The organism is Marinovum sp. (assembly GCF_034669705.1).
Lineage (GTDB): Bacteria > Pseudomonadota > Alphaproteobacteria > Rhodobacterales > Rhodobacteraceae > Marinovum.
In genome coordinates this window covers 1-55645 of the sequence record NZ_JAXMOR010000031.1, presented here as the reverse complement: position 1 = coordinate 55645, position 55645 = coordinate 1, and the positions used below count along the sequence as shown (strand labels likewise).

General features: G+C 67.2%; 54 protein-coding genes, 1 tRNA gene and 1 pseudogene. 30 read left to right on the top strand and 26 right to left on the bottom strand.

Features of this window, described 5'->3' with window-relative positions; genetic code table 11:
- Positions 1 to 194 (top strand): hypothetical protein (locus VOI27_RS18355; protein ID WP_323767212.1); only part of this gene is annotated, 194 nt, incomplete at its 5' end.
- 278 nt (positions 195 to 472) lie between these two features.
- Here VOI27_RS18355 and VOI27_RS18350 read toward each other — a convergent pair.
- The 6 genes from VOI27_RS18350 to VOI27_RS18325 form a co-directional block, all read right to left on the bottom strand.
- Complete coding sequence (locus tag VOI27_RS18350; protein WP_323767210.1) at positions 473 to 916, bottom strand: DUF302 domain-containing protein; 444 nt, start codon at positions 914 to 916, stop codon at positions 473 to 475.
- Between the two features lie 28 nt (positions 917 to 944).
- On the bottom strand, positions 945 to 1562 hold the full coding sequence (gene msrQ, locus VOI27_RS18345; protein WP_323767208.1) for a protein-methionine-sulfoxide reductase heme-binding subunit MsrQ: 618 nt from the start codon (positions 1560 to 1562) through the stop codon (positions 945 to 947).
- Complete coding sequence (locus tag VOI27_RS18340) at positions 1559 to 1768, bottom strand: GDCCVxC domain-containing (seleno)protein (protein ID WP_323767206.1); 210 nt, start codon at positions 1766 to 1768, stop codon at positions 1559 to 1561. The genes msrQ and VOI27_RS18340 overlap by 4 nt, the downstream gene beginning before the upstream one ends.
- Before the next feature lie 3 nt (positions 1769 to 1771).
- A complete protein-coding gene (gene msrP / locus VOI27_RS18335) occupies positions 1772 to 2677 on the bottom strand; it encodes a protein-methionine-sulfoxide reductase catalytic subunit MsrP (RefSeq protein ID WP_323767204.1) in 906 nt (301 codons plus the stop codon).
- Positions 2678 to 2813: 136 nt separating this feature from the next.
- Positions 2814 to 3518, bottom strand: a complete 705-nt coding sequence (gene pyrF / locus VOI27_RS18330) for an orotidine-5'-phosphate decarboxylase (RefSeq protein WP_323767202.1) — start codon at positions 3516 to 3518, stop codon at positions 2814 to 2816.
- 87 nt (positions 3519 to 3605) lie between these two features.
- Positions 3606 to 3917: a hypothetical protein gene (locus VOI27_RS18325; RefSeq protein WP_323767200.1), complete on the bottom strand. Its 312-nt coding sequence runs from the start codon at positions 3915 to 3917 to the stop codon at positions 3606 to 3608.
- 306 nt (positions 3918 to 4223) lie between these two features.
- Between VOI27_RS18325 and clpB the strand changes: the two genes are divergently transcribed.
- Positions 4224 to 6842, top strand: a complete 2619-nt coding sequence (gene clpB, locus VOI27_RS18320; protein ID WP_323767198.1) for an ATP-dependent chaperone ClpB — start codon at positions 4224 to 4226, stop codon at positions 6840 to 6842.
- 162 nt (positions 6843 to 7004) lie between these two features.
- On the opposite strand, the gene VOI27_RS18315 is transcribed toward clpB, so the two are convergent.
- A complete protein-coding gene (locus VOI27_RS18315) occupies positions 7005 to 7484 on the bottom strand; it encodes a fasciclin domain-containing protein (protein ID WP_323767196.1) in 480 nt (159 codons plus the stop codon).
- Positions 7485 to 7783: 299 nt separating this feature from the next.
- Here VOI27_RS18315 and VOI27_RS18310 point away from each other — a divergent pair, with 299 nt between their 5' ends.
- The 12 genes from VOI27_RS18310 to VOI27_RS18255 all read left to right on the top strand — a co-directional run bounded on the left by VOI27_RS18310 (position 7784) and on the right by VOI27_RS18255 (position 18546).
- A complete protein-coding gene (locus VOI27_RS18310) occupies positions 7784 to 8647 on the top strand; it encodes a branched-chain amino acid aminotransferase (protein ID WP_323767194.1) in 864 nt (287 codons plus the stop codon).
- Positions 8648 to 8699: 52 nt separating this feature from the next.
- Complete coding sequence (locus VOI27_RS18305; protein WP_323767192.1) at positions 8700 to 9155, top strand: universal stress protein; 456 nt, start codon at positions 8700 to 8702, stop codon at positions 9153 to 9155.
- A gap of 225 nt (positions 9156 to 9380) precedes the next feature.
- The gene (locus tag VOI27_RS18300; RefSeq protein WP_323767190.1) at positions 9381 to 9944 is read left to right on the top strand and encodes a NifU family protein; all 564 of its coding nucleotides are present in this window, start codon (positions 9381 to 9383) and stop codon (positions 9942 to 9944) included.
- 18 nt (positions 9945 to 9962) lie between these two features.
- The gene (tsaB, locus tag VOI27_RS18295) at positions 9963 to 10589 is read left to right on the top strand and encodes a tRNA (adenosine(37)-N6)-threonylcarbamoyltransferase complex dimerization subunit type 1 TsaB (protein ID WP_323767216.1); all 627 of its coding nucleotides are present in this window, start codon (positions 9963 to 9965) and stop codon (positions 10587 to 10589) included.
- A complete protein-coding gene (locus VOI27_RS18290) occupies positions 10579 to 10992 on the top strand; it encodes a GNAT family N-acetyltransferase (RefSeq protein WP_323767188.1) in 414 nt (137 codons plus the stop codon). The genes tsaB and VOI27_RS18290 overlap by 11 nt, the downstream gene beginning before the upstream one ends.
- 145 nt (positions 10993 to 11137) lie before the next feature.
- Positions 11138 to 12133 (top strand): BMP family ABC transporter substrate-binding protein, encoded by a 996-nt coding sequence (locus VOI27_RS18285; RefSeq protein ID WP_323767186.1) that lies wholly within the window; start codon positions 11138 to 11140, stop codon positions 12131 to 12133.
- Positions 12134 to 12285: 152 nt separating this feature from the next.
- The gene (locus VOI27_RS18280) at positions 12286 to 13887 is read left to right on the top strand and encodes an ABC transporter ATP-binding protein (RefSeq protein WP_323767184.1); all 1602 of its coding nucleotides are present in this window, start codon (positions 12286 to 12288) and stop codon (positions 13885 to 13887) included.
- A 212-nt stretch (positions 13888 to 14099) separates the two neighbouring features.
- A complete protein-coding gene (locus VOI27_RS18275) occupies positions 14100 to 15194 on the top strand; it encodes an ABC transporter permease (protein WP_323767182.1) in 1095 nt (364 codons plus the stop codon).
- A gap of 3 nt (positions 15195 to 15197) precedes the next feature.
- Positions 15198 to 16163 carry an ABC transporter permease gene (locus VOI27_RS18270; RefSeq protein ID WP_323767180.1) on the top strand — a complete coding sequence of 322 codons (966 nt, stop codon included), beginning with the start codon at positions 15198 to 15200 and terminating at the stop codon, positions 16161 to 16163.
- A 282-nt stretch (positions 16164 to 16445) separates the two neighbouring features.
- A complete protein-coding gene (locus tag VOI27_RS18265; RefSeq protein WP_323767178.1) occupies positions 16446 to 17369 on the top strand; it encodes a sulfite exporter TauE/SafE family protein in 924 nt (307 codons plus the stop codon).
- Positions 17369 to 18130 (top strand): TIGR02186 family protein, encoded by a 762-nt coding sequence (locus tag VOI27_RS18260; RefSeq protein WP_323767177.1) that lies wholly within the window; start codon positions 17369 to 17371, stop codon positions 18128 to 18130. Before VOI27_RS18265 ends, VOI27_RS18260 begins: the two co-directional genes overlap by 1 nt.
- Complete coding sequence (locus VOI27_RS18255) at positions 18127 to 18546, top strand: thioesterase family protein (RefSeq protein ID WP_323767175.1); 420 nt, start codon at positions 18127 to 18129, stop codon at positions 18544 to 18546. The genes VOI27_RS18260 and VOI27_RS18255 overlap by 4 nt, the downstream gene beginning before the upstream one ends.
- Position 18547: 1 nt before the next feature.
- On the opposite strand, the gene VOI27_RS18250 is transcribed toward VOI27_RS18255, so the two are convergent.
- The 4 genes from VOI27_RS18250 to VOI27_RS18235 all read right to left on the bottom strand — a co-directional run bounded on the left by VOI27_RS18250 (position 18548) and on the right by VOI27_RS18235 (position 23752).
- The gene (locus tag VOI27_RS18250; RefSeq protein WP_323767173.1) at positions 18548 to 18952 is read right to left on the bottom strand and encodes a PaaI family thioesterase; all 405 of its coding nucleotides are present in this window, start codon (positions 18950 to 18952) and stop codon (positions 18548 to 18550) included.
- Between the two features lie 327 nt (positions 18953 to 19279).
- Positions 19280 to 21901: a peptidoglycan -binding protein gene (locus VOI27_RS18245; RefSeq protein ID WP_323767171.1), complete on the bottom strand. Its 2622-nt coding sequence runs from the start codon at positions 21899 to 21901 to the stop codon at positions 19280 to 19282.
- 3 nt (positions 21902 to 21904) lie between these two features.
- Positions 21905 to 23149, bottom strand: coding sequence for a biopolymer transporter ExbB (locus VOI27_RS18240; RefSeq protein WP_323767214.1), 1245 nt, complete (start codon positions 23147 to 23149; stop codon positions 21905 to 21907).
- Positions 23150 to 23221: 72 nt separating this feature from the next.
- Positions 23222 to 23752, bottom strand: a complete 531-nt coding sequence (locus tag VOI27_RS18235) for a gamma-glutamylcyclotransferase (protein ID WP_323767169.1) — start codon at positions 23750 to 23752, stop codon at positions 23222 to 23224.
- 74 nt (positions 23753 to 23826) lie between these two features.
- On the opposite strand from VOI27_RS18235, the gene VOI27_RS18230 reads away from it, so the two are divergent.
- From VOI27_RS18230 to VOI27_RS18215, 4 genes are all read left to right on the top strand, one after another.
- A complete protein-coding gene (locus tag VOI27_RS18230; RefSeq protein ID WP_323767167.1) occupies positions 23827 to 24813 on the top strand; it encodes a DUF2125 domain-containing protein in 987 nt (328 codons plus the stop codon).
- Positions 24814 to 25151: 338 nt separating this feature from the next.
- Positions 25152 to 26438 carry an acetylornithine deacetylase/succinyl-diaminopimelate desuccinylase family protein gene (locus VOI27_RS18225; RefSeq protein WP_323767165.1) on the top strand — a complete coding sequence of 429 codons (1287 nt, stop codon included), beginning with the start codon at positions 25152 to 25154 and terminating at the stop codon, positions 26436 to 26438.
- A gap of 74 nt (positions 26439 to 26512) precedes the next feature.
- Complete coding sequence (locus VOI27_RS18220; protein WP_323767163.1) at positions 26513 to 26860, top strand: hypothetical protein; 348 nt, start codon at positions 26513 to 26515, stop codon at positions 26858 to 26860.
- Positions 26857 to 28737 (top strand): PQQ-binding-like beta-propeller repeat protein, encoded by a 1881-nt coding sequence (locus tag VOI27_RS18215; protein WP_323767161.1) that lies wholly within the window; start codon positions 26857 to 26859, stop codon positions 28735 to 28737. The genes VOI27_RS18220 and VOI27_RS18215 overlap by 4 nt, the downstream gene beginning before the upstream one ends.
- Before the next feature lie 30 nt (positions 28738 to 28767).
- On the opposite strand, the gene panC is transcribed toward VOI27_RS18215, so the two are convergent.
- Positions 28768 to 29622, bottom strand: a complete 855-nt coding sequence (panC, locus tag VOI27_RS18210; RefSeq protein WP_323767159.1) for a pantoate--beta-alanine ligase — start codon at positions 29620 to 29622, stop codon at positions 28768 to 28770.
- Entirely contained in the window at positions 29619 to 30452 is an 834-nt protein-coding gene (gene panB, locus VOI27_RS18205) for a 3-methyl-2-oxobutanoate hydroxymethyltransferase (RefSeq protein ID WP_323767157.1), read from the bottom strand. The genes panC and panB overlap by 4 nt, the downstream gene beginning before the upstream one ends.
- A gap of 300 nt (positions 30453 to 30752) precedes the next feature.
- Between panB and VOI27_RS18200 the strand changes: the two genes are divergently transcribed.
- The 3 genes from VOI27_RS18200 to gph all read left to right on the top strand — a co-directional run bounded on the left by VOI27_RS18200 (position 30753) and on the right by gph (position 33134).
- Entirely contained in the window at positions 30753 to 31754 is a 1002-nt protein-coding gene (locus VOI27_RS18200; RefSeq protein WP_323767155.1) for a P1 family peptidase, read from the top strand.
- A 61-nt stretch (positions 31755 to 31815) separates the two neighbouring features.
- Positions 31816 to 32493 carry a ribulose-phosphate 3-epimerase gene (gene rpe / locus VOI27_RS18195; protein WP_323767153.1) on the top strand — a complete coding sequence of 226 codons (678 nt, stop codon included), beginning with the start codon at positions 31816 to 31818 and terminating at the stop codon, positions 32491 to 32493.
- On the top strand, positions 32490 to 33134 hold the full coding sequence (gph, locus tag VOI27_RS18190) for a phosphoglycolate phosphatase (protein WP_323767151.1): 645 nt from the start codon (positions 32490 to 32492) through the stop codon (positions 33132 to 33134). The genes rpe and gph overlap by 4 nt, the downstream gene beginning before the upstream one ends.
- A gap of 107 nt (positions 33135 to 33241) precedes the next feature.
- On the opposite strand, the gene uvrC is transcribed toward gph, so the two are convergent.
- The 8 genes from uvrC to hemE form a co-directional block, all read right to left on the bottom strand.
- Positions 33242 to 35116, bottom strand: a complete 1875-nt coding sequence (uvrC, locus tag VOI27_RS18185; protein WP_323767149.1) for an excinuclease ABC subunit UvrC — start codon at positions 35114 to 35116, stop codon at positions 33242 to 33244.
- 322 nt (positions 35117 to 35438) lie between these two features.
- Complete coding sequence (locus tag VOI27_RS18180; RefSeq protein ID WP_323767147.1) at positions 35439 to 36215, bottom strand: SDR family oxidoreductase; 777 nt, start codon at positions 36213 to 36215, stop codon at positions 35439 to 35441.
- Positions 36216 to 36228: 13 nt separating this feature from the next.
- Positions 36229 to 37179 (bottom strand): calcium/sodium antiporter, encoded by a 951-nt coding sequence (locus VOI27_RS18175; RefSeq protein ID WP_323767145.1) that lies wholly within the window; start codon positions 37177 to 37179, stop codon positions 36229 to 36231.
- The gene (locus VOI27_RS18170; protein ID WP_323767143.1) at positions 37176 to 37367 is read right to left on the bottom strand and encodes a hypothetical protein; all 192 of its coding nucleotides are present in this window, start codon (positions 37365 to 37367) and stop codon (positions 37176 to 37178) included. The genes VOI27_RS18175 and VOI27_RS18170 overlap by 4 nt, the downstream gene beginning before the upstream one ends.
- Positions 37348 to 38145, bottom strand: coding sequence for a S49 family peptidase (locus tag VOI27_RS18165; protein ID WP_323767141.1), 798 nt, complete (start codon positions 38143 to 38145; stop codon positions 37348 to 37350). Before VOI27_RS18165 ends, VOI27_RS18170 begins: the two co-directional genes overlap by 20 nt.
- A gap of 189 nt (positions 38146 to 38334) precedes the next feature.
- Positions 38335 to 39096, bottom strand: coding sequence for an ABC transporter permease (locus VOI27_RS18160; RefSeq protein ID WP_323767139.1), 762 nt, complete (start codon positions 39094 to 39096; stop codon positions 38335 to 38337).
- A complete protein-coding gene (locus VOI27_RS18155) occupies positions 39093 to 40031 on the bottom strand; it encodes an ABC transporter ATP-binding protein (protein WP_323767137.1) in 939 nt (312 codons plus the stop codon). Before VOI27_RS18155 ends, VOI27_RS18160 begins: the two co-directional genes overlap by 4 nt.
- Before the next feature lie 218 nt (positions 40032 to 40249).
- Positions 40250 to 41287 carry a uroporphyrinogen decarboxylase gene (hemE, locus tag VOI27_RS18150; RefSeq protein WP_323767135.1) on the bottom strand — a complete coding sequence of 346 codons (1038 nt, stop codon included), beginning with the start codon at positions 41285 to 41287 and terminating at the stop codon, positions 40250 to 40252.
- A gap of 100 nt (positions 41288 to 41387) precedes the next feature.
- Between hemE and hemC the strand changes: the two genes are divergently transcribed.
- The 5 genes from hemC (at position 41388) to VOI27_RS18125 (ending at position 46989) form a co-directional block, all read left to right on the top strand.
- A complete protein-coding gene (hemC, locus tag VOI27_RS18145; RefSeq protein ID WP_323767133.1) occupies positions 41388 to 42350 on the top strand; it encodes a hydroxymethylbilane synthase in 963 nt (320 codons plus the stop codon).
- A 149-nt stretch (positions 42351 to 42499) separates the two neighbouring features.
- Positions 42500 to 43258 (top strand): electron transfer flavoprotein subunit beta/FixA family protein, encoded by a 759-nt coding sequence (locus tag VOI27_RS18140; RefSeq protein WP_323767131.1) that lies wholly within the window; start codon positions 42500 to 42502, stop codon positions 43256 to 43258.
- Positions 43258 to 44184, top strand: coding sequence for an electron transfer flavoprotein subunit alpha/FixB family protein (locus VOI27_RS18135; RefSeq protein WP_323767129.1), 927 nt, complete (start codon positions 43258 to 43260; stop codon positions 44182 to 44184). The genes VOI27_RS18140 and VOI27_RS18135 overlap by 1 nt, the downstream gene beginning before the upstream one ends.
- Positions 44185 to 44398: 214 nt before the next feature.
- Complete coding sequence (locus VOI27_RS18130; RefSeq protein ID WP_323767127.1) at positions 44399 to 45403, top strand: ligase-associated DNA damage response exonuclease; 1005 nt, start codon at positions 44399 to 44401, stop codon at positions 45401 to 45403.
- A complete protein-coding gene (locus VOI27_RS18125; protein ID WP_323767126.1) occupies positions 45400 to 46989 on the top strand; it encodes an ATP-dependent DNA ligase in 1590 nt (529 codons plus the stop codon). The genes VOI27_RS18130 and VOI27_RS18125 overlap by 4 nt, the downstream gene beginning before the upstream one ends.
- A gap of 263 nt (positions 46990 to 47252) precedes the next feature.
- Here the strand turns inward: VOI27_RS18125 and VOI27_RS18120 are convergent, their stop codons facing one another.
- Positions 47253 to 48917 carry an FAD/NAD(P)-binding protein gene (locus VOI27_RS18120; protein ID WP_323767124.1) on the bottom strand — a complete coding sequence of 555 codons (1665 nt, stop codon included), beginning with the start codon at positions 48915 to 48917 and terminating at the stop codon, positions 47253 to 47255.
- A gap of 58 nt (positions 48918 to 48975) precedes the next feature.
- The gene (locus VOI27_RS18115; protein ID WP_323767122.1) at positions 48976 to 49386 is read right to left on the bottom strand and encodes an NUDIX hydrolase; all 411 of its coding nucleotides are present in this window, start codon (positions 49384 to 49386) and stop codon (positions 48976 to 48978) included.
- A gap of 64 nt (positions 49387 to 49450) precedes the next feature.
- Here VOI27_RS18115 and VOI27_RS18110 point away from each other — a divergent pair, with 64 nt between their 5' ends.
- On the top strand, positions 49451 to 50704 hold the full coding sequence (locus VOI27_RS18110) for a DNA polymerase IV (protein ID WP_323767120.1): 1254 nt from the start codon (positions 49451 to 49453) through the stop codon (positions 50702 to 50704).
- Positions 50705 to 51005: 301 nt separating this feature from the next.
- Here the strand turns inward: VOI27_RS18110 and VOI27_RS18105 are convergent, their stop codons facing one another.
- Positions 51006 to 51866, bottom strand: a complete 861-nt coding sequence (locus VOI27_RS18105; RefSeq protein WP_323767118.1) for an N-formylglutamate amidohydrolase — start codon at positions 51864 to 51866, stop codon at positions 51006 to 51008.
- Between the two features lie 155 nt (positions 51867 to 52021).
- Between VOI27_RS18105 and VOI27_RS18100 the strand changes: the two genes are divergently transcribed.
- The 3 genes from VOI27_RS18100 (at position 52022) to VOI27_RS18090 (ending at position 53678) form a co-directional block, all read left to right on the top strand.
- Positions 52022 to 52096 (top strand) — tRNA-Val (locus VOI27_RS18100).
- An 81-nt stretch (positions 52097 to 52177) separates the two neighbouring features.
- Positions 52178 to 52303, top strand: a complete 126-nt coding sequence (gene ykgO / locus VOI27_RS18095; protein ID WP_008562923.1) for a type B 50S ribosomal protein L36 — start codon at positions 52178 to 52180, stop codon at positions 52301 to 52303.
- Positions 52304 to 52415: 112 nt separating this feature from the next.
- The gene (locus VOI27_RS18090) at positions 52416 to 53678 is read left to right on the top strand and encodes a glycosyltransferase (protein ID WP_323767079.1); all 1263 of its coding nucleotides are present in this window, start codon (positions 52416 to 52418) and stop codon (positions 53676 to 53678) included.
- A 557-nt stretch (positions 53679 to 54235) separates the two neighbouring features.
- Here VOI27_RS18090 and VOI27_RS18085 read toward each other — a convergent pair.
- Positions 54236 to 54571, bottom strand: coding sequence for a DUF2794 domain-containing protein (locus VOI27_RS18085; protein WP_323767077.1), 336 nt, complete (start codon positions 54569 to 54571; stop codon positions 54236 to 54238).
- Between the two features lie 82 nt (positions 54572 to 54653).
- Positions 54654 to 55645: pseudogene (locus VOI27_RS18080) on the bottom strand (DNA polymerase Y family protein); the annotation flags it as partial.

The following is a 55645-nucleotide window of genomic DNA, read 5'->3' as shown; positions in this document are numbered from 1 at the left end:
CTAACTTCTTGGCGCGCCCGCCCGTCATTCCCTCTGATTTTCTCCACCTCGTCTGCGTCAACTCAGCCTCTCGACCTCGCCGCCGCCCCGTCTGGCGTCCCGTTGTGCGCCTCAGCGCCGCCGGTGAGGGGCTATCTAAGGATTACCCGCAGAACCCGCAAGCGGTTTTTCACAAGAAAACGACAGTTTCTTGAATCTTTCTATAAAATATCCTCTTTTCAGTGACTTAAGGCGCAGCATTTTCTTGCAGTTCGACCTGTGGTGGGGGTGGATCGCCTGACCTTGAAGAGCGGATGAACCGCCTCGTCCGGGCGCTTCCCTGCTGTCCACAGGGTTACCCACAGGTTTACCCGGAAGATCGCCCGATACGGCTTCGAATTTCACCGACTCGGGCCCCCTCCCGAGTCGCGAACGGCCCCCGAGAGGGAGCCGTGGCGAGTCAGGGTCGTCAGATCGGGTGCGTGGTCGCGTTCTATTCCGCCGCCTTGGCGGTCAGCTTCTGCAACGCGCCGGCCATCGGATCGGTGACCGAGGACGGCAGCGCCCCGTCTGCCAGATCGGCGAGCCGCTCCGCCGGGGCTTCATAGGCCAGCCAGGTGCCGCCCTCCCTGTCCTCGTAGACGAGAACCTTCAGCGGCAGGCCGAGACCGGCCTCTGGCGCTTCGATCATCGCAGGGGTGCCAATCTCGGGATTGCCGAAGATCACCAGTTCCGAGGCGCCGATGTCTTGGCCGACCTTCCTGGCTCCTGCCCCGTGATCGACCCTGGCAAAGAGCGTGGCTCCGGCAGACTCGATCGCGGCAACCAGCGCGTTGGCGGCCTCGCCGACGCTCTTGCCGGTGGCGACCTTGACGGTCTCGGCGCTGGCACCGGTGGCGGCGAGCAGCGGCAGGGCGAGGATCAGGGAACGCAGCATGGGTCTCTCCATATGGTGGCGCCGCCGGTCAGGTCGGGCGGCGACGGAAACGGCGCAACTTGCGAGGCTCGATGCGCAGGGCGAGCAGTGCCAGCACAACGCCGAGATAGAGCAAAGGTTCCAGCTGCAGCCCCTTGGCCAGCATCAAATAGTGCACGGCGCCGAGCAGCACCGCCAGATAAGTCAGCTTGTGCAGCCTGCGCCAGCGCGGGCCCAGCCGGCGCACCGACCAGTTGTTCGAGGTCAGCGCCAAGGGCAGCAACAGGGCGAACCCCGCCATGCCGACGGTGATATAGGGGCGTTTGACGATATCGGCCCAGATTTGCGACAGAAGCTGCACGTCGAGCAGCAGCCAGGTGAGCAGATGCAGCGCCACGTAGAAGAAGGCCATCAGCCCGATGGCACGGCGAAAGCGGATCAGGGTAATGCCGGCAAAGCGGCGCAGCGGTGTCACCGCCAGCCCGGCGATCAGCAGCTGAAGGGCAAACTCCCCAAGCGCATGTTCCAGGGCTTTGATCGGTTCTGCCCCGAGCCCGCCGGTGAGGCCAAGATAGAGATACCACGCCGCCGGCAGCGGCAGCAGCAGATAGAGCAGCCAGGGCGGCACCCGGCGCTGCGCGGTGTTGAGGCGGTCTGTCAGGCTCATCCGCAGCACCCGTCACCGATCTGGACCGGCGGGCAGGCCACCGTACCGTAGGAGCAGAAGACGCAGCAATCGCCGGGCGCGGGCCTCAGGACCGTGTCGCATCCGGCGCAGCGGTAGAAGAACTGGCAGGCATCCGTCGGCATTTCCTCACGCGCCGCATGGCCGCAGCGCGGGCAAGTCAGCGTCGAGATCAGAACAGTGGCCATGGCTCAGATGTACTTCTGCAGGTCCATGCCCTCATAAAGGGCGGCAACCTCTTCCTCGTAGCCGTTGAACATCAGCGTCGGCATCTTGCGCGCAAACAGCCCGCCGCCGATGCGCCGCTCGCTGGCCTGTGACCAGCGCGGATGATCGACCTTGGGGTTCACGTTGCTGTAGAATCCGTATTCGCGGCCATTGGCAATGTTCCAGCTGGTCGGCGGCTCCTGGTCGGTCAGGGTGATGCGGACCACCGACTTGATTGATTTGAAGCCGTATTTCCACGGCACCACCAGCCGCAGCGGCGCGCCGTTCTGGTTGGGGATGTCGCGGCCATAGATGCCGGTGGCCATGATGGTCAGCGGATGCATCGCCTCATCAAGCCGCAACCCCTCGACATAGGGCCACTCCAGCACCGGGTATTTCTGGCCGAACATCTCTTCGGGGCGATAGAGCGTCTCGAAGGCGACGTATTTCGCATCGGACCGGACGCCGGCGAGGTCCAGCAGGTCGGCCAGCTCAAAGCCGTTCCAGGGCACCACCATCGACCAGGCCTCGACACAGCGGAACCGGTAGAGTCGCTCCTCGATGGTCATCTTCGCCATGATGTCCTCGAAGGCGTAGTCGCCGGGCCGGTCGACCATGCCGTCGATCTTGACGCTCCAGGGGTCGGTGGTCAGCGCATGGGCATTGCGCGACGGGTCGTCCTTGCCGGTGCCGAACTCATAGAAGTTGTTGTAGGTGGTGATGTCGTCCCACGCGTTGGGCTCGAGCGCGTCGTCCTGCGCCAGCGCCGGGCCGGCGATGGAGGCGAGGCCAAGACCGGCGGCGCTGCCGATCAGCTGTCGCCGGTTGAGATAGACCGATTCCGGTGTGACGTCGGTTTCGGTCAGCGTGTTCTTCCAGCGATAGGCCATGTCGTTCCCCTTGGTTGGCGCGCGGGGGACGGTCGCGGTCCCCCGGTCAGACTATACCTAGCCGCCCCGGGGGTGTGCACAAAGCCACAGCTGCTCAACTCTGCGTGGCCCGATTGTAACGTTCGGCGTGCGACGGTCAGCCGTTGAGTTCGGCCACGATCGCCTGCGCCGCGGCACGCGGGTCCGTCGCCTGCCAGACCGGGCGGCCGACGACGATGTGGTCGACGCCGTTGGAGATTGCGCTGGCGGGGGTGACGATACGCTTCTGATCGCCGGCGTCGGCACCGGCGGGGCGGATGCCGGGCGTGACGATGAGCCTTCCTTGCGCCTCCGGCAGCGCGCGGATCATCGCCGCCTCCTGCGCCGAGGCAATGACGCCGTCGGCACCGGCCTCGAAGGCACGGGCGGCACGGGTGGCGACGATGTCATGAATGTCGCCGGGGGTGATCATGCCGGCATCCAGATCATCGCGATCGAGCGAGGTGAGGATGGTGACGGCGAGGATCTTGAGGTCCTTGCCGGCGGCGCCCTCCTTGGCGGCGCGCACAACGTGCGGATCGCCATGCACGGTCAGAAAGTCGAGATCGAACTGCGCCAGCCCGCGCACCGCCGCCTCGACGGTGGCGCTGATGTCAAACAGCTTCATGTCGAGGAAGATACGCTTGCCCTGCTCGGCCTTGAGCTCGTTGGCCAGCGCCAGCCCCCCACCTGTCAGCATCCCGAGGCCGATCTTGTAGAAGGAGACGCTGTCGCCGAGCTTTTCGGCCAGTTCGAGCCCGGCGACGGCGTTGGGCACGTCGAGGGCGACGATCAGGCGGTCATCGGCGGAGGAAAGGGTCATGGCGCGGCTCCATCTGGTAGGGTCGCGCTTTGTTGGCCGAGGCGGTGGGTGAGGTCAAGCCTCGCGCCGGTCCCCCTCGCGCCGGTCTCAGTGGCGGGTGAGCATCTGTTCGAGAAAGTTCGGCCGGCTGAACAGGATGCGTTTGGCGATATCTTCTTGTCGGTCGGGCAACGCCATGGCGACGCGGCGCTTGGTCAGGGTACAGTCACCGGGGCGGTGGATCCGGCGGGCCTGGGTCACCAGAGCGGCCTGCACCTCATTGGTGTCCTGATCGATCGGCGCCGGAACCTCGACCGAATAGGTGAAGCTGTCGGTGCCCTCCATCAGGGTGACATGGGCTTCGAAACAGCCGGTCTCGGCATTGTGGCGGGCGTCTGTGATACGGGTCTTGAACGGCATCTCACTGCCTCCCTTTTTACTGCTCGCGGGGCGTAACCCCTGCTTATCGAACGTCTTTGGCACCCAGTTTGTTCCAGAGCCCGAATGACGCCACGTCCCGCCCCCTGCGCCGGGACCTTTGTTGGCCCCGCCATGAGGCCCCGGAGCGGGGTCCGGGGCGCGGGCGCCGATACAGCGAACCCGGCCGCGAAAAACCTCTTGAAAACCCCCTGCCTATGCCCATTTTGAGTTTCGAAGGCCCACAAGGGGATGTGCCGCAAAGTCGGGCATCCACAGTACCGGGCGCTTAACATGAAGGAGACAGCCATGGACTTGTCTAAGTTCACGGAGCGGTCGCGCGGGTTCATTCAGGCCGCGCAGACCATCGCAATGCGGGAAAGCCACCAGCGGCTCGCCCCAGAACACATCCTCAAAGCCCTGCTCGATGACGAGGAAGGCCTGTCGGCCAACCTGATCAAACGCGCCGGCGGCGCGCCGGACCGGGTGGTGCAGGCCAATGACCTCGCCCTGTCGAAGATCCCGCAGGTCAGCGGCGATGCCGGGCAGATCTATATGGACAGCGGCACCGGCAAGGTGCTCGACGAGGCCGAGAAGGTTGCCAAGAAGGCCGGCGACAGCTTTGTCCCGGTCGAACGCATCCTGATGGCGCTGGCGCTGGTGCGCTCAGAGGCCAAGAAGGCGCTCGAGGCCGGCGCGGTCAGCGCGCAGACGCTCAACAGCGCGATCAATGATGTCCGCAAGGGCCGCACTGCCGATACGGCAAGTGCCGAGGACGGCTATGAGGCGCTGAAGAAATACAGCCTCGACCTCACCGAACGCGCCCGCGAAGGCAAGATCGACCCGATCATCGGCCGCGACGAGGAAATCCGCCGCGCCATGCAGGTGCTGTCGCGCCGCACCAAGAACAACCCGGTGCTGATCGGCGAACCCGGCGTGGGTAAAACTGCCATCGCCGAGGGTCTCGCCCTGCGCATCGTCAACGGCGACGTCCCCGAAAGCCTGCGCGACAAGCGCCTGCTGTCGCTCGACATGGGCGCGCTGATTGCTGGCGCGAAATATCGCGGCGAGTTCGAGGAACGCCTGAAGGCGGTGCTGTCGGAAGTGACCGCCGCCGCCGGCGAGATCATCCTCTTCATCGACGAGATGCACACCCTCGTGGGCGCCGGCAAGGCCGATGGCGCGATGGATGCCTCGAACCTGCTGAAACCGGCACTGGCGCGCGGCGAGCTGCATTGCGTCGGGGCCACCACGCTGGATGAATACCGCAAGCACGTCGAAAAGGACGCGGCGCTGGCGCGGCGGTTCCAGCCGCTTCTGGTCTCCGAGCCGACCGAGGAGGACACGATCTCGATCCTGCGCGGCATCAAGGAGAAATACGAGCTGCACCACGGCGTGCGGATTTCCGACTCTGCGCTGGTGGCGGCGGCACAACTGTCGCATCGCTACATCACCGACCGCTTCCTGCCCGACAAGGCGATCGACCTGATGGACGAGGCCGCCTCGCGCCTGCGCATGGCGGTGGACAGCAAGCCCGAGGAACTCGACGCCCTCGACCGCGACATCCTGCAAAAGCAGATCGAGGTCGAAGCCCTGCGCCGCGAGGACGATCAGGCCTCCCGCGACCGGCTGGAAAAGCTGGAAAAGGAGCTGGGCGACCTGCAGGACCAGTCGGCGCAGCTGACCGCCAAATGGCAGGCCGAGCGTGACAAGCTGGCCTCGGCCCGCGACCTCAAGGAACAGCTCGACCGCGCCCGCGCCGAGCTCGACATTGCCAAGCGCAATGGTGACCTCGCCAAGGCCGGTGAGCTCTCTTACGGCGTCATCCCGCAGCTGCAGAAGCAGCTCGTGGAGGCCGAGGAGCAGGAGCAGGACGGTGTCATGGTCGAAGAGGCCGTGCGCCCCGACCAGATCGCCTCGGTGGTCGAGCGCTGGACCGGCATCCCCGCCGGGCGGATGCTCGAGGGCGAGCGCGAGAAGCTGCTGCGGATGGAGGACGAGTTGCACAACCGCGTCGTCGGCCAGAACCAGGCCGTTCGCGCGGTGGCCAATGCGGTGCGCCGGGCGCGTGCCGGGCTGAACGATGAGAACCGGCCGCTCGGCTCCTTCCTGTTTCTCGGGCCGACCGGCGTCGGCAAGACCGAGCTGACCAAGGCGGTGGCGAACTTCCTGTTCGATGACGACAATGCCATGGTGCGGATCGACATGTCGGAGTTCATGGAAAAGCATTCCGTCGCCCGTCTGATCGGCGCGCCTCCGGGCTATGTCGGCTATGACGAGGGCGGCGTGCTGACCGAAGCGGTGCGGCGCCGGCCCTATCAGGTGGTGCTCTTCGACGAGGTCGAAAAGGCGCATCCGGATGTGTTCAACGTGCTCCTGCAGGTGCTCGACGACGGTGTGCTGACCGATGGCCAGGGCCGCACGGTGGATTTCAAGCAGACGCTGATCGTGCTGACCTCGAACCTCGGCTCGCAGGCGCTGTCGCAGCTGCCCGACGGGGCCGATGGCGCGCAGGCCAAACGCGACGTGATGGATGCGGTGCGGGCGCATTTCCGGCCCGAGTTCCTCAACCGGCTCGACGAGACGATCATCTTCGACCGGCTCAAGCGCGAGGACATGTCCGGCATCGTCGACATTCAGCTCGCCCGGCTGCTCAAGCGGCTGGCGACGCGCAAGATCGCGCTGGAGCTGGACGATGCGGCGCGCAAATGGCTGGCCGACGAGGGCTATGACCCGGTGTTCGGCGCCCGGCCGTTGAAACGGGTGATCCAGCGTGCGCTGCAGGACCCGCTGGCCGAGATGCTGCTGGCCGGCGACGTCGCCGATGGCGATCTGGTGCCGGTGAGCGCCGGCGCCGACGGGCTGATCATCGGCGACCGGGTGGCCGCGACCAACCGGCCGAGGCCCGACGACGCAGTCGTCCACTAAGTCCACGGACGACGCAGTCGTCCACTAAGTCGACGGGCGGCGCAGTCGTCCACTAAGTAACGGGCGGCGCAGTCGGCCACGTAGCAACGCAAGACGCGCCGGGGACACCCCGGCGCGTTTTTTCTTTCGCCATGGCCGACAGGCGTCGGCCGGACAGTCGGATCATTCCGGCATGATCACCGCATCGATCACGTGGATCACGCCGTTCGAGGCTTCGATATCGGCCTGCACCACGTTGGCTTCATCGACCATCACGCCGCCTTCGGTCATGATCGTCACGTCGCTGCCCTGAACGGTGGTGGCCATCATCTCGTTGCTCAGATCGCCGGACATGACTTTGCCGGGCACTACGTGATAGGTGAGCACGGTGACCAGTTTCTCCTTGTTCTCGGGCTTCAGAAGGTCTTCGACAACGCCCTCTGGCAGGGCCGCAAAGGCTGCGTCGGTGGGGGCAAAGACGGTGAACGGGCCTTCGCCCTTCAGGGTCTCGACAAGGCCCGCGGCCTCGACGGCGGCCACCAGCGTGGTAAAGCTTCCGGCCTCGACTGCGGTGTCCACGATATCCATGGAATGACCACCTGCAAACGCCGGCGTGGCGAGGACGGCGGCGGTGGACAGCATCATGAAGGTTCTGCGGATCATAGTGTAACTCCCATTGAGTGTGTGTTGCGATGTGCAACTGAAAAGAGTTACGGCGCGTGGTCCCGCCCGGATCATCACAGCTTTGCGTGAACCGTGCTTGACCTTAGGGCTCCAACGCCTAAGCCCCGCCCGGCTGAGATTGCCAATGACGTTGATGTGATCCGAAACCGGTGATCTCCGCCGGATCCGCCCCGCCCCGGCCGGCGCTGCCTCCCTCTGCGCTCGTCAGCGCGGACGGCAAGGCACACTCTGGACCTTGCCGCCCGGCCCGCCTAGTGTCCGCGCGAAGGAGGACCCCAATGGCGACCGGCACCGACATCCGCACCTATTTCGACGGCCACTGGCATGACGGCGACCTCGCCGTGATGAAGGCCGCCGATCATGGCAGCTGGCTCGGCTCCACCGTCTTTGACGGCGCACGGATGGTGAACGGGCTGACCCCGGATCTCGACCTGCACTGCGCCAGGGTCAACCGATCGGCCGAGGCGCTGATGATCACCCCAACGGTCGCGACCGACGAGATGGTGGCGATCATGAGGCAGGGCCTCGCCGCCTATGCCCCCGGCACCGCGGTCTATATCCGGCCGATGTACTGGGCGCTCGAGGGCGATTTCCTCGGCGTGGTGCCGAAACTTGGTGCCACCGGCTTCGCAATCTCGCTCGAGGCCATCCCGATGGCGCCCGAGGAGGCCAGCACCACGCTGACCCGGACCCAGTTTCACCGCCCGGTGCTGGCCGATGCGGTGGTCAATGCCAAGGCCGGCTGCCTCTATCCCAACAACGCCCGCATGCTGGCCGAGGCCCGCGCCAAGGGCTTCGGCAATGCGCTGGTGGCCGACGCGCTGGGCAATGTGGCGGAAACTGCCACCGCCAATGTCTTCATGGTGCGCGACGGGGTGGTCTTCACCCCGGTCGCCAATGGCACTTTTCTCGCCGGGATCACCCGGGCGCGGCATATCGCCAACCTGCGGGCCGATGGTGTCGAGGTGGTGGAGACGGTGCTGAGCTTTGACGATTTCCATGCTGCCGACGAGGTCTTCCTGTCGGGCAACATGATGAAGGTCACCCCGGTGACCGGGTTCGACGACACCGCCTACCAGATCGGCCCCGTCACCCGCCGGGCGCGGGCGCTCTACTGGGACTGGGCGGCCTCGCAGCAATAACAATTGTCCGTAAGGACGAAGGCGGGCATGATCCGCCGCAAGGAGTGGACAGATGCGCAAATTCCTCGTCGTGCTGGATGACAGCCGAGAATGCCTGAACGCGATGCGGTTCGCCGCGATGCGGGCCAGCCATACCGGAGGGGGGGTCGAGATTCTCTCGGTGATCCCGCCGGACGAGTTCAACCACTGGATCGGCGTCGGCGAAGTGATGCGCGAAGAGGCGCGCGAGCGCATCCATGCGCATTTCGAGGTCTTCGCCAAATGGATGCGCGACCGTCAGAACGTCGACCCCAAGCTGGTGATCCGCGAGGGCGAGCCGGTGGACGAGATCATTGCCCAGGTCAACGAAGACGCCGAGATCGGCGTGCTGGTGCTGGGCGCCGGTACCGAAAAGCAGGGCCCCGGCCCGCTGGTCACCCAGCTGACCCGCAACTCCGGCCTGCTGCCGATCCCGATCACCATCGTGCCGGGCGATCTCTCGAAGGAGCGGCTCGAGGCGATCACCTGAACGTCTCGCCCGGCCGACCCTGCGGGAGCCTCCGGCGGGAGTTTACCCGGCAAGATGAAGACGGAGCCGCGCGCCTTAATCTTGCCCGTAAACTCCGGGGTGCGGGGCAGAGCCCCGCCCGGTCGGTGCGGCGCAGGCCGGCGCCGGCGATTTAGAACCGTTCCAAACATTGACAAGACCCGGGCGGATGGACATATCTGACCCAAGCGATAAGGACCCTGTCTCATGTTCATCCAGACCGAATCCACCCCCAACCCCGCCACGCTGAAGTTCCTGCCCGGCCAGACCGTGCTCGAGATGGGCACCGCGGATTTTCCTTCGGCCGAGGGTGCCTCGGCCTCGCCGCTGGCCGAGCGGCTGTTTGCCATCGAGGGCGTCGAGGGCGTGTTCTTCGGGCATGATTTCGTCACCGTCACCAAGGCGGAGGGCAAGGACTGGGATCACCTGAAACCGTCCCTGCTGGGCGCGATCATGGAGCATTTCCAGTCCGGCGCGCCGGTGATGGCGGGCGATGCGGCCGGCCCCTCGGGCCACGCCGAGCATTCCGGCGAGGATGGCGAGATCGTCACCCAGATCAAGGAGCTGCTCGACAGCCGGGTGCGCCCGGCGGTGGCCCAGGATGGCGGCGACATCACCTTTCACGGCTTCGAGCGCGGCGTGGTCTACCTGCACATGCAGGGCGCCTGCGCCGGCTGCCCCTCCTCGACGCTGACCCTGAAGATGGGCATCGAGAACCTGCTGCGCCATTACATCCCCGAGGTCACCGAGGTGCGCCCCGTCGCCGTCTGAGCGGTGGCGCGGGGTATCGTGATGTCCGAGCCGCTGGTTCTGGGATTTGATACATCGGCCGCGCATTGCGCGGCCGCTTTGCTCTGTGGTGACCGGCTCCTCGTCAGCCGCGTCGAGGAAATGGGCCGCGGTCAGGCCGAACGGCTGTTTCCGCTGCTCGAGGCGGTCCTGACCGAGGGCGGTGCCAGCTGGCGTGACCTGAGCGCGCTCGGCGTCGGCACCGGGCCCGGCAATTTCACCGGCATCCGCATCTCCGTCGCCGCCGCCCGCGGGCTGGCGCTGTCGCTGGGCATTCCGGCGGTCGGGGTCACGGCGCTGGAGGCGGCGGTTTACGGGCTGCCGGAGCCGGTCACCGCGATGATCGATGCGCGACGCGAGCGGGCCTATGTGCAGCGCTTTCCCGAGGGGTCGCCGCAGCTGGTGGCACTGGCGGAGTTTCGCCCCGACACCCCCGTCACCGGCCCCGGCGCCGGCCTGATCGCGGGTGAGGCCCTGGCCCAGCCGGTGCCCGTCGCAGAGGCCACGGCGCGGATCGCCGCCGGGCGCTTTGCGACAGAGACCCGCGCCGCGGCGCCGCTCTACATCCGCCCGGCCGATGCCGCGCCGGCGCGCGACCTGCCGCCGGTGATCCTCGATGACGCCTGAGGCGCTGGCCGCGCTGCACGGGGCCGCCTTTGCCCCGGCGCGCGGCTGGTCGGCGGCCGAGTTCGAGGGCTTTCTCGCCGATCCCGCCTGCCTGCTCGCCACCCGCCCCGGGGGATTTGCGCTCGCGCGGGTGACGCTGGACGAGGCCGAGCTGCTGACCATCGCCACCGATCCCGGCCGGCGCCGCAAGGGAACGGCTCGGTCGCTCCTTGCGGAACTCCTCGCCAAGCTGGTCGCGCGCGGCGCCGAGACCCTGTTTCTCGAGGTGGCCGAGGACAATGCCGCCGCCCGCGCGCTCTATGCCGCTGCGGGCTTTGCCCAAGCCGGACGACGCAGGCGCTATTACCCGCGTCCGGACGGGCCTCCCGCCGATGCGCTGATCCTGCGCAGGGCGCTGGGCTAACCCTCCGTTTCCGTTGCGGAACTGCAGAAGAATCGGTTGACCCTGTGCCGCCAACCCGGCCTTAATTGGCGATGATCCGGGGCAACCCGGGCACCAGACCTTTGCCCGGGGCCCTGCCCCGAGGCATACCAACGGGAGCAACCAGATGACATTCATGCAGAAAATTCTTGCGACCACCGCCGCCATGGCGCTGTCGGCCGGGGCGGCGCTGGCCGAACCCGCGCTGATCTTCGACCTCGGTGGCAAGTTCGACAAGAGCTTCAACGAGGCCGCCTTTGCCGGCGCGCAGCGCTGGGCCGAGGAAACCGGCGAAAGCTTCCGCGAGATCGAGCTGCAGTCCGAGGCCCAGCGCGAACAGGCGCTGCGCCGCTTTGCCGAGAACGGCAACAACCCGATCGTGATGACCGGGTTCGCCTTCGGCAACGTGCTGTCGGAAGTGGCGCCGGATTATCCCGACACAAAATTCGCCATCATCGACATGGTGGTCGACGAGCCCAACGTCCGCTCTGTGGTGTTCAACGAGCATGAGGGCAGCTACCTCGTCGGCATGATGGCGGCGATGGCGTCGGAAAGCGGCACCGTCGGCTTCATCGGCGGCATGGACATTCCGCTGATCCGCAAGTTCGCCTGCGGCTATGCCCAGGGCGCCAAGGCGGTCAACGGTGACATCACCGTGCTGTCGAACATGACCGGCACCACCCCGGCGGCCTGGAACGACCCGGTGAAGGGCTCGGAGCTGACCAAGGCGCAGATCAGCCAGGGCGCCGACGTGATCTATGCCGCCGCCGGCGGCACCGGCGTTGGCGTGCTGCAGACCGCCGCCGACGAGGGCATCCTCTCGGTCGGGGTCGACAGCAACCAGAACTACATGCACCCCGGCAAGGTGCTGACCTCGATGCTCAAGCGGGTCGACAATGCGGTCTATGACGCGATGACCCAGGGCGAGGCGCTGGAGACCGGCATCAACGTGATGGGCGTCGGCAACGGCGGCATCGACTATGCCCTCGACGAGCACAACGAGACGCTGGTCGGCGAGGAGATGAAGACCGCCGTGGACGACGCCAAGGCGAAGATCGCCAGCGGTGACCTCTCGGTGCACGACTATACCTCCGACGACAGCTGCCCCGATCTGAACTTCTGATCCCGGGCGTTTCGACAGCGGGCCGCGTCATGTCATGGCGCGGCCCTTTTCGTTGCGGCACAAGCCGCTTGCCTTGACGGCACGCCGGCGATTGCCCCTTTGCAAACCCGCCCAGCTTTGCAACTCTGGCCAGGATCACGAGGACAGACCGGATGACCCAAGCCCCCGCCATCGAACTCAAAGGCATTTCCAAGGCCTTCGGCCCGGTGCAGGCCAACAAGGACATTTCGATCCGGGTGATGCCGGGCACGATCCACGGCATCATCGGCGAGAACGGCGCCGGCAAATCGACGCTGATGTCGATCCTCTACGGGTTCTACAAGGCCGACGCCGGCGAGATCTTCATCCAGGGCCAGAAGACCACCATCCCCGACAGCCAGGCTGCCATCGCGGCGGGCATCGGCATGGTGTTCCAGCACTTCAAGCTGGTGCCGAACTTCACCGTGCTGGAAAACGTCATCCTCGGCGCCGAGGACGGCGAGATGCTGAAACCCTCGCTGGCCAAGGCGCGCAAGGCGCTGACCGATCTGGCGGCGGAATACGAGCTCCGGATCAACCCCGACGCGGTGGTCGAGACCCTCTCGGTCGGACACCAGCAGCGGGTCGAGATCCTCAAGGCGCTCTATCGCCAGGCCGATATCCTGATCCTCGACGAGCCCACCGGCGTGCTGACCCCGGCCGAGGCCGACCAGCTGTTCCGCATCCTCAACCGGCTGCGCGAAGAGGGCAAGACAATCATCCTGATCACCCACAAGCTGCGCGAGATCATGGACATCACCGACACCGTCAGCGTGATGCGCCGGGGCGAGATGACCGCCACGGTCAAGACCTCAGAGACCAGCCCGGAAGAGCTGGCCGAGCTGATGGTCGGCCGCAAGGTGTTGCTCCGCGTCGACAAGCAGCCGGCCGAGCCCGGCGCGCCGATCCTGCAGGTACGCGATCTGCGGGTGGTCGATGGCGACGGGGTCGAGCGGCTCAAGAGCATCGATCTCGAGGTGCATGCCGGCGAGATCCTCGGCATTGCCGGGGTGGCGGGCAATGGCCAGTCGGAACTGCTTGAAGTGCTGGGAGGCTATCGCAGCGCCACCGGCGAGGTGCGGCTCAACGGCGATGCGATCGACCTGACCGGCAAGAAATCCGACGGCCGCTCGCGCCGTGCGCGCGGCATCGCCCACGTGCCAGAGGACCGGCAGCGCGAGGGTCTGATCATGGACTACCACGCCTGGGAGAACGTCGCCTTCGGCTATCACCACGACGCGAAGTATCAATCCGGCCTGCTGATGAACAACGCCGCAATCAAGGCCGACACCGCCGCCAAGATGGAGAAATTCGACGTCCGCCCGCCCGATCCCAACCTCGCGGCCAAGAACTTCTCTGGCGGCAACCAGCAGAAGATCGTCGTCGCCCGAGAGATCGAACGCAATCCCGAGCTCTTGCTGGTCGGCCAGCCGACCCGCGGTGTGGATATCGGCGCCATCGAGTTCATCCACCAGCAGATCGTCAGCCTGCGCGATGCCGGCAAGGCGGTGCTGCTGGTCTCGGTCGAGCTCGATGAGATCCTGTCGCTCTCGGACCGGGTGGCGGTGATGTTCGACGGCCAGATCATGGGCGAGCGCCTCGCCTCGGAAACCGACGAGAAGGAGCTGGGGCTGCTGATGGCCGGGATCACCGAGATGCCGGACAAGCCGATCATCGAGGCCGTCGAAGAGCAGCTGGCAGCCAAGGAAGCGCGGGAGGCGAAGAGCCATGGGTAGGGCCGCCTCCGCCGCGCGGAATCAAGACCGCAGGCCGCCGCGCGATCGCCGACCCGCCCCCCGAGGCGGCGATCTGGCAGTTCAGGAGCATTGCCCGGAACACCTACGGATTTGGCGCGATAAAGTGGCCCGATCTACCGTCGGGACACCACCCCGCGGGTCGACGACCGCGCGGCTTCGCGCCTGGTTACTCAACGTCGGAGACTGCCTCCATGGATAGAATGCCCCCCTGGGCCGATGCGGTCCTCGTGCCGCTGATTTCGCTGATCCTCGCCGCGATCCTCTCGGCGCTGGTGATCATCGGCATCGGCGAAGACCCGGTCGCGGCCTTCAACCTGATGGTCGAAGGCGCTTTGATGCGCTCGGCCGGCTGGGGCTACACGCTCTACTATGCCACCAATTTCATCTTCACCGGCCTCGCCGTGGCCGTTGCCTTCCATGCCCGCCTGTTCAACATCGGCGGCGAGGGACAGGCGACGCTGGGCGGGCTCGGCGTGGCGCTGATGAGCCTCTATATTCCCTGGCCGCACTGGAGCCTGGCGCTGCTCGGCTCGGCGGTGGGCGCGGCCACCTTCGGCGCGCTCTGGGCCTTCATCCCCGCCTACCTTCAGGCCAAGCGCGGCAGCCATATCGTGATCACCACGATCATGTTCAACTTCATCGCCGCCGCTTTCCTGAACTACGTTCTGGTCAACCTGCTGCGCCCCACCGGCGCGATGGACCCGGCGACGGCGAAATTCCCCGAGGCGACCCACCTGCCCACCTTCAGCGACATGTTCTCTTCGGCCGAGACCGTGTTGTTCCGCGGAGCCCCGGCCAATGTCACCTTCTTCATCGCGGTGCTCGCCTGCGTCGTGGTCTGGCTGATGCTCTGGCGCACCCGGCTCGGCTATGAGATCCGCGCCTTCGGCCATTCCGAGAGCGCCGCGAAATACGCCGGCATCTCGCCTGTGCGGATCACCGTCATCGCCATGCTGATCTCGGGCGCGCTGGCCGGGATGATGGCGCTCAACACCACCCAGGGCGAAAGCGAACGGCTGATCCTCAACGCGACCGAGGGCGCCGGCTTCATCGGCATCGCGGTGGCGCTGATGGGCCGCTCGCATCCCCTGGGCGTGTTCCTCGCGGCGATCCTGTTCGGCTTTCTCTATCAGGGCGGCGCCGAGCTGGCGCTCTGGACCAATATCCCGCGCGAGCTGATCGTGGTGATCCAGGCACTGGTGATCCTGTTCACCGGCGCGCTCGACAACATGGTGCGGGTGCCGTTGGAACGCATCTTCATGGCATTTCGCCGGAAGGAGGGCTGACGCATGGACCTTTACACCATCCTGCAGGTGCTCGATTCCACCGTCCGGCTGGCGACGCCGCTGCTGCTGGCCTGTCTTGCCGGGCTGTTTTCGGAGCGCGCCGGCATCTTCGACATCGGCCTCGAGGGCAAGATGCTGGCCGCCGCCTTCTTTGCCGCCGCGCTGGCGGCGATCACCGGCTCGGTCTGGCTTGGCCTGCTGGCCGGTATCGCCGCCTCGCTGGTGCTTTCGGCGATCCACGGGCTGGCCTCGATCACCTTTCGCGGCAACCAGCTGATCTCGGGCGTCGCCATCAACTTCCTCGCCGCCGGCATGACCGTGCTGATCGCGCAGGACCTGTTTTCCCAAGGCGGCCGCACGCCGTCGCTGATCGGCAAGGGCCGGTTCGAGACGATCACCCTGCCCTTTGCCGAGAGCCTGCAGGGCGTGCCGGTGCTCGGCCCGATCTATTACGAGCTGATCTCGGGCCATTCGATCCTGGTCTATGTTGCCTTCCTGATGGTGCCACTGACCTGGTGGGTGCTGTTCCGCACCCGTTTTGGCCTGCGCCTGCGCGCGGTGGGCGAGAACCCGGCCGCGGTCGACACCGCCGGCGTCTCTGTCGTCGGACTGCGCTATGCGGCGGTGGCGATCTGCGGCGTGCTCTGCGGCATTGCCGGCGCCTACCTTGCGACCGGGCTGCAGGCCGGTTTCGTCAAGGACATGACCGCCGGCCGCGGCTTCATTGCCCTGGCGGCGCTGATCTTTGCCAAGTGGCGGCCGTGGTACGCGCTCTGGGCCTGCCTGCTCTTCGGTCTGCTGCAGGCGGTGGCGCTGCGCTACCAGAACATCGACCTCGGCATCCTGGTGCTGCCGGTGCAGTTCATGGACGCGTTGCCCTACATCCTCACCGTGGTGATCCTCGCGGGCTTCGTCGGCAAGGCGATCCCACCACGCGCCGGCGGCCAGCCCTACGTCAAGGAGCGCTGACACTCCGGGGCCAAACCCTTCGCAGGCGCAGCATCAATTGCGCCGGCGAATCCTTTTGCGACATATTCCTGCAAATACGCCCAATCCGCGGACATTATTCCCTCAATCGCGCGAATTCAGCAACTTAAAGCTGCATTCAACGCTTGCAGCACACTGCGAGCAGCGCGCCAAAGCGCTTGAATTCAGCCGGTCCCGGAAAAAAATGCCGCAACGCGGAAAATCTTGCCGCAAGCGCCACCGGGCCGGCTTGCAAACCCCCTGACGTTGGGTCTACAGAACCGCATGCAAATATACCTGCCAATAGCCGAGGTCTCGGTAAACGCTTTCCTGCTTCTCGGGCTGGGCGGCATGGTGGGCGTCCTGTCCGGCATGTTCGGTGTCGGTGGTGGATTCCTGATGACGCCGCTGCTGTTCTTCATCGGCATTCCGCCAGCCGTCGCAGTCGCCACCGAAGCCAACCAGATCGTTGCCTCCTCCTTCTCCGGCCTGCTCGCGCATCTCAAGCGAAAGACCGTCGACCTGAGGATGGGCGTGGTGCTGCTGGTCGGCGGCCTGATCGGCGCCGGAATCGGTGTCTTCGTCTTCAACTACCTGAAATCGCTGGGTCAGGTCGATCTTCTGGTCAAGCTCTGCTACGTCGTCTTTCTCGGCATCATCGGCGCTCTGATGTTCGCCGAGAGCCTGCGGGCGATCCGCAAGGCGCGCAAATCCGGAGGCGTTCCCCCGGCCAAGCGCAAGCATCGCGGCTGGGTCACGGCGTTGCCGTTCAAGATGCGGTTCCGCACCTCGGGGCTCTACATCTCGGTGATCCCGCCGGTGCTGGTCGGCGTGCTGGTGGGTATTCTCGCAGCGATCATGGGGGTCGGCGGCGGCTTCATCATGGTGCCGGCGATGATCTACATCCTGCACATGCCCACCAAGGTCGTGGTCGGCACCTCGCTGTTCCAGATCATCTTCGTCACCGCCTTCACCACCCTGCTGCATGCCACGACGAACTATACCGTCGACATGGCGCTGGCGGTTCTGCTGCTGGTGGGCGGCGTGATCGGCGCACAGATCGGCACGCGGATCGGCGTCAAGCTCAAGGCCGAACAGCTGCGCATCCTGCTGGCCATGCTGGTGCTTCTGGTCTGCGGCAAGCTGGCGTTCGACCTGCTGCTGCAACCCGGCGAGCTCTATTCCATCGGCGCGGTGGAGGGTCACTGATGCTGAGACTGACCGCCCTGCTGCTCTGCCTGCTGGTGCCCCTCGGGGCGAGCGCCCAGACCCCGCAACTCGAAGAGGACGTTGTCCTCGGCCTGTCACAGAAACGGGTCCGCATCACCGCCAATTTCGACGGCTCGGAAATCCTCCTGTTCGGCGCGATCAAGCGCAACGGGCCGCAGCCGGATAGTGATCTCGACGTGATCATCTCGATTTCCGGTCCGTCAGAGCCGGTGGTGGTGCGCCGCAAGGAGCGCCGCTTCGGTATCTGGATCAACACCGAGTCGGTCGATGTCTCGGCCGCGCCCAGCTTCTACGCCGTCTCCTCCTCGGGGCCACTCGACGAGATCCTGAGCGAGAATGCCAACAACCAGTACCGGATCACCGCAGACCGCGCCGTCTGGACGCTGAAATCGCAGGCCGCCTTCGCCGAGGCGATCCTGCGCATCCGCAACGACAACGGGCTCTACCAGAGCAATGAGGGCGCGGTGGAAGTGGCCGAGCAGGCGCTGTTCCGCAGCACCGTGCAGATGCCCGCCAACCTGACCGAGGGCCCCTATATCGCCCGGGTCTTCCTGCTGCGCGACCAGAAGGTGATTTCGCAGCACCAGACGGTGATCGACGTGCGCAAGGTCGGGCTGGAACGGTTCCTGTTCAACCTTTCGCGCGAACAGCCGCTGATCTACGGCCTGCTGTCGCTGGCGATTGCCATCGCCGCCGGTTGGGGCGCCTCGACCGCCTTCCGTCTGCTCAACCGGGGATGAGCCGCGCCCGCGGCGCCTATCCCTGGCTGACCGCCCTGCCCACCCGCTGGGCCGACAACGATCCGTACGGCCATCTCAACAACGCCACCTACTTCTCGCTCTTCGACACCGCGCTGACACTGTGGCAGATCGAGAGCGGGGTCCTGGGCGACGGGCCCGACGCCCCGCGGATGCTGGTGGTCGAGACCGGCTGCCGCTTTTTCCAGGAGCTGCGCTTTCCCGACCTCCTGCACGCCGGTCTGCGCTGCAGCCGCATCGGCCGCAGTTCCTTCACCATCGAGCTGGCGCTGTTTCGCGGCGCGGCCGAAGAGGCAGCGGCCACCGGCTTCTTTGCCCAGGTGCAGGTCGACGCGAAGTCCCATCGGCCGCTGCCGCTCGATGCGCCCCGCCGGGCGCTGCTTAAAACCATCGGCTGAGCTATTTGCGATAGCGGAACACGCCAGTGCCGCTGGCGATCACCGCCCCGGTCTCGTCCAGCACCCGGCCCTCGGCAAAGAAGGTGGATTCGCCACCGCCGGTTTTCCGGGCCTCGGCAATCAGCCTCTGGCCCTGCGGCCGCGACAGGTAGTTGACCGAGAGGTTCAGCGTCAGGCACATCTGTCGGCGGTCGGGGTCGCCTGTGTAGCAGCCTGCAAAGCCCATCGCGGTGTCGAGCAGCGTGGCATGCACCCCGCCATGCGGCGCGCCGTGGCGGTTGCGGGTAAAGGCTGCGAGGGTGATCTCGACCCTGGCGTGATCTGCCTGCCAGTCGGTCAGCTGCATGCCGATATGCTGGCCCCAGGGCGAGGGGCGTTCCCAATCGGCGGCGCGGTCGTCGGGCATCTGCGGCCTCCAGTCCAGTTCTATTGGGGCGGCTCCCAGCGGCCCGCCTGCCCCTTTTCCAAGGTCCGGACGGCCGCGTCCAGAGGCGTTTTCATCGCAACCGTATCCCCCGCGCGCCGCAGGCGAGCGCACGCGCTGATCGGGGCGAGCTGAAACGGACCCGCAGCCGGCGCGTGCCGACCCGCGACGTGATCTGGCTCGCGAATGTGGCGCAGGCCTGTCCCGCCAGGCTGAAAGGCGGCTCCTGGCCGGCAGCTCCGTCCCGAGCCGCTTGTCGGCCCTCGCGGGCCACCGCGCGAGGAGCGGCCGCAAGGGCGCGAGGAGCGGCTACTTCTCGGTCAGTTTCAGCTCGATCCGGCGGTTGCGCGCCCGCGCGTCTTCGGTATTGCCAGGATCGACCGGCTGGAACTGGCCAAAGCCGTTCGCCGCCAGACGCCCGGGCGCAATGCCGAGGAAATCGATCATGTAGCGCACCACCGAAAGCGCCCGCGCCTGGCTCAGCTCCCAATTGTCCGAGAATTGCGACGAGCCGACGATCGGTACGTTGTCGGTATGGCCGTCCACGCGGATCACCCAGTCGATCTCAGGCGGGATGTCATCGGCCACCGATTTCAGGATCCGCGCCACCTTGGCGATCTCGGTCTGGCCCGCGGGCGAAAGCCGCGCATCGCCAGAGCCGAACAGCACCGAAGAGGAAAACACGAAGCGGTCACCCTCGATCCGCACGCCATCCTGGTTGCCCAGAAGGTCGCGCAGCCGGCCGAAGAACTCCGAGCGGTATCTTTCCAGGTCCTTCTTCTCGGCCTCGAGCAGGGCGGCGTTGCGCGCCTCGGCATCGGCCCGACGGCGCTCTTCCAGCGCCTTTTGCGCCAGCGCGGTGTTGAGATCGGAGCCGAGGTTCTCGATCTGGATGTTCTGCGCCGCGTCGCGCACCTTGTAATCGTCCAGCAGCGCGCGCAATTGCCCCAGCTCGCCGCGAAGCGCGGCCACCTGCTGGTTGAGAAGTGCCGCGCGACGTTGCGCCTCGGTCGAGATCTGGGTCTGCTGTTCCAGCTCCTCGCGCGCCGAAGCCAGAAGCGCGGCACGGGTGGCGGCCTGTTGCGATTGCGACCGGGCCTCGGCCTCGGCATCCTTGGCCGCCTCCTCGGCGGCGAGCTTGAGCGCCAGCGCTTCGGCCAATTGCTCGCGGATGTCCTCCTGCGCGGTCTCGGCCTTGACCGTCGCCGCCAGCGCCGCCGAAAGCTGATCGCGCAGGCTGGCCTCGCCGGTCTCGGTCTCGTTCAGCGTCGCCCGCAGGTTGGCCAGCTGGCTTTCCAGCGCGGCCACCCCCTCCTGTGCCGCTTCCAGCTGCCCGCCAAGCGCTGCGGCGTTTTCCTGGGCCGCGAGTTGTGCCGCCAGGGCCTCGGCCAGCCTGTCCTCGAGCGATTTGGCCGCGCCCTGCACCTCTGACAGCTGTGACTGCGTGGTCTCGAGCCGGTTCTCAAGCGTCGCCTGCGCCTGTTCCGCCGCGACCCGGGCCGCCAGGGCTGCCGCCAGCTCGTCCTCGACACCGGCCAGATCGGACTGCGCCGCCAGCGCGCGGGCCAGTTCCGCCTCAAGCGACGCCTGCCGGTCCTCGGCCGCCTCGGCTGCCTGGCCGGCCGCCCGGGCGCTGCGCTCGGCGGTGATCTTGGCGGCCAGTGCCTCGGCCAGCTGCGCTTCCAGTGCGCCTTTCTCAAGCGCGCTGCTGTCGCGCAGGCTGCTCAGCGCCTGTTCCAGCTGGCCGATACGGGCCGACTGGTCCTGGCTGTCGAGAAGCGCCGCCGCCAGCTGCGCCTCGAGCGCGTTGAGCTGTGACGTGGTGCTCCGGTCGTCGCTGATCGCCGCCTGCAGGTCCTCGGCCAGGGCCGCGTTGCGCTGCTCCGCCTGCCGTTGCGCCAGAAGCGCCGCCGCCAGCTGCTGCTTGAGCGCCTCGGTCTCGGCCGTGGTCTCTTCCAGCGTCGCGCCGACCTGCGAGACCTGCGCCTCGGCCGCCTGTTGCGCCACCAGCGCGGCGGCCAGCCGGGCATCAAGGTCCTTCTCGGCCGCCTGCGCCGCCGCCAGCATCGACAGGGTCTCTTCCGCCTTGCGCCGCTGTTCCTCGAGCGCCAGCGTCATCGCCGAGAGTTCGGCATCGGCCGTCATCAGCTTTTCGCGCAGGGCCTCGGCCGCCGCCACCTCGGCCAGCCGCCTGGCCTCTTCCTCGCTCAGCCGGTCCTCCAGCGCACCGACCCGGGCGGTGAACTCGGCCGACGTCTCCTGCTGCTGTGCCTGCAGATCGGCGATCATCGCCTCGAGCGCATCGGCCTGTGCAGCCGCCAGACGTGCCGCCTCGACCTCGGCGTCAATCTCGTCGCGCGCCTGCGCCAAAGCCAGCTGCAGCGCCTCCTGCTCCGAGATCAAGGCCTGCTCGCTGCCCTCCAGCTCGGCGATCCGGGCGCTGGCCTGCTCCTGGTCCGACAGCAGCCCCGCCACCCGATCCTCGAACGAGGCGATCCGCACATTGGCCGCGCCCAGCGCCGCATCGCGCTCGGCCACGGTCTGCTCCAACAGGGAAATCCGGTCGCCGGCCTGCGACAGGGCCGCATCACGCTCGGCCACGTCCTGCTGCAGCCCGGCGATCAGCGACTCCTGCTGGCTGGCGCGGGCATTGGCATCGACCAGCGTCGAGACCAGCTGGCCGACCTCGGTCTGCAGCTCGGACGTTTTCTCGCGTTCCAGCCCCAGCGCCTGCGCCAGCGCCGCGATCTCGTTCGACAGCTCGTTGAGCTCGCTCTCCTGGCCGGTGATGGTCTCGCGCAGGGTGAACTGCACCACCATGAAGATGGTCAGCACGAACATCAGCACCAGCAGCAGGCCGGTCATCGCATCCACGAAGCCGGGCCAGATCGAAGCTTGCAACCGGTGACCGGTGCGGCGGGACAACGCCATGGATCAGCCCTCCTGTTCGGGGGTTCCCACCTTGGGCGGTCTGAGGTGGCGGCTGGGCCGCGCCGAGGCGGCGCTGGCGGCGCTGACCTGGCGCACCGCCATGTTGAGCGCGCGGGTGAGCTGGGCCAGGTCGGTGCGCAGCTCGGCCATGCTTTCCTGCCGCCCGGCCGACATTTCCTCGAGAATGCGCAGCATCTGCACGTCGATCGAGCGCAGCCGCATCCGGCTTTCGGGATCGATCCCGCCCTCGCCCTCGCCGCGGCGGCTTTCGAGCGCATCGATCAGCCGTTCCTGCCCCTCGGCCAGCCGGGTCAGCGCCGTGGTGGGCGCCGATTGCCGCTCGAGCTGTTCGGTCATCCGCTCGACGCTGTCGGCCAGGGTCGAGAGCTTGTCATCGACCACCGCCCGGCTTTCATCGGACTGGGCGAACATCTGCTGCAGGCTTTCCATCTGCTCCGACATGTGGTCGACCACCGCCACCAGCAGTTGCTGGTCGGCGCCGCCCTCGCCCTCGCCAGAGCCGGCATAGCCCAGCCGGGTGATCGACGAGAGCCATTCCTCGAGCTCGCGGTAGAACCGGTTCTGGCCATGGCCGGCAAAGAGCTCCAGCAGCCCTACCACCAGCGAGCCCGCCAGACCCAGCAGGGACGAGGCAAAGGCGGTGCCCATGCCACCGAGCTGCGCCTGAAGCCCCTCCTGCAACCGCTCGAAGATCTGCCCGCCGGTCTCGCCCGGGGCCGGGGTCAGCGAACGGATGGTGTCGACCAGCGCCGGCACGGTGGTGGCAAGGCCGTAGAAGGTGCCGAGCAGGCCCAGAAAGATCAGCAGGCTGACGATATAGCGGGTGATCTCGCGCGCCTCGTCGATCCGCTGCGCCACGGAATCGAGGATCGAGCGCGACGAGGTGGCCGAGATCTGCATCCGCTTGCCACGGGTCCGCATCAGCGTGGCCAGCGGCGCCAGGATGCGCGGCGCCTCCTTGCCGGCGTCGTTTTCCGACACGAAGGTCTCGATCCAGCGCACCGAGCCGATCAGCGTCAGCACCTGCCAGAAGGTCGCCAGCACGCCGATCACGAAGACCAGCACGATGAAGCCGTTCAGATAGGGGTTCGACAGGAAAACCGGCAGCACACGGGGCAGTGCAAGCACCAGCCCGGCCACGACCAGCCCCAGAACGGTGACCATGAAGAACACCTGACGAACGGGCTGGGAGAATCTCGGTGCGGCCTCGCGGTCCGGCTTGTCCACCATGAGGGACGTATCCTGGGAATTGTTAGATCCGCCCGGACTCTAGGGAGGATTCCCGGTCAAGCCAAGGCGTTATCGGCAAATGTCACGGACCCGGTCGGCCAACCATTGCAAATCTGCATCCTCGATGCCCAGTTCGGTCAGATGTTGCGCGGTGTTCCAGAGATATTCGGTATTCGGCCCCCGGCCGCCCACCGCGCGCGCAATGATCCGTGCCTGTTCCTCGAGCGGGATGTCGCGGCAATATTGCCAGTGGTCGCGGTTGATCACATAGGCCAGCGCCTCGACCTGTCGGCCATCCTCGAGCCCCAGCATCACGTGCCGCTCGACATAGGCCGAGGACACCAGCTCGCGGTCGCGCAGATAGGCCAGCGTGTCGTCTTCAGTGCCGGGCGCGGCGCGCAGCGCCACCCCGTCGCAGACCGCCCCCGCCGCCGCATCGAGCGCCAGCACCAGGCCCGGCGCCTCTTCGGTGCCGCGGTGATGGATCGAATGCATGCAGAAGCTGCGCTGGTAATGTTCGAGCGAGGCCAGCCGGCTTTCCGCCACCGCGAAGCCCGGGTTCCACAAGAGCGAGCCGTATCCGAAGACCCAGAGTGCCATGGTGCTTTTCCTTTCCGCCCCCTGCAAGTAAAGCATTGCCCCGAGAGGCGAAAGACCACGCGCGGAGAAAGCCGATGATGAAACGTCTTGTTCTGGTGATCCTCCTCGCCGCTCTGGCCTGGTCGGGCTACTGGCTCTGGGGCAAGCAGAGCCTGCTGGCCGGTTACCAGCGCTGGTTTGCCGAGCGCCGGGCCGAGGGCTGGCAGGCCGGTTATGCCGAGATGGTGGTGCGCGGCTTTCCCAACCGGCATGACACCACCTGGACCGACCTGGAGATCGCCGACCCGGAGAGCGGGCTGGGCTGGCAGGCGCCGTTCTTTCAGCTGTTCCTGCTGAGCTACAACCGCCACCATGCCATTGCCGCCTGGCCGCGCGAACAGATGATCGTCACGCCCGACGGCCCGCTGCGCGTGACCTCCGAGCAGATGCAGGCCAGCCTGGTGACCGAGGGCGACGACCATGCGCTGACGCGCGGCAATCTGGTGGCCGATGTGCTCAACGTCACTGGCCCAGAGGGTGCCACCACGGCGCTGGCGCAACTGCGGCTGGCCGGCACCCGGGTGGACGCGGCCAGCTATGACCTGGCGATGACCGCCGAGGGGCTGGCGCTGCCACGCGGGCTGGTGAGCGCCACCGGCGGCGCCCTGCCGCAGACCTTTTCGCAGGCCCGCATCGCCGCGCAGCTGGGGTTTGACGCGCCCTGGACGCTGGCGGCCGCCGAGGCGCGGCCGCAACCGACGCGCATCGCGGTGAGCGAGGCGGCGCTGGAGTGGGGGCCGATGGCGCTGCGGCTGACCGGCGACCTGGAGATCGACGGCGAAGGCCGGGCCAGCGGCGAGGTGCATGTGCAGGCCAGGAACTGGCAGGAGATGCTGACGGTGGCGCGCGCCTCGGGTCAGGTCGCGGAGGTGCTGGCCGACGGGATCGAGGCGGCGCTGACGCTGATGGCCGGGCTTTCCGGCGGGCAAGGCTCGCTCGACCTGGCGCTGCGGCTCGACGCGGGCGCGATCTGGCTCGGCCCGATCCCGATCGGCGAGGCGCCCCGCATCCGCCTCCGCTGACCCCGTCCCGGCCTCCGCGCCGGGACCCTCTGTGCAGGCGGCGAGGCCCCGGAGCAGAGCCCGGGGCGGATTGCCTCATCCACCGGCGCTGCCCCACACATCCGCCTGAGCTGACCCCATCCCCGGCCCCCCCGCCGGGACCTCTTGGCAGGCGGCGAGGAACCGGAGCAAGCTCCGGGCGGGCCTTCGTATCTGCTCCAAGTGAGCGTTCCTTTTTCGGCATCGCGCTGACCATCGCCGGATGACGCACCGCACCAGCTGCAGAAATCCGCGCCACCCCGCCTTAGCGCCGCAACCATTCGCTTGCGCCCCGCGCCCCCAAACGCAAGACTGCGCCCATGACCGCCATCACCGACCGCCTGAGAGACGAGATCACCGCCCGGCGCGACGACCTGATCGCGCTGACGCAGGCGCTGATCCGCATCCCGACCCTCAACCCGCCCGGCGCCAACTACCGCGAGATCTGCGAGGTTCTCGGCCAGCGACTGGCCCAACGTGGCTTCGACATCCGGATGATCCGCGCCGAGGGCGCCCCCGGCGACAGCGATCGATATCCGCGCTGGAACATCCTCGCCCGCCGCGACGGCGCGCGCGCGGGGCCTTGCGTGCATTTCAACTCGCACACCGACGTGGTCGAGGTCGGCCAAGGCTGGACCACCGATCCCTTCGGCGGCGCGGTGAAGGACGGCCGCATCTACGGCCGTGGCGCCTGTGACATGAAGGGTGGGCTCGCGGCCTCGATCATTGCGGCGGAAGTCTTTGTCGATCTCTGCCCCGACTTTCACGGCGCGGTCGAGATTTCGGGCACCGCCGACGAGGAATCCGGCGGCTATGGCGGCGTCGCCTACCTGGCGGAACAGGGTTATTTCGCGCCCTCCCGGGTGCAGCATGTGATCATCCCCGAGCCGCTCAACAAGGACCGCATCTGCCTTGGCCATCGCGGCGCCTGGTGGGCCGAGATCGAGACCCGCGGCGAGATCGCCCATGGCGCCATGCCGTTTCTCGGCGATTGCGCGGTGCGCCACATGGGGGCGGTGATCGACGCCTTCGAGACCCGGCTGTTCCCGGCCATGGCCGCGCGGCGCACCGAGATGCCGGTGGTGCCCGACGGCGCGCGCGCCTCGACCATGAACATCAATTCTGTCCACGGCGGCGCGGCCGAGCAGGAGAGCGATTACACCGGCCTGCCGGCCTATTGCGTGCCCGACAGCTGCCGCATGGTGATCGACCGCCGCTACCTGGCCGAAGAAAGCCACGCCAGCGTCTCTGGCGAGGTCCGCGCCCTGCTCGACGAGCTCAAGACGTCGCGGGCGAAATTTGACTACCGGCTGTCCGAGATCAATCACGTCGCCCCCTCGATGACCGACCGCGCCGCGCCGGTGGTCACCACCGTGGCCCGCGCCATCGAGGAGGTGCTGGGACATGCGCCGGAATACGTCGCGTCGCCCGGCACCTATGACCAGAAACACATCGACCGCATCGGCCGGCTGAAGAACTGCATCGCCTACGGGCCGGGGGTGCTGGAACTGGCGCACAAGCCCGATGAATGGGTCGGCATCGACGACATGCTGGACAGTGCCCAGGTCATGGCGCTGTCGCTGGCGGCGCTGCTTCTGGACGGCTGAGCCAAGATTGATCGGAACCTTTCGCGCCCCGCAGGTGTTTCCACCAAGGATTATTGCAAGTTCCGAGGTGTTCCATGACCCGCTTATTTCTGGCCCTTTCCGTTCTGTTCGGGCTCGCGGCCTTCGCGCTTTCGCTCAGGCTCTATTTCGGCCCATTGACCGGCGTCGAAGGCACTGCGGGGCCGCTGCTCACCGCGCTGGGCAGTGCCGCACAGGCGCTGCTGGTGCTCTTCATCGCGATCTTTCCCTACAGCCCGTCGCAGGGGCCGGCCGCGGCCTTTGCCCTGCTGGCGGCAATCCTGACAGGTGTGGCCGGCTGGTTCCTGTTGAGCTGGCCGATCCTGATCGCCATCACCCTCGCGGCCGCCTGCCTGGTGGTGGCGCTGGCCCGGCTGCCCTCCGACCGCAAGGCGCTGGCATGAGACAGGCCCTCCTCGCCCTCCCGCTCGCGCTCTGCCCGCTCACCGCCGCCGCTCAGGACTGGACCACCTACAACGGCGATCTCGGCGCCCGCAAATACTCTTCCGCCACCCAGATCACCCCGGAAAACGTCGGCTCGCTGGTCAAGGCCTGGGATCTGCACACCGGCGACGTCGCGGATGGCTCCGGCGAGCTGCCGGCCACCGTGTGGTCGGCCACGCCGATTTATGCCAACGAGACGCTCTACCTCGGCACGCCCTTTTACCGCGTGCTGGCGCTCGACCCGGCCACCGGCGAAGAGCGCTGGAGCTATGACACCCGGTCGACGCTCGAGGCGCTGACCCAGCCGGCGCTGAAGAACCGCGGCGTGACCTATTGGCAGGCCGAAGACGCCAGTGACGGACCCTGCAACAAGCGGGTCTACATCGGCACCATGGACAGCGAACTGCATGCGCTCGACGCCGACAGCGGCGCGCTCTGCGAGGAGTTCGGCGAAGGCGGCGTGGTCAACGTCAACCAGTGGAACGAGATCAACAACGAGTGGCCACTGTCGCTCTTGCAGCCGCCCACCGCCCATGGCGACAAGCTGTTCGTCGGCTGGGCCGGCAAGGACTGGGAGTTCGCCGAAGCCCCGCCCGGCACCGTGTTTGCGCTCGATGCGCGGACCGGAGAAAAGGTCTGGGAGGTGAATTTCATCCCCGAGGAGATGCGGGCGCAATCCGGCACCGCCAATGTCTGGGCCTCGATGAGCGTCGATGCCGAGCGCAACATCCTCTACCTGCCGGTGTCCTCGCCCAGCCCGAACTACTGGGGCGGCAACCGCACCGATCCGATCGAGCTGGCCACCTCGGTGACCGCCGTCGACACCGAAAGCGGCGAGATCCTCTGGTCGCGCCAGCTGATCCACCACGACATCTGGGATTACGACACCGGCTCCGCGCCCACGCTGGTCGATATCGAACGCGACGGCGAGGTGATCCCGGCGCTGGTGCAGGCTTCCAAGCAATCGATGCTCTACGTGCTCAACCGCGAGACCGGCGAGCCGATCTTCGGCATGGAGGAACGCCCGGTACCCCCCTCGACCGCGCAGGGCGAGGTGGCCGCGCCGACCCAGCCCTATTACATGGTGCCGCCGCCCAGCCATGATTTCGAGAGCTACCCGGAGATGTCGACGCTGGCCAATATCGTCAGCTTCGGCCAATGCGCCGAAATGATCGAGGGCACCGATTATCAGGGCCTGTTCACCCCGCCGTCAGAGGCCGGCACCGTGGTCTACCCCGGCACCGCCGGCGGCATGCAATGGGGCGGTGGCGCGCTCGATCCCGAGACCAACCGCTATTACATCAACACTTCGAAGGTGGTGCAGATCCTGCGTCTGATCCCGCGCGACGACTACGAGGAGATGACCGGCGGCAGCGGCAACGAGCAAGGGCTCTACCCGCAGCGCGGCGCGCCCTACGGTTTCGAACTCACCAATTGGGTGACCTCGATGGGCCTGCCCTGCTGGGAGCCGCCCTACGGCACGCTTCTGGCCTATGATCTCGACACCGGCGAACAGCTTTGGGAGGTGCCCTTCGGCAGGTCGCAGAAATGGGGTTTCTACGGTCCCGAAAGCTGGGGCTCACCGACACTGGGCGGGCCGGCATTGACCGCGACCGGGGTGATTTTCATCGGGGCCTCGATGGACAACCGGGTGCGCGCAATCAGCGCCGAGACCGGCGCCGAGCTCTGGTCGTCGATCGTCGAGGCGCCAGCGGTGGCGATCCCGGCGATCTACGTCCACGAGGGCAAGCAATACGTGGCCTTCGTCGCCGGCGGCAACTCGATCATCAAGCCGCAGGTGGGCGACCACATCGCCGTCTACACCCTGCCCGAGTGACCTCGGGCAGGCAGGGGGGCGAGGCGGGGCTCACCCCTGCGCCGGCACGTCGATATTGTCGATCAGCCGCACCCCGGCCAGATAGGCCGCGGCCAGCAGGCGAGCGGGCTCGGTCGGGGTCTCGAGCAGCGAAAGCGTGTCGCAGCTGCGCAGCTCGAGATAATCGACCTTGAGGAAATCCGCCCGCTCCAGCGCGGCAAGCGCCGGCGGCACCAGCTCCGACATTGCGCGGCCCGCGATCAGACCCTCCTTGATCTCTTCCATCACCTCATGCAGCCGCGGCGCCTTGACCCGCGCCCGGTCCGACAACAGCAGGTTGCGCGACGACATCGCCAGCCCGTCGATCTCGCGGATCGTCGGGCAGCCCACCACCTCGACCCCGAGGTCAAGATCGCGCGACAGCCGGCGCACCACCTGCAATTGCTGGAAATCCTTTTCGCCAAAGAATGCCAGATCGGCGGCGGTCTGGCGAAACAGCTTGGTCACCACCGTCGCCACGCCGTCGAAATGGCCGGGCCGATGCGCGCCGCAGAGCACATCGGTCAGTCCCGCGACCGAAACATTGGTCGAAAAGCCCGGCGGATACATCGTATCGCCCTCCGGCGCCAAGATCGCATCGACCTCGAAACGTGCCAGTTTACGGGCGTCGTCCTCTTCGGTGCGAGGATAGTTCTCCAGGTCCTCGGGATTGTTGAACTGCTTGGGATTGACAAAGATCGTCACGATCACCCGGTCAGCGCGCTGTTTCGCCGCCGCCACCAGGCTCAGGTGACCGTCATGCAGCGCGCCCATGGTCGGCACCACGCCGATCACCTCGCCGTTGCGCTGCCAGCCCCGGGTCAGCTCCCGCAGTGCCGCGAGATCGCGGACGATCGGCACGCTCACGCGGATTTCCCCGGCGCTTCATCGGCAAAGACATGTTCGGCCGCCGGAAACGCCCGCGCCCGCACCTCGGCGGCATAGGCGGCGATCGCCGCCTCGCCATCGCTGCCCAACTGGGCATAGCGCTTGACGAACTTCGGCTTGAAAGCGGTGAACAGACCCAGCATGTCATCGACCACGAGGATCTGCCCGTCGCAGCCGGCCGAAGCGCCGATGCCAATGGTGGGGATCGGCACCTCCGCCGTGATCCGGTCGGCCAGCGTCTCGGTGACCTTCTCGAGCACCACCGAAAAGGCGCCGGCGTCGGACACCGCCCTTGCGTCGGCCATCAGCTGCGCCGCTCCGGCGCCGCGGCCCTGCACCTTGTAGCCGCCCAGCGTATGGATCGCCTGCGGTGTCAGGCCGACATGCGCCATCACTGGAATGCCGCGCCGGGTGAGAAAGTGGATGGTCTCGGCCATGGTCTCGCCGCCCTCGAGCTTGATCGCCCCGGCGCCGGTCTCGGCCATCAGCCGTGCGGCGTTGCGGAACGCCTGCTCCGGGCTTTCCTCGTAGCTGCGGAACGGCAGGTCGACGACCAGCAACGCAGTCTTGAGCCCGCGCGCCACGGCCTGGGCGTGCAGGATCATCATCTCCATGGTCGCCCCGAGCGTCGAGCTGAGCCCGTGCTGCACCATGGCGACGCTGTCGCCGACAAGGACGAAATCGCAATGCGCGTCCATCATCCGCGCCATCGGCGTCGAATAGGCGGTCAGGGATACGATCGGGGTGCCCCCCTTCATCGCCCGGATTTCACTGGGCATGGGGGCTGTCTGGCGGGCGGTCGCGCTCATGGCGGGCCTCCGGTTGCTTCGCGTTGCCCCGATGTAACAGCGGCCATCGGGGGAATCCAGTGACCTCGACGTTTTGCCGCGCAAGATCGTGGCTGAGGCGGGCGGCGTGACGCAAGGATAAATCGCGACTTGCGATCGGCGGGCGGCTGGAGGATCGTGGTCCGAGACCGAAAAGGAGGCTCGGATGACGCTGACAAACATGCCGTTTATCCCGTCGCATCTGCTGATCGGCTGTGGCTGGCGCGTGGCGCCGGGCGCCCCCTGCAACCGGGCGCAAATGGCCGGCGGAAGGCGCGGCATATGACCCCCGGGCCGCGCAACCTGATCACCGATGTCGCCGGGCTGCGGGTCGGCAATGCCGAGGATGCGGTGCTGAAATCCGGCTGCACGGTGCTGGTGGGCGCGGCGCCTTTCGTGGCCTCGGTCGCGGTCATGGGCGGCGCGCCGGGCACCCGAGAGACCGACCTGCTGGCCCCCGACAAGCTGGCGCCCGCGGTGGATGCGCTGGTGCTCAGTGGCGGCTCGGCCTTTGGTCTTGCGGCGGCGCAGGGCGTGATGGACGCGCTGGCCGAACAGGGCCGCGGCTTCGCGGTCGGCCCGGCGCGGGTGCCGATCGTGCCGGCGGCGATCCTCTTCGACCTCCTGAACGGCGGCGACAAGGACTGGACGCCCAACCCCTACCCGGCGCTCGGACGCACCGCTTTGGCTCATGCCACCGAAGAGTTCGCCCTCGGCACCGCCGGCGCCGGCACCGGGGCCACCACGGCGATGCTCAAGGGCGGGCTGGGCTCGGCCTCTCTCACGCTCGGCGATGTCACCGTCGGCGCGCTGGTCGCCGCCAACCCGGTGGGCAGCGTCACCACCCCCGGGGATCGCCACTTCTGGGCTGCCCCCTTCGAGCTTGACGGCGAATTCGGCGGCCTCGGCCCCGACCCCGCGCCACGCCAGACCGACCTGTCGCACAGCCGCAAGCTCTCGGCGCTCGCTTCCGGTGCCAACACCACCCTCGCCATCGTCGCCACCGACGCCCGCCTCACCAAGGCGCAGGCCCAGCGTATGGCCACCGCGGCGCATGACGGCATTGCCCGCGCCATCGTGCCGGCGCATACGCCGATGGACGGCGATCTGGTCTTTGCCGCCGCGACCGGCGCGGTCGAGATGACGTCGCCCGACTGGCAGATGATCGAGATCTGCCACGCCGCCGCCACCTGCCTCAGCCGCGCCATCGCCCGGGCGATCTTTCACGCCACACCGGCCCCGGGCGACACCCTGCCCTGCTGGTCGCAAGGGGGCGCACGGTAGCGGTTCTCTGGACCTTGCTCCCGCGGCGGCTTATGAGGCGACAAACCGCCAGGAGATGCCCATGCCCTTCGACCGTACCGTCAAGATCGCCCCGTCGATCCTCTCCGCCGATTTCGCCAACTTCGGCGCAGAGATTCGCGCCATCGAGGACCAGGGCGCCGACTGGGTCCATGTCGACGTGATGGACGGGCATTTCGTCCCGAACCTCACCTTCGGCCCGCCGGCGGTCAAGGCGTTCCGGCCGCACGTCAAGACCTTCATGGACGTGCATCTGATGATCTCGCCGGTGGATGCCTATATCGACGCCTATGCCGCGGCCGGCGCCGACATGCTGACCGCCCATGTCGAGGCCGGCCCGCATATCCACCGCACCCTGCAGGCGATCAAGGCCGCCGGCATGCAGGCCGGCGTGGCGCTCAACCCCGGCACCCCGGCCGAGGCGGTGGCGGAGGTGCTCGACCTCGCTGACATGGTGCTGGTGATGACGGTGAACCCCGGCTTCGGCGGCCAGAAGTTCATCGACATGACCGCCAAGGTCCGCAAGGTCCGGCAGATGATCGGCGACCGCGAGGTTCACATCCAGATCGACGGCGGCGTCGATCCGAAAACCGCCCCGCTGGTGGTCGAGGCCGGCGCCGATGTGCTGGTGGCGGGCTCGGCGGTCTTCAAGGGGGGCTCGGTCGCGGCGCCAGAGGTCTACGGCCGCAACATGCAGGCCATCCGCGACAGCCTGACATGAGCCTCACCATCGCCTTCGATCTCGATGGCACACTGATCGACAGCGTGCCGCAGATCGCCGACTGCGTGAACCGGGCGCTGGCAGACCGTGGCATTGCCCCTCTGGCCCGCAACACCGTCCAGGGCTTCGTCGGCCGCGGCTTGCCGGCGCTGGTCAGGCAGGTCGCCGAGGCGCGGCAGCTGCCCGAGGCGGCGCAGGACCCGCTGCATGACCGGATCCTCGCCCTCTACACCGAGGTCGACACACCGCCGAGCGCGCTCTACCCCGGCGTCCGTGCCGCGCTCGGCGTGCTCAAGGACCAGGGCCACAGCCTGGCGATCTGCACCAACAAACCCTATGAGGCGACGCTGAAATGCCTCGCCGACACCGGTCTGGCGCTGGATTTCGACCGGGTGATCGGCGGCGACAGCCTGCCCACCCGCAAGCCCGATCCGGCGATGCTCCACGCCGCCCTCGACGGCGCCGCCCGCGCGCTCTACGTCGGCGACAGCGAGACCGATGCCGAAACCGCCGACGCCGCGCAGGTCCCCTTCCTGCTCTTCACCGAAGGCTACCGCAAATCGCCGATCGAAGACCTCCCCCACAAGGCAACCTTCTCCGACTTCACGATACTCCCGCAACTGGTGAACGACCTCTCCTGACCTTCATCTTGCCAGATAAACCTCCGGGGGTTTGGGGGCAGAGCCCCCAACGCCTGCGTGGCGTGAACGCAAACCCACCTGCGCGCGCAGCGCCCCGTTTGACTCCCCTAGCCGGTCTCGTGAAAGAACGCGTAGATCTTCTCAGCCAGCGCCTCCGACACCCCCTCCACCGCCTTGAGGTCCACCAGATTGGCCCGGCTCACCGCCTTGGCCGAGCCGAAATGCGACAGAAGCGCCCGCTTGCGCGCCGCCCCCACGCCGGCGATCTCGTCCAGCGGAGTCGCCCCCACCGCCTTTGAGCGTTTCGCCCGGTGGGTGCCGATGGCAAAGCGGTGCGCCTCGTCACGCAGACGCTGGATGAAATAGAGCACCGGATCATTGCGCCTGAGTGCCATCACCCGCTGGCCGACCCGGTGGAACTCCTCCTTGCCCTGGTCGCGGTCGATGCCCTTGGCGACCCCCACCATCGGGATGTCCTCGACGCCGTATTCGCGCATGATCTCCGCCACCGCCGAGACCTGCCCCGCACCGCCATCGATCAGCAACAGGTCGGGCCAGAGCCCCTTCTCGCGCTCCGGGTCCTCCTTCAACAGCCGCTTGAAGCGCCGGGTCAGCACCTCTTTCATCATGCCGAAGTCATCGCCCGGCGTCAGGTCGTCGCCGCGGATGTTGAATTTGCGGTAATGGGACTTCATGAAGCCTTCGGGCCCCGCGACGATCATCGCGCCCACGGCATGGGCGCCCTGGATGTGGCTGTTGTCATAGACTTCGATGCGTGCCGGCGGCTTTTCCAGCCCGAAAGCCTCGGCCACGCCGCGCAGCAGCTTCGCCTGGGTCGCGGTCTCGGCCATCTTGCGGCCCAGGCTCTCGCGGGCGTTGCGGGTGGCGCTCTCGATCAGCTCGGCCTTCTCGCCCCGCTTGGGCACCAGAAGCGTCACCTTGCGCCCGGCCTTCTGCGCCAGCGCTTCGCACATCAGATCCTCGTTCTCGATGGCATGCGACAGGATCAGCTGCCGCGGCGGCTCCTTGCCGTCGTAGAACTGGCCGATGAAGGCCTCGAGCACCTCGGCCGCCTCGACGTCCTCGCCGACGCGGGGATAGAAATCGCGGTTGCCCCAGTTCTGGCCGGCGCGGATGAAGAACACCTGCACGCAGGCCTGCCCGTTCTCGAGATGCAGCGCGATCAGGTCGGCCTCGTCCACTGTGCGCGGGTTGATGCCCTGCGCGGTCTGCACCTGGGTCAGGGCACGGATCCGGTCGCGCAGGCTGGCGGCGCGTTCGAACTCCATCGCCTCCGAGGCTGCCTGCATTTCGCCGGCGAGCTTCTCCTGAATATTGGTCGACCGCCCCGAGAGAAACCGCTGCGCATCACGCACGCTCTCGGCATAGGCCGCCTCTGATATCTTGCCGACGCAGGGCGCCGAGCAGCGCTTGATCTGGTGCAGCAGGCAGGCCCGGCTGCGCCCCTCGAACATGGTGTCCGAGCAATTGCGCAGCTGGAACACCTTCTGCAACTGGTTCAGCGTCCGGTTGACCGCGCCGGCGCTGGCGAAGGGACCATAGTAGGCGCCCTTCTCCTTCTTGGCGCCGCGATGCTTGCGGATCATCGGAAAGGCGTGGTCGGTGACCTGAATGTTGGGAAAGCTTTTGTCGTCGCGCAGCAGCACGTTGTACTTCGGCTTGAGCTGCTTGATCAGGTTCTGTTCGAGCAGCAGGGCCTCGGTCTCGGTGCGCGTCGTCAGAAACATCATCGAGGCGGTGTCGCGGATCATCCGGGCGATGCGCGGGCTGTGACCCGCCGGCCGGGCATAGTTCGACACCCGCGCCCGCAGGTTGCGGGCCTTGCCCACGTAAAGCACCGCGTTCTTGGCATCGAGCATCCGGTAGACCCCCGGAGAGCTGTCCAGGGTCTTGAGATAGGCCTGGATGCAGGCGTGTCCGGTGAGGGCTGGGGCAGCCTGCCCCTCTGGCAATTCCGTCATGGCGCTAACTTATGATTCCCCCCCTGGCGCTGCAACGGCATCCCCCCCGCGACAAGAGGAAACAAATCCACGGATCGTGTGGATAACTCTGGGGGTTACAACCGGAGACCGGGGTTTTTCCTTGTTCTTCAGGGAGGTTGATTAAATTGCCTAAAAAATAGGCGCCTTTATAACCCCTTGAATTTACACAAAACTATTCTCACGTTTCTGTAAGGTCATGATAACTTTACAATTTAGTAACATGGTCGCGGGGACCTGCGGCGGCGGTGCACAACTCCGGGCGGCACTGCCTGCAAGTCTTAACATTCCGTTAACGACGCGCCTATTCAACTCCGAGGATATCCGGCGTCTGCCAGCCCAGGTGCTGGCCGCCATCGACGCAGATCAGCTGCCCGGTGACGGCGCGGGCCTCGAGCAGATAGGCCAGCGCGGCGGTGATGTCCTCGGGGTTGGCGCCGCGTTCGAGCACGGTGTTCTCGCGCTGCCTGGCGAAATGCGCGTCGCTCTGGCGGCCGCCGCGCAGGGTGGGGCCGGGGCCGATGGCATTGACCCGCACGTCCGGCGCCAGCCCCTGCGCCGCGGTCCGGGTCAGCGCCCAGAGGCCCATCTTGGCCAGCGTGTAGGTCGAGAATTTGGGCGTAAGCTTGCGCACCCGCTGGTCGAGCATGTTGACCACCAGCGCTTGCGCCACAGGCTCGCCGCGCGCATCCATCGCGGCCTTCGGCGCCTGCGCCGCCAGCGCCTGTATCAGCACGTAGGGCGCCCGCAGGTTGCTCTCGATGTGCCGGTCCCAACTCTCGCGGGTGGCGCTGCGGATCGTGTCATGCTCGAAGATCGAGGCATTGTTGACCAGCACCGTCAGCGGCCCGCCCAGCGCTTCGCACGCGCGCGGCACAAGCGCCTGCGTCGCCGCCTCGTCGAGCAGATCGGCCTGCAATGCCACCGCCTGACGGCCCATGGCACGGATCTCGGCCACGGTCGCCTCGGCGCCCTCGGCAGAGCTGGCATAGTGCACCGCCACGTCGTGGCCCTTTTCGGCCAGGAAGAGTGCCATCGCCCGCCCCAGCCGCTTGCCGGCTCCCGTCACCAATGCGCGCATCCCGCTCTCCTTCTCAGACGATCACCATCACCACATATCCGACGTAAAGCGCGGTAAGCGCCACGCCCCAGGCCCGCCCCATGTCCCAGCGCAGGAACACGAAGGGAAAGATCAACAGCGACGCAACCAGCATCACCCAGAGATCGAAGCTCAGGAACTGCGCATCGACCGGGATCGGGCGGATCAGCGCGGCGACGCCGATGATCGCCAGGAGGTTGAACATGTTCGATCCGATGACATTGCCCAGCGCAACGTCCGCCTGTTTGCGCAGCGCCGCTGCCACCGTAGTCGCCAGCTCCGGCAAAGAGGTGCCCACCGCCACCAGCGTCAGCCCGATCACCGTGTCTGAGACGCCGTAGCGCCTGGCGATCACCGAGGCGTTCTCGACCAGCAGATCGGCCCCGAGCGGCAGGCCGACGAGGCCCAGCAGCAGGAACATCGCGATCTTGGGCCAGGACATGTCGGGATCGGCCCCCTCCGGGCGGTCCACCGTCTCTGCCGCCCGGGTGTCGCGCCGGTGCCGCATCGCCACCCGCGAGGCGTGGAATAGCATGCCGCCCAGCGCCGCAAGCAGGATCAGCGCCGACCACCAGGCAAAGACGCCGAAAAACGCCAGCCCGATGAACAGCGCCGAGGCCACCAGCATCTGCACATAGGTCTTGCGGCTGTCGCATTGCGAGGTGTGCAGCCCCGAGATGATTGCCGGCACGCCCAGCACCAACAGGATATTGGCGGTGTTGGAGCCCACGACATTGCCCATGGCGATGCCCGGCGCGTTCTGCATCACTGCCTGGATGGCGATCAGCAGCTCAGGCGCAGAGGTGCCGAAGGCGACGATCGTCAGGCTGACGATCAGCGCCGGGATCCCGACCCTGAGCGCCAGGTTCACCGCCCCCTTGACCAGCGCATCGCCGGCCAGCACCAGGATTATCAGCCCGAGCGCGCACAACAGCCAGACCATCATCCGCGGCGGTCTCCCTCGTGGCCACAGGCGCAGGGCCCCTTGCCGATCCGGTAGCGGCCGCAGCCCGGGCACTTGGCCGAGCTCAGCCGCTTTGGCAGACGCAGCTTGCCGAACATGGCAAGCACCCCCATGCCGATCAGAAACAATGTGACGATCTTGACGATCACGTCAGAGCCCGAACCGGGCATAGGCCGCCCGCTCCTCGATCAGCCCCAGCGCATCCTCTGCCAGCGACAGGCCCAGCCGTTGCGCCAGGCTGCGGCCGCGGCCATAGCGGCGAAACTTCACCTTGTCGCCGAACCGGTCCTTCATCACCTGATCGAGATGGCCAATGCCGTCGATCAGCCCGACCTGCTGCGCCGTCTCGCCGACCCAGATCTCGCCGGTAAAGAGATCGCGGTTGTCGGCCAGCTTGCCGCCGCGGCGTTCCTTGACATAGCTGATGAAATTCACGTGCAGCTGGTCCAAGAGACGCCGCAGCCTCGCGACATCCTCTTCCTTCTCCGGCTGGAACGGGTCGAGAAAGCTCTTCGAGGAGCCGGCGGTATGCACCCGCCGCTCGAGCCCCTGTCGCGCCAGAAAGACATTGGCACCGAACCCGGCCGAGATCACCCCGATGGAGCCCACGATAGAGCTGTGATCGGCATAGATCTCATCCGCCGCACTGGCCAGCCAATAGCCGCCGGAGGCCGCCACATCCTCGACGAAGGCAAAGACCGGGATGTTCTTCTCGGCCGCCAGCCGCCGGATCCGCCCGGCGATCAGCGAGGATTGCACCGGCGAGCCGCCCGGAGAGTTGATCTCCAGCGCCACTGCATCGGGCTTGCCGCGCTTGAAGACCTTTTCCACCAGAGGCGCCAGCGAGGTATCGCTGAGCGCCATGCGCCCGCCGGTGCCGATCGCACCGTTGAGCCGCAACACGGCCACTGTGGGCCCGGATTTCACGAAGGGAAGCCAGCGTTTCATGCTGCCTGATGTAGCCCTCGCACCGACCCGAAACAACCCGGCTCCTGCAACTTCATCTTGCCAGACAAACTCCAGGGGGTCTCGGGGGACAGCGTCCCCCGCCGGGGGTCCCGGGGGCCCTGCCCCCGGTCGAAGATGTGGCCTGCGTGGCCTGAACGCAGAACCGACCTGCGCGCGCCAGCGCCCCGCCTAGGAGCGGATGCGCCAGCCGGTGCGGAAGATCCACCAGACGATGGCCAGACAGGCGGCGGTAAAGCCGGCAATTGCCAGGAGGCTCAGCCCGATCGGCACGTCAGAGGTGCCGAAGAACGCCCAGCGGAAGCCCGAGATCAGGTAGACCACCGGGTTGAAGAACGACACCCCCTGCCAGAACGGCGGCAGCATCGAGATCGAGTAGAACGACCCGCCGAGAAACACCAGCGGCGTCACCACCAGCAGCGGGATCAGCTGCAGCTGCTCGAAATTCTTCGCCCAGATGCCGATGATGAAGCCGAAGAGCGAGAACGAAATGCAGGTCAACACCAGGAAGGCCAGCATTGCCAGCGGATGCAGGATGGTCAGATCGACAAAGAACGCCGAGGTGGCCAGGATCACCAGCCCGATGAACAGCGCCTTGGTCGCCGCCGCCCCGGCAAAGCCCAGCACGATCTCGAGAAAGTTGATCGGCGCCGAGAGCAGCTCGTAGAAGGTGCCGATGAACTTCGGGAAATAAATCCCGAAGGAGGCATTGGAGATGCCCTGCGTCATCACCGTCAGCATGATCAGCCCCGGCACGATGAAAGCGCCATAGCTGATGCCCTCGACCTGGTCGATGCGGCTGCCGATGGCGGTGCCGAAGACCACGAAGTAAAGCGAGGTCGAAATCACCGGCGAGATGAAGCTCTGCGCCAGGGTGCGGAAGAACCGCGCCATTTCAACCTTGTAGATCGCGCCGACCGCCCGCAGGTTCATGCCGCCACCTCCGCGTTGTCGGCCACCAGCCCCACGAAGATCTCCTCGAGACTGGATTGCCGGGTCTGCAGGTCGCTCATCTGCAACCCGGCCGCCGCCAGGTCCGACAGCAGCTTGGTGATCCCGGTTCGGTCGGCATTGCTGTCATAGCTGTAGCGCAACACCGTGCCGCCCTGAACGATCTCAAGATCATAGCCCGCGAGGGCGGTCGGCACCGTCTCGACCGGCGCGGTCAACTCGATATCCAGCGTCTTGCGCCCCATCCGCGCCATCAGGGCGGTCTTTTCCTCCAGCAGCAGCAGCTCGCCTTTGGCGATTACACCCACCCGGTCGGCGATGGCCTCGGCTTCTTCGATGTAATGGGTGGTCAGGATGATGGTCACGCCAGAGGCCCTGAGAGCGTCCACCACCTTCCACATGTCGCGGCGCAGCTCGACATCGACGCCGGCGGTGGGCTCATCGAGAAACAACACCCGGGGCTCATGGCTCAGCGCCTTGGCGATCAGCACCCGGCGCTTCATCCCGCCTGAGAGTTCCATGGTCTTGGCATCGCGCTTGTCCCAGAGCGACAGGTCGCGCAGCACCTTCTCGATATGGGCGTCATCGCGCCTGCAGCCGAACAGCCCGCGAGAATAGCGCACCGAGCGGTGCACCGTCTCGAAAGGCTCGAGCGAGATCTCCTGCGGCACCAGACCGATCATCGACCGCGCGGCGCGAAACCCGCTGACGATGTCATGACCGCCGACGCGGACCGTCCCGGAGGTGGCATTGGTGATGCCGCAAACCGTCGAGATCAAGGTCGTCTTGCCGGCGCCATTGGGCCCGAGCAACGCGAGGATCTCGCCCTCCTCGATGTCGAGAGAGACCCCCTTGAGCGCCTCGAAGCCGCCGTCATAGACCTTTCTCAGGTCGTCGATTTCCACGATTGCCGCCATCGGAGCCTCCTTGCCACTGCAGGCGCAATTTAAAGCCCGTGTGCGACGACGCAATGATCATTTCTCGGCAGCGGGCAGCCTGTGCATGAATGCACAAAAACGCACCCCTGTCCCGGACTTGATCCGGGACCTCCTGCGCAACCTCTGGCCTAGCCTCCTGCCCAACCTTGGGCCCAGTCTCTACCCAAGAGGCCCCGGATCAGGTCCGGGCGGGCGGGTCACCTCCCGCGCACCGTCTCGATCATCAAGGCCACGTTCTCCGGATCCGCATCCGGCGTGATCCCATGCCCGAGGTTGAAGATATGCGGACCCTTGCGGAACGCCTCGACAATCGCCCGGGTCTCATCGATCAGGGCCTGCCCACCGGTCACCATATGCGACGAGGTGAGGTTGCCCTGCACGCAGCCATCCACCTGCACATGCTCCGCCGCCCAAGCCGCATCGACCGAATTGTCGAGCGCCACGCAATCGGCGCCGGTGGCCTTGTGGAAGCCCACGTATTTCTCGCCCGCCTCGCGCGGAAAGGCGATCACCGGCACGCCGGGATGCTTGTCCTTCAGCGCCGCGATGATCCGCTTGGCCGGGGCCAGCGCATAGCGGTCGAAGTCGCGGCCTTTGAGCGAGCCGGCCCAGCTGTCGAACAGTTTCACCACCTCCGCCCCGGCCTCGATCTGCGCCGACAGGTACAGGATGGTGGCTTCGGTGATCCGCTCCAGCAGCGCCTCGAAGAGCGCCCGGTTCTCGTCCCTGAGCGCATGCGCCGGGCCTTGGTCCGGCGTTCCGCGGCCGGCGATCATGTAGGTCGCCACCGTCCAGGGCGCGCCGGCAAAACCGATCAGCGTGGTCTCCTCAGGCAGCTCGCGCCCCAGAAGGCGCACCGTCTCATAGATCGGCGACAGCGTCTCATGCACCTCCGAGGCCGGCTTCAGCGCATCGAAATCGCGCTGCTCGGTGATCGTCGATAGCCGCGGCCCCTCGCCGGTGACGAACCACAGGTCAGCCCCCAGCGCCTGCGGCACCAGCAGGATATCGGCAAACAGGATCGCGGCATCAAAGCCATAGCGCCGGATCGGCTGCAGGGTCACCTCTGCCGCCAGCTCGGGGTTGTAACACAGCGACAGGAAATCGCCGGCCTGCGCGCGGGTGGCACGGTATTCCGGCAGGTAGCGCCCGGCCTGCCGCATCATCCAGATCGGCGGGGTCGGCAGCGTCTCGCCCGCCAGCGCGCGCAGGATGGTCTTCTTTGCTTGGGTCATGCCGGTCTCCGTCTTGGCTTCGCGGTTGGTCTCCTGCCAATGGCGCGATGTCAAGCCAGCCGCTTGTCACGCTGTGCTGCCACGGCTAGACAGTCGGCCCATGACAAATGCCCTCCCCTCCCCCGACGCGCCGCTCAAGATCGGCACCCGTGGCTCGCCCCTCGCGCTGGCCCAGGCCCATGAGACCCGCGCCCGGATCTGCGCCGCTTTCGATCTGCCAGAGGCCGCCTTTGCCATCGTGGTGATCAAGACCACCGGCGACGACCGAGCGCTGATCGCCACCGATACGCCGCTCAAGGAACTCGGCGGCAAGGGGCTTTTCACCAAGGAGATCGAGGAGGCGCTGCTTTCGGGCACCATCGACATCGCGGTGCATTCGATGAAGGACATGCCGGTCGCCCAGCCCGCAGGGCTGGTGCTCGACTGCTATCTGCCGCGCGAGGACGTGCGCGATGCCTTCATCTCGCCCGGGCTCGGCGGGATCGCCGATCTGCCGGAGGGCGCGGTGGTCGGCACCTCCTCGCTGCGCCGCCGCGCGCAGCTGCTCAACCGTCGTCCCGATCTCGAGGTGGTGCAATTCCGCGGCAACGTGCAGACCCGGCTGCGCAAGCTCGAGGATGGCGTGGCCTCCTGCACCTTCCTCGCCATGGCCGGGCTGACCCGTCTCGGCATGCTGGGCGAGGTCCCGGCCCGTCCCATCGCCGCCGAGGACATGCTGCCCGCCGTGGCTCAGGGCGCCATCGGCATCGAACGCCGCGCGGATGACAGCGCCACAGCCGCCCTGCTCGAACCGATCCACGACCGGCAGACCGCCCAGCGCCTTGCGGCCGAGCGCGCCTTTCTCGCCGCGCTCGACGGCTCCTGCGAGACGCCGATTGCCGGCCTCGCGGAACTCTCCGGCACCACACTGCGCCTGCGCGGCGAGATTCTCCGGCCCGATGGCTCGGAAACCCTGACCGACGCCGGCGAGGCCCCGATCGCCGATGGCGCGGCACTTGGTCGCGACATGGGCCGCCGTCTGCTCGACCGCGCCGGCCCCGGCTTCTTCGATTGGCGCCAATAGGCGGCAGGCGTTCGCGAAACGCGGCGTCCTTTAGCGCTAGCGTGACGATTTTGGCCTGTTGCCGCCGGAAACCAGCCTTTATCAACAACCGCAGACAGAATTTCTGACTCGTCCCGCATGGGGCGAAAACCAAGAGGAGAGTTGCGCAGATGAAGGTCCTCGTACCCGTCAAACGCGTGATCGACTACAACGTGAAGGTCCGCGTCAAAGCGGATGGCAGCGGTGTCGATCTGGCCAACGTCAAGATGTCGATGAACCCGTTCGACGAGATCGCCGTCGAAGAGGCGATCCGCCTCAAGGAAGCCGGCAAGGTCGAAGAGATCATCGCCGTCTCGGTCGGCGTGAAGCAAGCGCAGGAAACCCTGCGCACCGCGCTGGCCATGGGCGCCGATCGCGCGATCCTCGTGGTGGCCGCCGATGACGTGCACACCGATATCGAGCCGCTGACCGTCGCCAAGATCCTCAAGGGCATCGTCGAGCAGGAGCAGCCTGGTCTGGTGATCTGCGGCAAGCAGGCGATCGACAACGACATGAACGCCACCGGCCAGATGACCGCCGCACTGCTGGGCTGGTCGCAGGCGACCTTCGCCTCCGAGGTCGACATCGACGGCGACACAGCGAAAGTCACCCGCGAGGTCGACGGCGGGTTGCAGACCATCTCGGTCAAGATGCCTGCCGTGGTCACCGTGGACCTGCGCCTCAACGAGCCGCGCTATGCCTCGCTACCCAACATCATGAAGGCCAAGAAGAAGCCGCTCGAGGAAAAGACGCCCGAGGATTACGGCGTCGACGTCACGCCGCGTCTCGAGGTGATCAAGACCGCAGAGCCGCCGGCCCGCGCCGCCGGCGAAATGGTGGGCTCGGTCGACGAGCTGATCGAGAAACTCAAAGCTGCGGGGGCTGTGTAATGGCTGTACTCCTTCTTGCCGAAGTCAATGATGGCGAACTGAGCCTCGACGCCACCGCCAAGACCGTCGCCGCCACCGCCTCGCTGGGTGACGTGACCGTGCTCTGTGCCGGCGGCCATGCCGCGGCCGCAGGTGAAGAGGCCGCCAAGATCGACGGCGTTTCCAAGGTTCTGGTCGCCGAGGATGCCTCGCTCGGCCACCGTCTGGCGGAATCCACTGCCGCGCTGATCGTCAGCCTGGCAGGCGATTATGAACATATCGTTGCCCCGGCCACGACCGATGCGAAAAACGTCCTGCCACGGGTCGCAGCCCTGCTCGACGTGATGGTGATCTCGGATGTCTCGGGCGTCATCGATGCCCAGACCTTCGAGCGCCCGATCTACGCCGGCAACGCCCTGCAGACGGTGAAATCCTCCGACGCCAAGAAGGTGATCTCGATCCGCACCTCGACCTTCGACGCCGCCGGCGAACAGGGCGCCGCCGCCATCGAGACCATCGGCGCCGCCGAAAACCCCGGCCTGTCGGAATGGATCGAGGACAAGCTGGCCGAGAGCGACCGCCCGGAGCTGACCTCGGCGCTTGTCGTGGTCTCCGGGGGCCGTGGTGTCGGCTCGGAGGAGGACTTCAGGATCATCGAAGCCCTCGCCGACAAGCTCGGCGCCGCTGTCGGTGCCTCGCGCGCCGCGGTCGATTCCGGCTACGCCCCGAACGACTGGCAGGTCGGCCAGACCGGCAAGGTGGTCGCGCCTGACCTCTACATCGCGGTCGGCATTTCCGGCGCGATCCAGCACCTTGCGGGGATGAAGGACTCCAAGATCATCGTCGCGATCAACAAGGACGAAGAGGCGCCGATATTCCAGGTGGCCGATTACGGCCTGGTCGCCGATCTCTTCACCGCCGTGCCGGAGCTGACCGAAAAGCTCTGAGCCACGGTGGGTTGCAAACCCACCCTACAGGGGCCCGCCAGCACCGGCGGGCCTTTCACGTTCCGGCCGGTGACTGCCACCCCGCTCCCATTTCATCTTGCCGGATAAACCTCCGGGGGGCGGCCAAAGGCCGGGGGGCAGAGCCCCCAATCCCCGCCGGCACCCCAAGCAACAGCCGCCTTTCCCGCGCCCCGCGCCGCCCTATAACAGAGGGATGGCCGAGGTTCTCACCTTCACCGACAGCGGCATCTACTGCCCCGCGGGCGATTTCCACATCGACCCCTGGCGCCCGGTTCCCCGCGCGCTGATCACCCACGGCCATTCCGACCACGCCCGCCCCGAGATGGGCCACTACCTCGCCACCGAGGCCAGCGCCCCGGTGATGCGCCACCGGCTGGGCGAAGAGGCGCGGATCGAGACCATCCAATACGGCGCGAGCCGCCAGATCGGCGATGCCACGGTCTCCTTTCACCCCGCCGGCCATGTCCCGGGTTCGGCGCAGATCCGCGTCGCGGTCAAGGGCGAGGTCTGGGTCGCCTCGGGCGATTACAAGACCGTCGACGATGGCCTCTCAGAGGCCTTCGAGCCGGTGCCCTGCCATGCCTTCATCACCGAGAGCACCTTCGGCCTGCCGATCTTCAAATGGACCCCGCAGGACGAGCTCGCCCGCCAGGTCAACGCCTGGTGGGCCGCCAATGCCGCCGAGGGCCGGCCCTCGATCATCACCGCCTATGCACTGGGCAAGGCGCAGCGGCTGATGCGCCTGCTCGACACCGGCATCGGCCCGCTGCTCACCGGCACCGCGGTGGAAAACACCAACGAGGTGCTGCGCGCCCAGGGCATCGCCCTGCCGGAGACGGTGCGGATCACCGAGGCGGTCTCGGCCAAGACCCACCCCGGCGCGCTGATCATCGCCACGCCGGGCAGCACGGCGCACAACTGGATGCGGCGGTTCCCGAAGGCCGCGAGCGCCTTTGCCTCCGGCTGGATGGCGCTGCGCGGGGTGCGGCGGCGGCGCGGCACCGACCGGGGCTTCGTGGTCTCGGACCATGCCGACTGGGCCGGGCTGAACGCCGCGATCAAGGCCACCGGCGCCGAGAAGGTCTTCGTCACCCATGGCTACACCGCGTCGTTCCAGCGCTGGCTCGCCGAGCAGGGCTATGATGCGCATGTGGTCTCGACCGAATACAGCGGCGACGATGGCGAGGGGGCGGCATGAAGGATTTCGCCGCCCTCTTCGCCCGCATCGACGAAAGCACCAAGACCACCGTCAAGGTCGCGGCGCTGGCGGACTACCTGGGCCAGGCGGATCCCGAGGACCGGCTCTGGACCATCGCGCTTTTTACCGGGCGGCGTCCGAAACGCGCGGTCACCTCGACCCGGCTGCGCGAATGGGCCGCCGAGGTGTCCGGACTGCCGACCTGGCTCTTCGAGGACAGCTATCACGTGGTCGGCGACCTGGCCGAGACCATCAGCCTGGTGCTGCCAGAGCCCGGCCAGGCGCGCGACCAGAGCCTCAGCCACTGGATCGCCACGGTCAAGGAGCTGGCCACGCTCGAGGAAGCAGCGCGCAAGACCGCCGTCATTGCCGCCTGGGACAGCCTCGCCACGCAGGAACGTTTCCTCTTCAACAAGCTGCTCACCGGCGGCTTTCGCATGGGCGTCAGCGCCAAGCTGATGACCCGGGCGCTGGCGATCTCGACCGGTCAGGACGAGGCGGTCCTGACCCACAAGCTGATGGGCAACTGGACGCCCGAGACCACCAGCTGGGAGGCACTGATCGAGGCCGAGGACCCAAGCGCCGACCTGTCGCGCCCCTACCCGTTCTACCTGGCGCACCCGGTCGACGATCCCGCCGATCTGGGCGATCCGGCTGACTGGCACGCAGAGCGCAAGTGGGATGGCATCCGCGGCCAGTTCATCCGCCGCGGCGGGAGCCATCACGTCTGGTCGCGCGGCGAAGAGCTGATGACCGAGCGCTTCCCGGAGCTCGCACAGCTGGCGGATTTCCTGCCCGACGGCACGGTGCTCGACGGCGAGTTGCTGGCCTTTGCGGAGGACGCGCCTTTAGGATTCAACGCGCTGCAAAAGCGGATTGGTCTCAAGAAGGTGCCGGCCCGGGTGCTGCGCGAGGCGCCGGTGGTGTTCATGGCCTACGATCTGCTCGAGGCCGAGGGGGCGGACCTGCGTCAGGTGCCCTTCGAGGCGCGGCGCGACCGGTTGGTCGAACTGCTGGCCGAGGTGCCGGAGGAGGCGCCGGTGCGGCTGTCTCGGGAGGTGGCGTTCGACAGCTGGGCGGCGCTGGCCGAGGTCCGGTTGCAATCGCGTCAGCACCAGGTCGAGGGGCTGATGATCAAGCGCCGCGACAGCCCCTACCTCGCGGGGCGCAAGCGCGGTGACTGGTGGAAATGGAAGGTCGACCCGCTGACCATCGACGCGGTGATGATCTATGCGCAATCGGGCAGCGGGCGGCGCGCCAACCTGTTCACCGACTACACTTTCGCGGTCTGGAACGGTGAGGAGCTGACGCCCTTCACCAAGGCCTATTCCGGCCTCACCGATGCCGAGTTCCGCGAGATCACCGCCTGGGTCCGGCGCAACACGCTGCAGAAGTTCGGGCCGGTGCGACAGGTCAAGCCGGTGCATGTCTTCGAGATCGCCTTCGAGGGGATACAGGCCTCGTCGCGCCACAAGTCCGGCGTGGCCCTGCGGTTCCCGCGCATGCTGCGCTGGCGCAAGGATAAGCCGGTGTCGGAGGCCAACACCCTGGCCGATCTCAACGAGATGCTGGCGCTTTACGGGTAGCGGCGCGTTGGTGGGGGAGCCCTTGAACACCCCCGGTCGCGCATCGCAGGGCCGCGGAGCGGCGGTCCGACGGTACTGTCAGGCAGTTCATCGTGCAAATCTCGTAGAACCTCAGACCGTAATGCTTGTGGCAGCCAAATCGCCGCCCCTGGGGGCGGCGTCATGCCAAAGGCATGCCTTTGGCATGACGATGCGCGGAGGCCTGCGGCCTCTGTTAACGCGCCCGGCTCTGTCCACGCCGGCCAAACCGTCCGCGCATGCTCTCAACGCGCCAGGTCGCAAACCTCTTCGGTCTCGCCCAGCAGCACATCGATCACCCCTTCCGCCCAGCGGTCTGCCGCCGCGCCAAGGCAATCGTGCAGCGAATCCGCCGCGATCACGCTGCCAAGCGCCAACCGTCCCAAAAGGCAGAGCCCCTCCTGCGCGGCGCCCTCCGCCCCCACCAGCGCACCGTCAGAGAGGGTCTGCGCCCCAAGGCCCTCGGCCACCGGCACCATCACGCCCGCGTCCCGCAAGGACCGGATCAGCGGCGCGGTGACGATGGAAATGTCAGGGTCCGGCAGCACCGCGTCGATCATCACGTCGACCTGCGCCTCCTCGGCGCCGCAGGTCATCTCCCAGCCGGTCTCGCTCAGCGCAAAGGCCGGATCGATCGCCAGCCGCATGTCGACCAGCCCGGCATCCGCCAGCGCCAGCCATTCGCGCGCCGACCCGATCGGCGGGCCATAGGAATAGCGCTTGAGCCCCTCGTCGAACCCGACGATCAGCTCGGAGGTCTCGCCCGGCGGGCTGACGGGGTTGAAGCCGGCGCGCAGGTGGTTCTGCCAGCGCCGCCAGACCTGACCCACGGCATAGCCGATCGAGGGCACCGTGGCCCCCTCGGCCATGGCAATGCCGTGGCGCAGGGTATCGACCGGGCCGGTGGTCTCCTGGCTGCCGGGCGCGTCCCATTCGGCCTCCAGCCAGTCGGCCACCCGTGCCGCCTCTTCCTCCTCGCCAGCCTCGCGCAGGATGCGCGTCACCGGCGTGATCAGGGCCGCATTGATCAGCCGCCGCGCGGTGTAGGGCGTCGACTGGCTCGCCTCGGCCATGGCGGCATCGAAAATCCGCGTCTCGGCGACCTTGGCGGCGAAGCGCGCGTCCAGCGCGCCGGTCTCGGGCTTGGGATAGGGCGGCATGCCATCCAGCGAGAACGGCAGGATGCGCGCCGGCTCGCGTCCCGAGGGCAGGTACTGGCCGTCGAAAAACGCCCCGCCCTGCGCCACCGTCAGCGCCCGCAGCACGTCGAAGGCCGAAAGCCCCATGCCGCGGATCGCCACCGTGCGGCCCTGCCAGCCCTCTGCCGCGGCGATCAGCTGTTTTGCCGGATAGGCCTGCGCCAGCTCGCCCATGCCGCGCGCCACATGGCCCTGCCAGCGCGCCCATTGGTCATCGGCGGCCACGGGGGGCTGTCCGGTGGCAAGCAGCACCGCCGCATAGGGTCCGTGACTGCCCCGGTCGCCGACAAGCTCCCAGCCGCTGTCACCGGCCTGCAGCCGCTCGACGCGCGCCGGGATCAGGCGCAGGTCGAAGCGGGCGAAAGCGCTCAGATCCTCGAACCGCTCTTGCAGATACCGGCCGATCTCGGCCCGGGTGGGGAAACTGTCGGGGTCCGCGGGCGCGTCGAGCCGCATGTCGAAACTGCCCACATGCGAGAACGCCGGCGGCGGTATGTCGATGTCGCGCAGCGGTGTGTTGAGCAGGCAGAGCGGGGTCTCGTCGGGGTCGAAATTCGGCCCGGCCCCGGGCACCGCATCGGCCTCGAAGACATCGACCCCGAGCACCCCCGCCGTCTCTGGCCAGCGCGTAGCCAGCGCCTCGAGCGCGCCCAGCCCGCGCGGCCCCATGCCGATGACGGCGATGCACCTTGCGGCGGGGTCTGATGGCATCCGTGTCTCTCCAATCCGGCGCAGGCGCGTGCCTGCACCGCCCAACCATAGGTCCCTGTCAGCCGGTGCCAAGGTACTTCGCAACCTGGTCGCGGAAATGCGGCACCGCCTCGGGGTGATTGGCAAATTCCTCGGGCGACATCAGCATCCAGCCCTGCCCCTCGTTGCCAAAGACGATTTCGCGTGCGGCCTCGGGCGAGACATGGGCGGCAAAGAACACCATCGGCCCGATCGGCCGGTCGTAGGCGGTCTCATAGACCAGCTGCCCGGGATCGAGCCGCAGGCCCACTTCCTCGCGGGTTTCGCGCAGCACGCAATCGGCGGCGGTCTCACCGTTCTCGCGTCCGCCGCCCGGCAGATCAAGATGGTTCGGCCAGGGAATGTCGGGCTTGTCGTCGCGCCGGATCACCAGCAGCTTGCCGCCGATGAACAGGGCCAGCTTGGTTCCTGCAAACTGCGAATTCTCCATTGATGCCTCTCGCTCTGACGGGCTCCCTGCCGTATATATAGGGCGCTTTCTGCTCAGGTCCCTCATGACATCCCTTTGCCGCGACTGCCTTCACGATTTTGACAGCGGCACCGCCTGCCCGGCCTGCCGCTCGCGGCGCGTGGTGGCGCATGAGGAACTCATGGACCTCACCATCGCCCATATGGATTGCGATGCGTTCTACGCCAGCGTCGAGAAACGCGACGATCCCACGCTCGCACACAAGCCGGTGATCATCGGCGGCGGCCGGCGCGGCGTGGTCTCGACCGCCTGCTACGTGGCGCGGATCCGCGGCGTGCGTTCGGCGATGCCGATGTTCAAGGCGCTCAAGCTCTGCCCCGACGCGGTGGTGATCAAGCCGCGGATCAGCGCCTATGTCGAGGTCTCTCGCGCGATCCGGGCGATGATGGACGAGCTCACCCCGGTGGTCGAGCCGCTGTCGCTCGACGAGGCGTTTCTCGACCTCAGCGGCACCGCGCGGCTGCACGGCCATCCGCCGGCGGTGATGCTGGCGCGACTGGTGCGGCGGATGCGGCTCGAGCTGGGCGTGACCGGCTCGATCGGGCTGTCGCACAACAAGTTCCTCGCCAAGATCGCCAGCGACCTCGACAAGCCGCACGGGTTCTCGGTGATCGGACGGGCCGAGACCGAGGCGTTCCTTGCCGGCAAGCCGGTGCGGATGATCTGGGGCGTCGGCCAGGCCGCTCAGGCCTCGCTCGAGCGCGCCGGCATCCGCACCTTCGATGACCTGCGGCGCTGGGACGAGCGTGACCTGCAGGCGCGCTTCGGCTCGATGGGGACGCGGCTCTGGCATCTGGCGCGGGGGCAGGATCGCCGTCGGGTCTCGGCCAATGCGCCGGTCAAGTCGATCTCGAACGAGACCACCTTCGGCGAGAACACCTCCGATCCCGATCTGCTTGACGGTCACCTCTGGCGGCTGGCCGAAAAGGTCGCCGACCGCGCCAAGGCCAAGGACAAGGCGGGGCTGGTGGTGACGCTGAAGCTGAAGCAGGCGAATTTCCACACCCTGTCGCGCCGGCAGTCATTGCGCGATGCCACTCAGATGGCCGACACGATCTATCGCTGTGCCCGCGGGATGTTCGATGCGGTGGGCGACAAGGGGCCTTACCGGCTGATCGGCTGCGGCCTGTCGCATCTGGTGCCGGCGGCCGAGGCGGACCGGTCGGCCGATCTGCTCGACCCCAACGCCGCGCGCCGCGCCGGGGCGGAGCGCGCGACGGATGCGATACGGGCGCGATTCGGGCCGGAAGCGATCCTCAAGGGGCGCGCCTTGCGGTGAGCCGGGCCAGCGGCTGCCCGCGGGGTGTCGCTGCAACAAGTGTGTGGTTCACTTTATGCCGGCAAAACCCGTAGACCCTCTGACCTACGCGCCCTCAGCCGCCAGCGCGGCAGCCCGTCACGCCAGAGGCGTGCCACCCAAATCGGCGCACCTTTGGTGCGACGGGGCGGGCAGCCGCTGGCCTGTCGCACGTTGCATGCAAAGTGCTGTCGGCGGGCGTTTGGCAAACGCCGAGAGACCGGCGGCCCTGTTCCCGGCCGTGAACCGTCGCAGCCGGGTCCCGACGCCTCTACCGCGCCCTCTACTCCGCCGCCATCGGCAGCTCCTGCCCGCCGATCATCGCAATTTCGGCGACCACACCGCGCAGCACATTCCGAAACGCCTGGAAATTCGCATTCGGCCGGATCGCGTGCTCGTTCATGTAGATCGAGCGGTCGATCTCGATCTGCACCGCGTGCTGTCCGCGCGAGGGCCGGCCGTAGTGCTGAGTGATATAGGCGCCGGCAAATGGCGCGTTGCGCACCACGCAGAGCCCGGCGTTGAGAAAGGCGGTCTCGATCCGGTCGACCACCGCCTCGCTGGCCGAAGCGCCGAACCGGTCGCCGATCACCACCTCGGGCCGGCGCGCACCCGACCGCGCGATCGGATCAAGCGCCTCATGCGGCATCGAGTGGCAATCCACCAGAATCGCTTCGCCAAACAGCTCATGCGCCTCGGTCAGCAGCTGCTGCAACTGGCCATGATAGGGCCGCCAGTACTTTTCGATTCGGGTTTCCGCCTCGGTGAGCGACAGCTTGCCGCGGTAAATCGCCCGGCCGCCAGCCACGACGCGGGGAATCACCCCGAGGCCGGAGGTCACCCGTGGATTGTGTCCGGGCTTGCGCGCGCCCTCGATCAACGCCGGATCAAGCTCGTCGGCCGAGCGGTTGAGATCGATGAAGGCGCGCGGCGCGCCGGCCTTGAGAAAGGCCGCGCCGAACTGCGGTGCGCACTCGAAAAGCCTGTCTACATAGGCATCTTCGGAGGTTCGGATCACATGTTCGTCGAGCACGGTCCGGCGCAGGAACGACCAGGGGTAATCCCGCCCGGAGTGCGGCGACGCGAAAACGACCGGCGTGGCAGGGCGCTCTGGCCGGGTCAGGTGAAAGGCGAATTTCGGCACGCAGCTCTCCATCGGATGCAGGAATAATCATAGTCCGATTTTTTTCCGCATCAAAAGCCCTTGATCCCCCCTCGGTTCCTATTTATAGACCCCGCCACTGGCGCGGGGTTCCGCGCCCCATTGATTTGGGGCTCCTGGCCGGTTCGGAGTTTTCCGGGCGATTAGCTCAGCGGTAGAGCACTTCGTTGACATCGAAGGGGTCACTGGTTCGATCCCAGTATCGCCCACCATATCACCGCTCATCCCCTTGGGGGCCGGGCAGAACTGCAACCCAGGCGCACGCCTCGCGCCGCGTAGAAGGAGAGACGGACATGAAAGTCAAGAATTCGCTCCGCTCGCTCAAGAATCGCCACCGCGATTGCCGCGTTGTGCGCCGCAAAGGCCGCGTCTATGTGATCAACAAGACGCAGCGGCGGTTCAAGGCCCGTCAGGGCTGAGCGCTGACAGCGACTGATCGAGAGGACCGCGCGGGGCGACCCGCGCGGTCCTTTTCTTTTGCGCCCCTGCCCGCCATACTCCGGCGAAAGACAAGAGCAGCGTGCGTTTCCCGTGACCAAGTATCTCCTGATTCATCAGAATTTTCCCGGCCAGTACAAGCATCTCGCCCCAGCGCTCGCCGCGCGCGGCGACCAGGTGGTGGCGCTCACCCCAAAGGTCGACAAGGTCAGCAAGTGGCAGGGGGTGACCATCGTGCCCTACAAGTACCAGGGCAAGCCGGCGCAGGGGCTGCATCCCTGGCTCGGTGATTTCGAGACCAAGTTCATCCGCGGCCAGTCCTGCTATCGCGCCGCCCGGGCACTCAAGGCCCGCGGCTTCGAGCCGGATGTGATCCTCGCCCATCACGGCTGGGGCGAGAGCCTGTTTCTCAAGGATGTCTGGCCCGAGGCGCGGCTGGGGCTCTATTGCGAGCTCTATCACACCGCCGACTACCCTTTCGTGGGCTTCGACCCCGAGTTCACCGGCAATGCGCCAGAGGCCGACACCCTGCGGCTGCGGATGAAGAACCTCAACAACCGGCTGCATTTCGAGGTGGGCGACGCCGGCATCAGCCCCACCGCCTTTCAGGCCGATACCTTTCCCGCCCCGATGCGCGAGCGGATCTCGGTGGTGCATGACGGCATCGACACCGACCATGTTACCGCTGACGGGGCCGCCCGGCTGGCCCTGCCAGGCGGCGGCGAGGTGACCCGCGCCGACGAGGTGATCACCTTCATCAACCGCAATCTCGAGCCCTATCGCGGCTATCACATTTTCATGCGCGCCCTGCCCGAGTTGCTGAAGCGACGGCCAAAGGCGCAGGTGGTGCTGATCGGTGGCGACCAGGTGAGCTATGGCGCCAAGGCGCCGGACGGCCAGACCTGGAAGCAGGTGTTCATCGACGAAGTCCGCAGCCAGATCCCCGATGCCGACTGGGCGCGGGTGCATTTCCTCGGCCGGGTGCCCTATGGCACCTTCCTGTCGTTCATGCGGGTGAGCCGGGCGCATGTCTACCTGACCTATCCCTTCGTGCTGAGCTGGTCGCTGCTCGAGGCGATGAGCGCCGGCGCGCCGATCGTGGCCAGCGACACCGAGCCGGTGCGCGAGGTGCTGAGCAATGGCGAGACCGGGCTGCTGGTGGATTTCTTCGACCGCGCGGCGCTGGTAGCTCAGGTCTGCACCCTGCTCGACGATGCCGAGCTGCAAGCACATCTGCGGCACAAGGCGCGGGAGAAGGTGGTGGCGGAATATGACCTGCGCACGGTCTGCCTGCCGCAACAGCTGGCGTGGGTCGACGGGCTGATGGCGCTGGACCCGCGGCCACCGGTGGTGTGAGCCGGGCTCGCGGGAGCCGCGGCAGCGGTTGGCCTCAGATCGCTGCGCCGCTTCCTTGGTCCGGGTGTGACAAGATCGAACGGTTGCGGGAGCCGGGCCAGCGGCGGCCCGCGGGATGCCGCTCTGACGGTTCTGAATGGCAGTTTATTCCGGCAAAGTCCGTAAATCCTCAAATGGCACCGCCCGCAGCAGCCAAAGCGGGAGCCCGTCCGGGCGGGCAGCCGCTGGCCCCGGCGGGCTGTGCCCTTGTTCCGGGCCGGGATTGCCTCGCGGAGGCATCAAGCGCGCGGCGGCGGTAAAGGACTACGTCTTGACGATTTTCCTTGATCCTTGGAGCGAACGGGAGCCGGGCCGGCGGCTGCCCGCGGGATGCCGCTCTGACGGTGCTGAATGGCAGTTTATCCCAGCAAAGCCCGTAGAACCTCAAATGGCACCGCCCGCAGCAGCCAAAGCGGCAGCCCGTCCGGGCGGGCAGCCGCTGGCCCGGCGGGCTGTGCCCTTGTTCCGGGCTGCGCAGCGCCTGACCGTAGGGTGGGTTTCCAACCCACCGCCCCGCCTCACTCCACCGCGCGGATCAGCTTGCGTTCCAGCACCCGCAACACAGCGCGCAGCTCGTGCCCGCGCTTGAGCACCTGCCCGTCCATGCCGATCACCGCATACATCCCCTGCCGGTTGCGCAACCTCGGCCGCTTCTCGATCCGGTAGAGAGGGTGCTCCGCCGTCCGGCGAAACACCGAGAACACCGCCACGTCGCGCAGGTGGGAAATGCCGTAGTCGCGCCATTCGCCGGCAGCCACCATGCGGCCGTAGAGCGACAGGATCACGCCAAGCTCGGTGCGGTGAAAGGCCACCACCTCCGAACCAGCACCGGGCATCGGGGAAAAACTGTTCATCCCTGATAAGATGCGCGCTTTGCGGCGCAAATCAAGCGGCCTCGCTCCGGCGCGCGCGATCTGTGACCCGGGCGCCCGCGGATCAGGCAAAACTCCCCTGGCAGAACCACCCCGAGGACATCGCCCCGCCATGGGCATAGAACAGCCAGAGCCGGTCGCCCTCGGCGCAGGTCACCTGCCAGTAGTCGCGCTGGCCAGAGCGCCAGTCGGGATCGTCGAGCCACCATTCCGGCGCGATCCGTTCGGGGCCCTGCGCCGCCGCCAGCCGCAGGTCGCGGCCGCGCCAGCGAAACCGCGCCGGCGGGCGCGGTACATCCGGCGCCTGCACCGGTTCCGGCCGCCAGAGCAGCAGCGGCCGGGGCCGCGCCGGCGACCCCCAGGCGGCGGCCGGCTCGGACCAGGCGGCGGCCAGCACCAGCTCGGTCTTTTCCGGGATATGGCTGTCGCCGGGGTGACGGCGGGTGATCGCCTCCATGCCGACCCGGGCGCCGATTCGCCCGATCAGATCGTCGAGCGCGGTATTCGCCGCCAGCCGCGCGTTCACCGCCGCGCCGGCGCCGATATGGCCCACCGGGGTGCGCTCGGCCAAGGGCTCGACCTGCACCGCCTCGAGCCGCAGCATGTCGATGCCGAAGCCGGCGTCGAGATCGCTCAGCTTCATCGCCAGCAAGGGCCGCAGCCGCTCGGGATCGTCCGAGGCGCGGGCCAGCCGCACCTCGAGCGTCTGCATGGTGTGATCGCTGCGAAACGCCTGCAGCCGCAGCGTCCGCGCCCCCTGCCCCTTGGCCCGCAACAGCTCCGAGAGCCGCGGCAACAGCCGGTCGAGCCCGGCCGCCACGTCCGCTTCCAGACCGATCGGATCCGGCAGGGTCATGCGCACGGCAAACCGGTGCGGCGGCGCGGCCGGCGACAAAGGTTCCGGCACCGCGCCGAACGCCTGATCGAGCCGCAGCACCAGCCCCTTGCCAAAGCGCCGCGCCAGCGCCGCCCGCGGCTGGCCCGCCAGATCACCGAACCGCCGCAGCCCCAGCCGCGCCAGCTGCGCCGCGGTCTCGGCCTCCAGCCGCAGCGCCG

Coding starts and splice junctions, on each gene's coding strand:
- hemC (WP_323767133.1), top strand. CDS start 41,388: ATGACAAATGCCCTCCCCTCCCCCGACGCGCCGCTCAAGATCGGCACC.
- VOI27_RS18325 (WP_323767200.1), bottom strand. CDS start 3,917: ATGCCGTTCAAGACCCGTATCACAGACGCCCGCCACAATGCCGAGACC.
- msrP (WP_323767204.1), bottom strand. CDS start 2,677: ATGGCCTATCGCTGGAAGAACACGCTGACCGAAACCGACGTCACACCG.
- panB (WP_323767157.1), bottom strand. CDS start 30,452: ATGAGCGCGACCGCCCGCCAGACAGCCCCCATGCCCAGTGAAATCCGG.
- VOI27_RS18175 (WP_323767145.1), bottom strand. CDS start 37,179: ATGATGGTCTGGCTGTTGTGCGCGCTCGGGCTGATAATCCTGGTGCTG.
- VOI27_RS18350 (WP_323767210.1), bottom strand. CDS start 916: ATGCTGCGTTCCCTGATCCTCGCCCTGCCGCTGCTCGCCGCCACCGGT.
- VOI27_RS18315 (WP_323767196.1), bottom strand. CDS start 7,484: ATGATCCGCAGAACCTTCATGATGCTGTCCACCGCCGCCGTCCTCGCC.
- VOI27_RS18340 (WP_323767206.1), bottom strand. CDS start 1,768: ATGGCCACTGTTCTGATCTCGACGCTGACTTGCCCGCGCTGCGGCCAT.
- VOI27_RS18115 (WP_323767122.1), bottom strand. CDS start 49,386: ATGGAGAATTCGCAGTTTGCAGGAACCAAGCTGGCCCTGTTCATCGGC.
- VOI27_RS18125 (WP_323767126.1), top strand. CDS start 45,400: ATGAAGGATTTCGCCGCCCTCTTCGCCCGCATCGACGAAAGCACCAAG.
- gph (WP_323767151.1), top strand. CDS start 32,490: ATGAGCCTCACCATCGCCTTCGATCTCGATGGCACACTGATCGACAGC.
- VOI27_RS18170 (WP_323767143.1), bottom strand. CDS start 37,367: ATGCCCGGTTCGGGCTCTGACGTGATCGTCAAGATCGTCACATTGTTT.
- VOI27_RS18085 (WP_323767077.1), bottom strand. CDS start 54,571: ATGAACAGTTTTTCCCCGATGCCCGGTGCTGGTTCGGAGGTGGTGGCC.
- VOI27_RS18155 (WP_323767137.1), bottom strand. CDS start 40,031: ATGGCGGCAATCGTGGAAATCGACGACCTGAGAAAGGTCTATGACGGC.
- ykgO (WP_008562923.1), top strand. CDS start 52,178: ATGAAAGTCAAGAATTCGCTCCGCTCGCTCAAGAATCGCCACCGCGAT.
- VOI27_RS18110 (WP_323767120.1), top strand. CDS start 49,451: ATGACATCCCTTTGCCGCGACTGCCTTCACGATTTTGACAGCGGCACC.
- VOI27_RS18290 (WP_323767188.1), top strand. CDS start 10,579: ATGACGCCTGAGGCGCTGGCCGCGCTGCACGGGGCCGCCTTTGCCCCG.
- VOI27_RS18300 (WP_323767190.1), top strand. CDS start 9,381: ATGTTCATCCAGACCGAATCCACCCCCAACCCCGCCACGCTGAAGTTC.
- VOI27_RS18285 (WP_323767186.1), top strand. CDS start 11,138: ATGACATTCATGCAGAAAATTCTTGCGACCACCGCCGCCATGGCGCTG.
- VOI27_RS18270 (WP_323767180.1), top strand. CDS start 15,198: ATGGACCTTTACACCATCCTGCAGGTGCTCGATTCCACCGTCCGGCTG.
- VOI27_RS18215 (WP_323767161.1), top strand. CDS start 26,857: ATGAGACAGGCCCTCCTCGCCCTCCCGCTCGCGCTCTGCCCGCTCACC.
- VOI27_RS18180 (WP_323767147.1), bottom strand. CDS start 36,215: ATGCGCGCATTGGTGACGGGAGCCGGCAAGCGGCTGGGGCGGGCGATG.
- VOI27_RS18260 (WP_323767177.1), top strand. CDS start 17,369: ATGCTGAGACTGACCGCCCTGCTGCTCTGCCTGCTGGTGCCCCTCGGG.
- hemE (WP_323767135.1), bottom strand. CDS start 41,287: ATGACCCAAGCAAAGAAGACCATCCTGCGCGCGCTGGCGGGCGAGACG.
- VOI27_RS18275 (WP_323767182.1), top strand. CDS start 14,100: ATGGATAGAATGCCCCCCTGGGCCGATGCGGTCCTCGTGCCGCTGATT.
- rpe (WP_323767153.1), top strand. CDS start 31,816: ATGCCCTTCGACCGTACCGTCAAGATCGCCCCGTCGATCCTCTCCGCC.
- VOI27_RS18140 (WP_323767131.1), top strand. CDS start 42,500: ATGAAGGTCCTCGTACCCGTCAAACGCGTGATCGACTACAACGTGAAG.
- VOI27_RS18255 (WP_323767175.1), top strand. CDS start 18,127: ATGAGCCGCGCCCGCGGCGCCTATCCCTGGCTGACCGCCCTGCCCACC.
- VOI27_RS18235 (WP_323767169.1), bottom strand. CDS start 23,752: ATGGCACTCTGGGTCTTCGGATACGGCTCGCTCTTGTGGAACCCGGGC.
- VOI27_RS18220 (WP_323767163.1), top strand. CDS start 26,513: ATGACCCGCTTATTTCTGGCCCTTTCCGTTCTGTTCGGGCTCGCGGCC.
- uvrC (WP_323767149.1), bottom strand. CDS start 35,116: ATGACGGAATTGCCAGAGGGGCAGGCTGCCCCAGCCCTCACCGGACAC.
- VOI27_RS18135 (WP_323767129.1), top strand. CDS start 43,258: ATGGCTGTACTCCTTCTTGCCGAAGTCAATGATGGCGAACTGAGCCTC.
- VOI27_RS18245 (WP_323767171.1), bottom strand. CDS start 21,901: ATGGCGTTGTCCCGCCGCACCGGTCACCGGTTGCAAGCTTCGATCTGG.
- VOI27_RS18265 (WP_323767178.1), top strand. CDS start 16,446: ATGCAAATATACCTGCCAATAGCCGAGGTCTCGGTAAACGCTTTCCTG.
- VOI27_RS18230 (WP_323767167.1), top strand. CDS start 23,827: ATGATGAAACGTCTTGTTCTGGTGATCCTCCTCGCCGCTCTGGCCTGG.
- VOI27_RS18310 (WP_323767194.1), top strand. CDS start 7,784: ATGGCGACCGGCACCGACATCCGCACCTATTTCGACGGCCACTGGCAT.
- VOI27_RS18305 (WP_323767192.1), top strand. CDS start 8,700: ATGCGCAAATTCCTCGTCGTGCTGGATGACAGCCGAGAATGCCTGAAC.
- clpB (WP_323767198.1), top strand. CDS start 4,224: ATGGACTTGTCTAAGTTCACGGAGCGGTCGCGCGGGTTCATTCAGGCC.
- msrQ (WP_323767208.1), bottom strand. CDS start 1,562: ATGAGCCTGACAGACCGCCTCAACACCGCGCAGCGCCGGGTGCCGCCC.
- VOI27_RS18225 (WP_323767165.1), top strand. CDS start 25,152: ATGACCGCCATCACCGACCGCCTGAGAGACGAGATCACCGCCCGGCGC.
- VOI27_RS18280 (WP_323767184.1), top strand. CDS start 12,286: ATGACCCAAGCCCCCGCCATCGAACTCAAAGGCATTTCCAAGGCCTTC.
- VOI27_RS18160 (WP_323767139.1), bottom strand. CDS start 39,096: ATGAACCTGCGGGCGGTCGGCGCGATCTACAAGGTTGAAATGGCGCGG.
- VOI27_RS18200 (WP_323767155.1), top strand. CDS start 30,753: ATGACCCCCGGGCCGCGCAACCTGATCACCGATGTCGCCGGGCTGCGG.
- VOI27_RS18130 (WP_323767127.1), top strand. CDS start 44,399: ATGGCCGAGGTTCTCACCTTCACCGACAGCGGCATCTACTGCCCCGCG.
- VOI27_RS18165 (WP_323767141.1), bottom strand. CDS start 38,145: ATGAAACGCTGGCTTCCCTTCGTGAAATCCGGGCCCACAGTGGCCGTG.
- VOI27_RS18250 (WP_323767173.1), bottom strand. CDS start 18,952: ATGCCCGACGACCGCGCCGCCGATTGGGAACGCCCCTCGCCCTGGGGC.
- VOI27_RS18120 (WP_323767124.1), bottom strand. CDS start 48,917: ATGCCATCAGACCCCGCCGCAAGGTGCATCGCCGTCATCGGCATGGGG.
- pyrF (WP_323767202.1), bottom strand. CDS start 3,518: ATGACCCTTTCCTCCGCCGATGACCGCCTGATCGTCGCCCTCGACGTG.